Annotated in this window: 49 protein-coding genes and 2 tRNA genes (2 of these 51 running past the window's edge); 23 read left to right on the top strand and 28 right to left on the bottom strand. The window is 62.5% G+C overall.

What is annotated here, in order from left to right; all coding sequences use genetic code 11:
- From trpA to aroA, 7 genes are all read right to left on the bottom strand, one after another.
- Positions 1-321 carry the start of a tryptophan synthase subunit alpha gene (trpA, locus tag ACP154_RS04540; protein ID WP_421856216.1) on the bottom strand. It extends 471 nt beyond the left edge of the window, so the window shows 321 of its 792 coding nt (coding positions 1-321); the start codon lies at positions 319-321; its stop codon lies off the left edge, out of view.
- A 4-nt stretch (positions 322-325) separates the two neighbouring features.
- Entirely contained in the window at positions 326-1,537 is a 1,212-nt protein-coding gene (gene trpB / locus ACP154_RS04535; RefSeq protein WP_107711846.1) for a tryptophan synthase subunit beta, read from the bottom strand.
- A 102-nt stretch (positions 1,538-1,639) separates the two neighbouring features.
- The gene (locus ACP154_RS04530) at positions 1,640-2,290 is read right to left on the bottom strand and encodes a phosphoribosylanthranilate isomerase (protein WP_421856219.1); all 651 of its coding nucleotides are present in this window, start codon (positions 2,288-2,290) and stop codon (positions 1,640-1,642) included.
- Positions 2,291-2,349: 59 nt separating this feature from the next.
- Entirely contained in the window at positions 2,350-3,210 is an 861-nt protein-coding gene (locus tag ACP154_RS04525) for a putative metalloprotease CJM1_0395 family protein (protein ID WP_421856222.1), read from the bottom strand.
- Positions 3,211-3,385: 175 nt separating this feature from the next.
- A complete protein-coding gene (locus tag ACP154_RS04520; protein WP_022701000.1) occupies positions 3,386-3,670 on the bottom strand; it encodes an integration host factor subunit beta in 285 nt (94 codons plus the stop codon).
- 149 nt (positions 3,671-3,819) lie between these two features.
- Positions 3,820-5,517 carry a 30S ribosomal protein S1 gene (gene rpsA, locus ACP154_RS04515; RefSeq protein WP_107711844.1) on the bottom strand — a complete coding sequence of 566 codons (1,698 nt, stop codon included), beginning with the start codon at positions 5,515-5,517 and terminating at the stop codon, positions 3,820-3,822.
- Between the two features lie 331 nt (positions 5,518-5,848).
- Positions 5,849-7,204, bottom strand: a complete 1,356-nt coding sequence (gene aroA / locus ACP154_RS04510) for a 3-phosphoshikimate 1-carboxyvinyltransferase (protein WP_421856226.1) — start codon at positions 7,202-7,204, stop codon at positions 5,849-5,851.
- 118 nt (positions 7,205-7,322) lie between these two features.
- On the opposite strand from aroA, the gene ACP154_RS04505 reads away from it, so the two are divergent.
- The 4 genes from ACP154_RS04505 (at position 7,323) to ACP154_RS04490 (ending at position 8,965) form a co-directional block, all read left to right on the top strand.
- Positions 7,323-7,778: a TIGR02300 family protein gene (locus tag ACP154_RS04505; RefSeq protein WP_421856229.1), complete on the top strand. Its 456-nt coding sequence runs from the start codon at positions 7,323-7,325 to the stop codon at positions 7,776-7,778.
- Positions 7,779-7,903: 125 nt separating this feature from the next.
- Positions 7,904-7,979, top strand: a tRNA-Ala gene (locus ACP154_RS04500).
- Between the two features lie 126 nt (positions 7,980-8,105).
- Positions 8,106-8,339 (top strand): DUF1150 family protein, encoded by a 234-nt coding sequence (locus tag ACP154_RS04495; protein WP_421856232.1) that lies wholly within the window; start codon positions 8,106-8,108, stop codon positions 8,337-8,339.
- A gap of 104 nt (positions 8,340-8,443) precedes the next feature.
- Positions 8,444-8,965, top strand: coding sequence for an RNA methyltransferase (locus ACP154_RS04490; RefSeq protein WP_133724261.1), 522 nt, complete (start codon positions 8,444-8,446; stop codon positions 8,963-8,965).
- 14 nt (positions 8,966-8,979) lie between these two features.
- On the opposite strand, the gene ACP154_RS04485 is transcribed toward ACP154_RS04490, so the two are convergent.
- The 3 genes from ACP154_RS04485 to ACP154_RS04475 form a co-directional block, all read right to left on the bottom strand.
- Complete coding sequence (locus tag ACP154_RS04485; protein WP_421856235.1) at positions 8,980-10,251, bottom strand: UbiH/UbiF/VisC/COQ6 family ubiquinone biosynthesis hydroxylase; 1,272 nt, start codon at positions 10,249-10,251, stop codon at positions 8,980-8,982.
- Positions 10,252-10,308: 57 nt separating this feature from the next.
- Entirely contained in the window at positions 10,309-11,007 is a 699-nt protein-coding gene (locus ACP154_RS04480) for a ChrR family anti-sigma-E factor (protein ID WP_421856238.1), read from the bottom strand.
- Between the two features lie 105 nt (positions 11,008-11,112).
- Entirely contained in the window at positions 11,113-11,694 is a 582-nt protein-coding gene (locus tag ACP154_RS04475; RefSeq protein ID WP_421856241.1) for a sigma-70 family RNA polymerase sigma factor, read from the bottom strand.
- Positions 11,695-11,861: 167 nt separating this feature from the next.
- On the opposite strand from ACP154_RS04475, the gene ACP154_RS04470 reads away from it, so the two are divergent.
- Entirely contained in the window at positions 11,862-12,371 is a 510-nt protein-coding gene (locus ACP154_RS04470) for an invasion associated locus B family protein (RefSeq protein ID WP_421856244.1), read from the top strand.
- On the opposite strand, the gene ACP154_RS04465 is transcribed toward ACP154_RS04470, so the two are convergent.
- A complete protein-coding gene (locus tag ACP154_RS04465; RefSeq protein ID WP_421856247.1) occupies positions 12,368-13,237 on the bottom strand; it encodes a LysR family transcriptional regulator in 870 nt (289 codons plus the stop codon). The genes ACP154_RS04470 and ACP154_RS04465 overlap by 4 nt on opposite strands.
- Before the next feature lie 92 nt (positions 13,238-13,329).
- Between ACP154_RS04465 and ACP154_RS04460 the strand changes: the two genes are divergently transcribed.
- From ACP154_RS04460 to ACP154_RS04450, 3 genes are all read left to right on the top strand, one after another.
- Positions 13,330-14,124 (top strand): sterol desaturase family protein, encoded by a 795-nt coding sequence (locus tag ACP154_RS04460; RefSeq protein WP_421856250.1) that lies wholly within the window; start codon positions 13,330-13,332, stop codon positions 14,122-14,124.
- Positions 14,125-14,266: 142 nt separating this feature from the next.
- The gene (gene rlmN, locus ACP154_RS04455; RefSeq protein WP_107711833.1) at positions 14,267-15,466 is read left to right on the top strand and encodes a 23S rRNA (adenine(2503)-C(2))-methyltransferase RlmN; all 1,200 of its coding nucleotides are present in this window, start codon (positions 14,267-14,269) and stop codon (positions 15,464-15,466) included.
- Positions 15,463-16,812 (top strand): RsmB/NOP family class I SAM-dependent RNA methyltransferase, encoded by a 1,350-nt coding sequence (locus ACP154_RS04450; RefSeq protein ID WP_421856253.1) that lies wholly within the window; start codon positions 15,463-15,465, stop codon positions 16,810-16,812. Before rlmN ends, ACP154_RS04450 begins: the two co-directional genes overlap by 4 nt.
- Positions 16,813-16,980: 168 nt before the next feature.
- Here ACP154_RS04450 and ACP154_RS04445 read toward each other — a convergent pair whose 3' ends face one another.
- The gene (locus tag ACP154_RS04445; RefSeq protein ID WP_421856256.1) at positions 16,981-18,468 is read right to left on the bottom strand and encodes an NADP-dependent isocitrate dehydrogenase; all 1,488 of its coding nucleotides are present in this window, start codon (positions 18,466-18,468) and stop codon (positions 16,981-16,983) included.
- A 141-nt stretch (positions 18,469-18,609) separates the two neighbouring features.
- Between ACP154_RS04445 and ACP154_RS04440 the strand changes: the two genes are divergently transcribed.
- Entirely contained in the window at positions 18,610-19,479 is an 870-nt protein-coding gene (locus ACP154_RS04440; protein ID WP_421856259.1) for a LysR family transcriptional regulator, read from the top strand.
- Positions 19,480-19,504: 25 nt separating this feature from the next.
- Here ACP154_RS04440 and ACP154_RS04435 read toward each other — a convergent pair whose 3' ends face one another.
- Complete coding sequence (locus tag ACP154_RS04435) at positions 19,505-20,188, bottom strand: tellurite resistance TerB family protein (RefSeq protein WP_133724251.1); 684 nt, start codon at positions 20,186-20,188, stop codon at positions 19,505-19,507.
- A 194-nt stretch (positions 20,189-20,382) separates the two neighbouring features.
- Here ACP154_RS04435 and ACP154_RS04430 point away from each other — a divergent pair.
- The 5 genes from ACP154_RS04430 to ACP154_RS04410 all read left to right on the top strand — a co-directional run bounded on the left by ACP154_RS04430 (position 20,383) and on the right by ACP154_RS04410 (position 26,716).
- Positions 20,383-20,472 (top strand) — tRNA-Ser (locus tag ACP154_RS04430).
- Positions 20,473-20,935: 463 nt separating this feature from the next.
- Entirely contained in the window at positions 20,936-23,677 is a 2,742-nt protein-coding gene (locus ACP154_RS04425; protein ID WP_421856263.1) for an HAD-IC family P-type ATPase, read from the top strand.
- Positions 23,674-25,389: a cation:proton antiporter gene (locus tag ACP154_RS04420; RefSeq protein WP_421856266.1), complete on the top strand. Its 1,716-nt coding sequence runs from the start codon at positions 23,674-23,676 to the stop codon at positions 25,387-25,389. Before ACP154_RS04425 ends, ACP154_RS04420 begins: the two co-directional genes overlap by 4 nt.
- On the top strand, positions 25,386-26,369 hold the full coding sequence (locus tag ACP154_RS04415) for a universal stress protein (RefSeq protein WP_421856270.1): 984 nt from the start codon (positions 25,386-25,388) through the stop codon (positions 26,367-26,369). Before ACP154_RS04420 ends, ACP154_RS04415 begins: the two co-directional genes overlap by 4 nt.
- A 71-nt stretch (positions 26,370-26,440) precedes the next feature.
- Positions 26,441-26,716 carry a DDE-type integrase/transposase/recombinase gene (locus ACP154_RS04410; protein ID WP_424993768.1) on the top strand — a complete coding sequence of 92 codons (276 nt, stop codon included), beginning with the start codon at positions 26,441-26,443 and terminating at the stop codon, positions 26,714-26,716.
- Positions 26,717-26,790: 74 nt separating this feature from the next.
- On the opposite strand, the gene ACP154_RS04405 is transcribed toward ACP154_RS04410, so the two are convergent.
- The 3 genes from ACP154_RS04405 to ACP154_RS04395 are packed head-to-tail and all read right to left on the bottom strand — an operon-like array spanning position 26,791 to position 29,938.
- Entirely contained in the window at positions 26,791-27,222 is a 432-nt protein-coding gene (locus ACP154_RS04405; protein ID WP_421856276.1) for a PaaI family thioesterase, read from the bottom strand.
- Positions 27,219-28,724, bottom strand: a complete 1,506-nt coding sequence (locus ACP154_RS04400; RefSeq protein ID WP_421856279.1) for a class I adenylate-forming enzyme family protein — start codon at positions 28,722-28,724, stop codon at positions 27,219-27,221. The genes ACP154_RS04405 and ACP154_RS04400 overlap by 4 nt, the downstream gene beginning before the upstream one ends.
- Entirely contained in the window at positions 28,721-29,938 is a 1,218-nt protein-coding gene (locus tag ACP154_RS04395; protein WP_421856282.1) for a thiolase family protein, read from the bottom strand. The genes ACP154_RS04400 and ACP154_RS04395 overlap by 4 nt, the downstream gene beginning before the upstream one ends.
- Before the next feature lie 128 nt (positions 29,939-30,066).
- On the opposite strand from ACP154_RS04395, the gene ACP154_RS04390 reads away from it, so the two are divergent.
- Positions 30,067-31,761, top strand: a complete 1,695-nt coding sequence (locus ACP154_RS04390; protein ID WP_421856285.1) for an aldehyde dehydrogenase family protein — start codon at positions 30,067-30,069, stop codon at positions 31,759-31,761.
- Positions 31,762-31,888: 127 nt separating this feature from the next.
- On the top strand, positions 31,889-34,093 hold the full coding sequence (locus ACP154_RS04385) for a TonB-dependent receptor (protein WP_421856288.1): 2,205 nt from the start codon (positions 31,889-31,891) through the stop codon (positions 34,091-34,093).
- A 66-nt stretch (positions 34,094-34,159) separates the two neighbouring features.
- On the opposite strand, the gene ACP154_RS04380 is transcribed toward ACP154_RS04385, so the two are convergent.
- The gene (locus tag ACP154_RS04380) at positions 34,160-35,104 is read right to left on the bottom strand and encodes a winged helix-turn-helix transcriptional regulator (protein ID WP_421856291.1); all 945 of its coding nucleotides are present in this window, start codon (positions 35,102-35,104) and stop codon (positions 34,160-34,162) included.
- 164 nt (positions 35,105-35,268) lie between these two features.
- On the opposite strand from ACP154_RS04380, the gene ACP154_RS04375 reads away from it, so the two are divergent.
- From ACP154_RS04375 to ACP154_RS04355, 5 genes are all read left to right on the top strand, one after another.
- On the top strand, positions 35,269-36,243 hold the full coding sequence (locus ACP154_RS04375; RefSeq protein WP_421856294.1) for an NAD(P)H-dependent flavin oxidoreductase: 975 nt from the start codon (positions 35,269-35,271) through the stop codon (positions 36,241-36,243).
- On the top strand, positions 36,224-37,711 hold the full coding sequence (locus ACP154_RS04370) for a carotenoid oxygenase family protein (RefSeq protein ID WP_107711807.1): 1,488 nt from the start codon (positions 36,224-36,226) through the stop codon (positions 37,709-37,711). The genes ACP154_RS04375 and ACP154_RS04370 overlap by 20 nt, the downstream gene beginning before the upstream one ends.
- A gap of 90 nt (positions 37,712-37,801) precedes the next feature.
- A complete protein-coding gene (locus ACP154_RS04365; protein WP_421856297.1) occupies positions 37,802-39,511 on the top strand; it encodes a class I adenylate-forming enzyme family protein in 1,710 nt (569 codons plus the stop codon).
- On the top strand, positions 39,508-40,734 hold the full coding sequence (locus ACP154_RS04360; RefSeq protein ID WP_421856300.1) for an acetyl-CoA acetyltransferase: 1,227 nt from the start codon (positions 39,508-39,510) through the stop codon (positions 40,732-40,734). Before ACP154_RS04365 ends, ACP154_RS04360 begins: the two co-directional genes overlap by 4 nt.
- Positions 40,735-40,747: 13 nt before the next feature.
- The gene (locus ACP154_RS04355) at positions 40,748-41,947 is read left to right on the top strand and encodes an acetyl-CoA C-acyltransferase (protein WP_421856303.1); all 1,200 of its coding nucleotides are present in this window, start codon (positions 40,748-40,750) and stop codon (positions 41,945-41,947) included.
- 40 nt (positions 41,948-41,987) lie between these two features.
- Here the strand turns inward: ACP154_RS04355 and ACP154_RS04350 are convergent, their stop codons facing one another.
- The 3 genes from ACP154_RS04350 to ACP154_RS04340 are packed head-to-tail and all read right to left on the bottom strand — an operon-like array spanning position 41,988 to position 46,162.
- A complete protein-coding gene (locus tag ACP154_RS04350; RefSeq protein ID WP_421856305.1) occupies positions 41,988-43,094 on the bottom strand; it encodes a lipocalin-like domain-containing protein in 1,107 nt (368 codons plus the stop codon).
- A 3-nt stretch (positions 43,095-43,097) separates the two neighbouring features.
- Positions 43,098-45,509, bottom strand: coding sequence for an FtsX-like permease family protein (locus ACP154_RS04345; RefSeq protein WP_421856308.1), 2,412 nt, complete (start codon positions 45,507-45,509; stop codon positions 43,098-43,100).
- Positions 45,506-46,162 carry an ABC transporter ATP-binding protein gene (locus ACP154_RS04340; RefSeq protein ID WP_421856311.1) on the bottom strand — a complete coding sequence of 219 codons (657 nt, stop codon included), beginning with the start codon at positions 46,160-46,162 and terminating at the stop codon, positions 45,506-45,508. Before ACP154_RS04340 ends, ACP154_RS04345 begins: the two co-directional genes overlap by 4 nt.
- A 292-nt stretch (positions 46,163-46,454) precedes the next feature.
- On the opposite strand from ACP154_RS04340, the gene ACP154_RS04335 reads away from it, so the two are divergent.
- The gene (locus ACP154_RS04335) at positions 46,455-46,892 is read left to right on the top strand and encodes an FKBP-type peptidyl-prolyl cis-trans isomerase (protein ID WP_421856314.1); all 438 of its coding nucleotides are present in this window, start codon (positions 46,455-46,457) and stop codon (positions 46,890-46,892) included.
- A gap of 78 nt (positions 46,893-46,970) precedes the next feature.
- Here the strand turns inward: ACP154_RS04335 and ACP154_RS04330 are convergent, their stop codons facing one another.
- Positions 46,971-48,329: an MBL fold metallo-hydrolase RNA specificity domain-containing protein gene (locus ACP154_RS04330; protein WP_421856317.1), complete on the bottom strand. Its 1,359-nt coding sequence runs from the start codon at positions 48,327-48,329 to the stop codon at positions 46,971-46,973.
- A 128-nt stretch (positions 48,330-48,457) separates the two neighbouring features.
- Positions 48,458-50,500: a 3-hydroxyacyl-CoA dehydrogenase NAD-binding domain-containing protein gene (locus ACP154_RS04325; RefSeq protein ID WP_421856320.1), complete on the bottom strand. Its 2,043-nt coding sequence runs from the start codon at positions 50,498-50,500 to the stop codon at positions 48,458-48,460.
- A gap of 334 nt (positions 50,501-50,834) precedes the next feature.
- Here ACP154_RS04325 and ACP154_RS04320 point away from each other — a divergent pair, with 334 nt between their 5' ends.
- Positions 50,835-52,061, top strand: coding sequence for a TetR/AcrR family transcriptional regulator (locus tag ACP154_RS04320; RefSeq protein WP_421856323.1), 1,227 nt, complete (start codon positions 50,835-50,837; stop codon positions 52,059-52,061).
- Positions 52,062-52,120: 59 nt separating this feature from the next.
- Here the strand turns inward: ACP154_RS04320 and ACP154_RS04315 are convergent, their stop codons facing one another.
- The 6 genes from ACP154_RS04315 to ACP154_RS04290 form a co-directional block, all read right to left on the bottom strand.
- Entirely contained in the window at positions 52,121-53,215 is a 1,095-nt protein-coding gene (locus ACP154_RS04315) for an acyl-CoA dehydrogenase family protein (protein WP_421856326.1), read from the bottom strand.
- Between the two features lie 3 nt (positions 53,216-53,218).
- Positions 53,219-54,415 (bottom strand): acyl-CoA dehydrogenase family protein, encoded by a 1,197-nt coding sequence (locus ACP154_RS04310; protein WP_421856329.1) that lies wholly within the window; start codon positions 54,413-54,415, stop codon positions 53,219-53,221.
- Positions 54,416-54,502: 87 nt separating this feature from the next.
- Positions 54,503-54,751 (bottom strand): hypothetical protein, encoded by a 249-nt coding sequence (locus tag ACP154_RS04305; protein ID WP_421856332.1) that lies wholly within the window; start codon positions 54,749-54,751, stop codon positions 54,503-54,505.
- A 363-nt stretch (positions 54,752-55,114) separates the two neighbouring features.
- Positions 55,115-56,401, bottom strand: coding sequence for an MFS transporter (locus tag ACP154_RS04300; protein WP_421856335.1), 1,287 nt, complete (start codon positions 56,399-56,401; stop codon positions 55,115-55,117).
- Positions 56,402-56,496: 95 nt separating this feature from the next.
- Complete coding sequence (locus ACP154_RS04295) at positions 56,497-56,922, bottom strand: acyl-CoA thioesterase (protein WP_421856338.1); 426 nt, start codon at positions 56,920-56,922, stop codon at positions 56,497-56,499.
- On the bottom strand, positions 56,919-57,016 hold the 3' end of the coding sequence (locus tag ACP154_RS04290) for a 3-keto-5-aminohexanoate cleavage protein (protein WP_107713604.1). Its footprint extends 823 nt past the window's final position; the window shows 98 of its 921 coding nt (coding positions 824-921); its start codon lies off the right edge, out of view — the gene reads right to left on this strand; it ends in the stop codon at positions 56,919-56,921. The genes ACP154_RS04295 and ACP154_RS04290 overlap by 4 nt, the downstream gene beginning before the upstream one ends.

The raw sequence follows: 57,016 nt of genomic DNA, 5'->3' as shown, positions 1-57,016 counted from the left end.
GAAGAACGGATTGGCGTAGCCCATCAGCACCACGGGTGTGTCGGCATGGGTTTCGCGGAAGCGTTTGACGATCCCCAGCACGCCACGAAGCGTCATGCCGCCGTCTAGCGCGCGGATCGCGGCCCGCTGGATGGTCGGCCCGTCGGCCATGGGATCGGTGAAGGGCACGCCCAATTCGATGACGTCCGCGCCGGTGTCGGCGAGGCCCTGCATCATCTTGAGCGTGGTGTCCGCATCAGGATCACCCGCCATGACATAGGCGATGAAGCCGGCGCGGTTGGCGGATTTCAAGGCGGCGAAGGTGGGGGCGAGGCGGGTCATGGTCTTAAAGCTCCACACCGAGCGCTTCGGCGACGGAGAACACGTCCTTGTCGCCGCGGCCGCACATATTCATCAAGATGACGCCGTCCTTGCCCAGCTCTTTCGCAAGATCGCGCACGCGAGCCAGCGCGTGGGCGGGTTCAAGGGCGGGGATGATGCCCTCTTTCTGCGAGCAGAGCTGGAACATCTCCAGCGCCTCGGCGTCCGTCGCGGAGCGGTATTCCGCCCGTCCCACATCATGCAGGAAGGCGTGTTCCGGGCCGATGCCGGGATAATCGAGCCCTGCGGAGATGGAATGGCCTTCGGTGATCTGGCCGTCCTCGTCCTGCAACAGATAGGTCTTGTTGCCGTGCAAAATGCCCGGGCGGCCGCCATTGAGGCTCGCTGCGTGATCAGGGGTATCGAGGCCCTTGCCGGCGGCTTCCACGCCGATCAGGCGCACATCTTCATCTTCCAGGAAAGGATGGAACAGGCCCATGGCGTTCGAGCCGCCGCCAATACAGGCGACTGCGGCGTCAGGCAGGCGCCCGATGCGCTCGAGCATCTGTTCGCGGGCTTCGCGGCCGATGACGGACTGAAAATCGCGCACCATGGCCGGATAGGGGTGCGGTCCCGCCACCGTGCCGATGACGTAGAAGGTCTCGTCAGGATAGGTGACCCAGTCGCGCAGCGCCTCGTTCATGGCGTCTTTCAGCGTGCCGCGCCCGGAGGTGACGGCATGGATCTTCGCGCCCAGAAGATTCATGCGGAAGACATTGGGCTTTTGCCGCTCGACGTCGGTGGCGCCCATGAAGACTTCACACGGCAGCCCGAAGCGCGCCGCAACGGTCGCGGTCGCCACGCCATGCTGGCCAGCGCCGGTCTCTGCGATGATACGGGTCTTGCCCATGCGTTTGGCCAAGAGGACCTGACCCAGGCAGTTATTGATCTTGTGCGCGCCGGTATGGTTGAGCTCGTCGCGTTTGAACCAGATTTTCGCTCCGCCAAATTCCTCGGTCAGGCGCTCGGCGAAATAGAGCGGGCTGGGACGGCCCACGAAATCCCGGCTGAATTCCTCGAACTCGGCGATGAAATCGGGATCGGTCTTGTAGTGCTCATACGCCTCCTGCAGCGCCAGAATGTTCGGCATCAGCGTTTCGGCCACATAGCGGCCGCCGAACTGTCCGAAACGGCCCTCCGCATCAGGCTGTTGGGAGAAGGCGTTGGGTTGGGTCATGACAGCGGTCTTTCACGACGCTCAGGGGCGCGAGGCGCGCAGCCCTGACAGGTTCTAAAGGTCAGCCTCAGAGAAGCCGGTAAAGCGAGGCGGCGCAAGGCGTCAGAGTGCTTTGACTGCAGTGATGAACGCCTTGATTTTGTCTAGACTTTTGACGCCCGGCTCATCTTCGACGCCTGAGACCACATCCACTCCCGGCGCGCGGGATTGGCGGATGGCGTCGGTGACGGTCGCACCCGTAAGCCCGCCGGCCAGCAGCCAGGGCTGGCCGGGGTCGAAATCCTTGAGCAGGCTATAATCCCAGGCCTGCCCGAGCCCGCCCGGGCGATCGGCGTTCTTGGGCGGTTTGGCGTCAAACACGAAGCCGTCCACATGGTCTTTGTAGGTCAGCGCTTTTTGGAGGTCTGCAGCGGTTGAGACGCCCAAGGCCTTCCACACCCCGATTTCAGCGTAATGGCGCGCATCAAGGCACCGCATCGGACTCTCCCCGCCATGCAGCTGGATATAATCTGGCCGCATATGGCGCAGCACCTCGCCCATCAGCATTTCATCAGGGTCCACCAGCACGGCGACGGATTTGGCGTCGCCTTTGCGTCTGGCGAGCGCGCCCATTTGCTCGAGCGAGAGATGGCGCGGGCTTTTGGGAAAATGAATGAAGCCCAGATAATCCGCGCCGGCATTGACCGCGGCGTCCACGGCGTCGGCGGAATTGAGGCCGCAAATCTTGATGAGGGGCGTGCGCGTCTGTGTCATGCGCCGGATGTAGCGCCGAAGCACTGCTCCGCCAAGTCAGGACTGTGCGTCCGCCAGCTTCAGGCGATCACCCCCACGAGCTGGCTGATCGCCTGGGCCCGTGTGGTGGCGGCATAGGCGCCATTGGCCTGACTGATCTGGGAGGATTGCACGCCGCCGCCAAATCCGAAGGGCGTCGCTTGCGTCTCGGCCTGCGCTGCGCCTGTTTGTCCAGGCGGGCTCTGACTCTGTGGCGATTGCGGTCCGGATGAGGGCTGTGACGGGTCTGACGGCGCGTCCCCGCGTGCGGCGGCTTCGCGGGCTTCACGGTCCTGGGCGGCCTGTTCAGCACGGGCTTGCTGGGCGGTGGCGTCAGCAGCGGCGGCGACCTTCCGATCTTGCGCAGAAGGTTCAGCCGGCGCCAGGGCGGCGGCCTTGACCACGCGCATTTTCTCAATTGTGGCGGCCGGATCGCCGGGTACGGGACTCGCGTCAATCTGCACTTCGCCGCCGACGGCGTATCGTTTGCCATCCGGGCCTTGTTGGTAGTCATAAGACGGCGCGCTGGCGTATTGGCCGCCCACCGCCTGGTGCGCCTGCTCGTGCTGGCGCACTTCACGGTCGCGCTTCTTCAGCTCGGCGACCTGTTTCTGCTCGCCTTCTGTCAGAGGATCGCCATCCGTTGATTGAGGCCCTGCGGAAGATGACGCAGCTTCTGACGCCCGTGCTGTATCCTGAGAGAAGCCCAGCCGCTGTGCCTGAGCGGAGAGGGTGACAGGGTCGGACAGGATGCGCGATGCGCGGTTGGCCAGCGATGCGTCGGCTCCGGACAGATTCGTCCGGTTCGCCTGAGTGCGCAGCTCGGGCGTCAGGGGCGTTGCGCCAGAGCCAGCCTGATAGGCCGGATCAGCGCCGCCAGGTGAGAGTGGCGTCAGCGCCATACGCAATCCCGGCAGGTACAACCTGCCGCTGAGCGTGGCGCAAGAGTCTTAAGGTTTGGGTAATGCGGGTTAAGGCGTGAAGCTGTTACGGACGGTCCTGATCGAGGGAAACGTCTCTAGCTTTTGATGAAACGCCTGTTTAGCGAAACCGGCGCCCACTTTTGCTGAAAAGGCTCTAAGCCTTGCCGTCCACGCGTTCGCGCAGCTCTTTGCCGGTCTTGAAGAAGGGCACGTGCTTTTCCTTCACCGATACCGGATCGCCGGTGCGCGGATTGCGGCCCTGACGGGGCGGGCGGTTGCGAACGGAAAAGGCGCCGAAGCCGCGCAATTCCACACGGTCGCCGCGCTCAAGCGCCTGGGTGATCTCTTCCAGCACCGTGTTGACCACCCGCTCCAGATCTTTCTGGTAGAGGTGCGGATTGTCTTCGGCGAGCTTCTCGATGAGTTCGGATTTGATCATGGTGCAGTCCCCTTGAAGGCCTTCAGTGTATGAACACCACAAGAGCGCCGTCAATCATCAACCCCGTGTTGCAGGCAAAAAAGAACCCCCAATGCAGGACATTGGGGGTTCCAGCTCCCTCAGACGGGGAGGTTCAGCCGGTCAGAGGATTAGTCCTCGTCCTGACCTTTCAGTGCGGCGCCCAGGATATCGCCCAGGGACGCGCCGGAGTCAGAAGACCCGTACTGTTCGACGGCTTCTTTCTCTTCCGCCATTTCCAGCGCCTTTATGGACACGGAAACGCGGCGAGAGGCCTTGTCGATATTGGTGACGCGTGCGTCGACCTTGTCGCCGACCGCAAAGCGCTCGGGACGTTGCTCGGCGCGATCGCGGGAGATGTCGGACTTGCGGATGAACGCCTTGACCAGGTTGTCCGGGCCCAGGCTGACTTCCACGCCGCCGGTGGTGATTTCGGTGACGGTGCAGGTCACGGTCTCGCCGCGCTTGAAGCCGCCTTCGTCCATCGGATCGCCGCCCAGCTGCTTGACGCCCAGGGAGACGCGTTCTTTCTCGACATCGACGTCCAGAACCTTGGCGCGCACGGAGTCGCCTTTCTTGTAGTCCTGGATGGCGTCTTCGCCCGAACGATCCCAGTCGAGATCGGACAGGTGAACCATGCCGTCGATTTCCTCGTCGACGCCGATGAACAGACCGAATTCGGTGATGTTCTTGACTTCGCCTTCGACTTCAGAGCCGACAGGGTGCGCTTCCGCGAACACTTCCCACGGATTGCGCTGGGTCTGCTTGATGCCCAGCGACACGCGGCGCTTGTCGGGATCCACGTCGAGCACCATCACATCCACTTCCTGGGAGGTGGAGACGATCTTGCCCGGGTGGACGTTCTTCTTGGTCCAGCTCATCTCGGAGACGTGCACCAGGCCTTCGACGCCCGGCTCCAGCTCCACGAACGCGCCGTATTCGGCTATGTTCGTCACGCGGCCCTTGAACACAGCGCCGTTGGGGTATTTCAGCGCCACGCCGTCCCACGGATCGGACTGCAGCTGCTTCATGCCAAGCGAGATGCGCTGGGTGTCTTTGTTGATCTTGATGATCTGAACCTGAACGGTCTGGCCAACTTCGACCACTTCGCTCGGATGGCCCACACGCGACCAGCTCATGTCGGTGACGTGCAGCAGGCCGTCAATGCCGCCCAGATCCACGAACGCACCGTAATCGGTGATGTTCTTGACGACGCCTTCGCGCACTTCGCCTTCGGCCAGCTGACCGACAAGCTCAGCACGCTGTTCGGCGCGGGATTCTTCGAGAACAGCGCGGCGGGAGACCACGATATTGCCGCGCGGACGGTCCATTTTCAGGATCGCGAACGGCTGTTCCTTGTTCATCAGCGGTGCGACGTCGCGCACCGGACGGATGTCCACCTGAGAGCCCGGCAGGAAGGCCGAAGCGCCGCCCAGATCCACGGTGAAGCCGCCTTTGACGCGGCCCACGATGGCGCCGTTGACCGGCTCTTTGGATTCGAACGTCGTCTCCAGACGGTCCCAGGCTTCTTCGCGACGGGCTTTGTCGCGCGACAGGACAGCTTCACCGAGCGCGTTTTCGATGCGCTCAAGGTAGATGTCGACCTGTTCGCCCAGTTTCGGCGCTTCCGAGCCGGGACCGGTGAATTCGCGCAGGGCCACGCGGCCTTCGGTTTTCAAACCGACGTCGATGACGACGGTGTCGTGCAGCACGGCGGTGACGGTGCCGCGCACGACAGCGCCTTCCATCAGGTCGCGGCCGGCCAGGCTCGCTTCCAGCATTGACGCGAAATCATCGCGGCTCGGGGCCGAGGTTTGGGTGTCAGACATATTAGAGGATGGCTCCAGGGGTTATCGTCGTTTCCGGCCGGCCGGTTGTATCCGGCGGTCTTGCCGCGCGCAGCGGCTGGAAAGTCTCCAAAGCAGCCGCGAACGGCCGGAATACGCTTTCAAAATGAGCGGAGCGAAACGACAGGGCGGCGCACATCGTGCCGAGGGTCTGAACCGACAAACATGAAGGATGCGCACGCCTGGCCGCGGAACATCGCCCGCCCGGCGAACGATCACCCCGTGCAACCATAACGGTCATAGCAGGGCAATCGCGCGCGGACTTACCGCAAATTTGCTGTCAGAGCAAGGCGCGCCGCCCTGTGAAGCTGACTCAATCGGCGCTGATCTCAGCGCCCAGAGCCGCCATATGATCAAAGAAATCGGGGTAGCTGGTGGCGATCATGCTGACATCATCGACGCTGACCGGCGCTTGCGCGCCGCAGCCCATGACCAGGGCGCTCATGGCAAGTCGATGATCGTGATGGGTTTTAACGCGTCCGCCGCCCGGAACACCGTCTTGGCCGCAACCGTGAACACTCAGGCTGTCCTCGCCCAGTTCGATGGTCACGCCATTGGCTTCCAGCAAAGCAGCGCTGGCGGCGAGGCGATCGCTTTCCTTGGCGCGCAATTCCGCAAGCCCTTTCATCACCGTCACGCCGTCCGCAAAGGCTGCGATGACGGACAGGATCGGATATTCGTCGATCATGGACGGGGCGATCTCTGCGGGAACCGCCACGCCTTTCAACGCGCCCGACGTCACACGGATGTCCACCAGCTGCTCGCCGCAACGCTCGCCGGCTGGGGTCATGCTGATATCCGCGCCCATCATTTTCAGCACCTGATAGAGGCCGAACCGTGCGGGATTGGTCATGACGCCGGTGATTGTGACGTCGCTGCCTGACGTGACGAGGGCGGCGGCGAGGGGAAAGGCGGCGGAGGACGGATCGCCGGGGATGGAGACATTGGCCGGGGTCAGCGTCTTGCCGCCGCGGACGCGCGCAATCAGGCCCGCCCCGTCGCGTTCCACGCTCAGGTCCGCGCCATAGACCGGGGCCATGATCTCGGTGTGATCGCGGGTGGCGCGCGGCTCGCGAACAATTGTTTCGCCTCGCGCGCCAAGACCGGCTAGCAAAATGGCGCTTTTCACCTGGGCGGAGGCGACGGGCGGCGTGTAGTCGATCGGATTGAGATGATTTGAGCCGCGCAGGGTCGCCGGCAAGCGCCCGCCATCGCTGGCCTGGCTTTTAACACCCATGCGCGCCAGCGGGTCGAGCACCCGCGCCATCGGGCGCGAAGACAGGCTGTTATCGCCGACAAACTCCGCCTTGAGGTCGAACCGGCTGGCAGCGCCCATCAGCAAGCGCACGCCCGTGCCGGAATTGCCAAGATCAAGGGGCTGGGGCGGGCTGGACCAGCGGCCTTGCCCGATGACGCGCCAGGCGCCGGGCCCTTCACGCTCCACCTTTGCCCCGAGCGCCGCGACGGCGCGGGCGGTCGCCAGCACATCGTCGCTTTCCAGAAGGCCTTCAATGCGGCTTTCCCCGTCCGCCAGTGCAGAAAAAATCAGCGCGCGATGCGAGCACGACTTGTCGGCGGCAGCCTGAAGACGTCCTTTCAGGGCATTGACAGGCCGGGCGGTTTTTGGCCCGTTTGCGGCTGAGGACGGTGTGGGCGTGGCGTGGGTCATGCGGACTCCGCAGGTGTGCAGATGTGGGAAGGCTTCAATCGGGTTTTGACAGCCGCTCCAGAACATGGCAACTGGCGCGCCGATTTGATCGCCCTTCTCTGTGAAAGGATTTGGACTCGTGGCGAAAGCTGAACTTGGCACCAAGCGCGTTTGTCCGGAAACCGGAAAAAAATTCTATGACCTGAACAAAGACCCGATTGTGTCTCCGTTCACGGGCATGGAATATCCGCTTTCCTACTACGAGGAAGTCTCCGCGACTCTGACGAAGAAGGCTCCCAAGCCTGAACCGGAAGAAGAGAAAGAGGCCGAGGCGGAAACCGATGACTCCTCTGACGAGGATGAAGACGACGACGCGCCCGAACTTGATGAAGAGCCCATTGATCTGGGCGGGGATGAGGATGAGGACGAGGCGCCGGTCGCCAAGCGCGCCACGCCCGCTGACGATGATCTGGACGGTTTCTCCGACGATGAGGCCGATCTCGAGGATGACGATGATGACAGCGTCCTTCTCGGTGATGACGACGATGATCTGGATGATGATATCGCCCTCAAGGATGATGAGGACGACGTCTGATCAAAGCGACTGTCATTGACTGCGCCAAGTGCTGAAAACAGGCTTGATTGCAAGCAAAGGCGCGGATAACGTCCGCGCTCTCGAAACGGCGGGGTCCTGATCCCGCCCGCTTCGCACAGCGTTTCGGGGCCATAGCTCAGTTGGGAGAGCGCTTGCATGGCATGCAAGAGGTCGTCGGTTCGATTCCGTCTGGCTCCACCATTAAAAGCCCTGCGCGAGTGCCGCGCGGGGCTTTTTCTTTGTGCGTTCAGCCGCAGGCGCATGCCTTGAACGTTTTGACAAGGAAACCCATGTGAAAGTTAGATATTACAATGCATGAGGCGTTGGATGAACATGGAAACAGATCTGACACTGGATACGACGCCGACAGTGTACGTTCGCACGATCGACGCGTCTGAAGTGATGGAGCAGGCGGCGAACGCCGGGGTCAAACTGGACTCTGACGCAACGCTGTACGCCATTCACGACGAGAATGGTCAGCGCATGGCGGTCTTCTCTGACCGTGAAGCGGCTTTTGCGGCAGCGCGTGATCATGGCGCTGAACCGGTTAGCGTACACTAGGGCTCGGATTATCTCTTGAACAAAACACCCTCTGCCCGTGCAGGGGGTGTTTTTGTGTGCAAAGAGCGGTTTGCCTCTGCACGAGCTCGCGGCTAAATCCCCGTATGAGAGGTTATTTTGCAGTCGGCGTCGAAGGTATTTCCAAGGCGCGCAATCTGGGTGCGGTGATGCGCACGGCGCACGCTTTTGGCGGCAGCTTCGTGTTCACCGTGGGTGCGGCCAACCGCGCTCGAGAGATGTTCCAGACCGACACCGCCAAGACCACCCAAAACCTGCCGTATTACGACTGGGCGAGTGTGGACGACATGGCGTTGCCGCGCGGTTGCCAGATTGTGGGTGTGGAGCTGACCGATGATGCGGTGGAGCTGCCCAGCTTCCGCCATCCGCGCATGGCCGCCTATGTGCTGGGCAAGGAACGCGGCGATCTCAGCCCCGCCATGCTGGAGCGTTGCTCACACGTGGTGAAAATTCCCACCAAATTCTGTGTGAACCTGTCGGTCGCCGCTGCGATTGCGCTCTATGATCGCACGCTGTGCCTGGGCGGATACCCTGAGCGCCCGGTTATGCCGGGCGGTCCGCTGGAAGATAAAGCGCACATCTGGGGGGCGCCGAGAAAGCGCACCTGACCCATCGGGTCTGTTTACAGGTGCAGGCTGTCGCCGCGCAGCAGCGCCGGCAGATCGCCCACCTCGCCGCCCGCTGTACGCATGAAAAAGCGACGCGCGGCCGGTATCTGATCAACGATGGACAAACCCAGTCCGCGGGCGGCCCTGATCGTGCTGTGATCATTGGAGAACAGCCAGGTGAACAGATGTGCGCCCAGCCCCACGGCGACGGAATCCGTCTTCCGCCAGCGCTCATAGCGCTGCAAGGTGGCGGGGGCGCCCAGATCGAGCCCGGCCCGCTTGGCGTCCACCAGCACATCGGCCAGCACCGCCGCATCGCGAACGCCCAGATTGAAGCCCTGGCCCGCAATGGGGTGAATGCCGCGGGCCGCGTCGCCCACCAGCGCCAGCCGGTCATCGGTGAAGCGTTCAGAGAATTTCAGCGTCAGCGGATAGGTCCAGCGCGGGCTGACAGGTTTCACCCAGCCCAGGAAATCACCAAAGCGCGCTTCCAGCGCCTCCTGGAAGCCTTCATCGTCCATATCCTTTAGCGCGTCCGCCGCCTTGGGTCTTTCGCACCAGACAAGGCTGGAGCGATTGTTTGGCAGGGGCAGGATGGCGAAGGGGCCTGTGGGCATGAAGCATTCATAGGCCACGCCCTCATGGCTGTGTTCATGCTCGACCGTCAGCACCACCGCTTTCTGGTTATAGGCATGATCAAGCGTGCGCACGCCTGTCTGGGCGCGCAAGCCGGAGAATTTCCCGTCACAGCCCACAACAAGCGGTGCTTCGAGCACCTCTCCGCTTTCCAGAACCAGCCTGTTCTTGCCCGGCGTCGTGTTGGTTTGCATATGGCTGGCGCGGGCAGGCGCGAAGACTGTCAGGCCCGCTTCATCAGCGGCCTTCGCCAGCGCGACGCGCGTCCAGCGGTTCTCGGCCATATAGCCCAAGGCTTCGCCGTCATCCTCGGGCGAGATTTCGCGACGATCAAAATGCAGCTGGTCCGGTCCCGGTCCGCCGCGCTTGAGCCCGTCATAGGGGCGGCCATCCACCACCAGAATGTCTTCAATGGGCTGGACATGCTCTTTCAGGTGCTGGCCTGCGCCGACCGCGTTCAGCATGCGATATGAGGTGTAAGCCAGCGCAGAAGCGCGACCGTCAAAGTCCGGCGTCACATACTCGGACAGCTCCATCGCATCCACGACAGCCACAGCCAACCCGGCTTTGTGCAGGGCCAGCGCCAAGGTGAGACCGGCGAGCCCGCCGCCGGAAATCACCACATCGCCAGAGAAGATCGGTTTGCTCATAAGGCTCAAGATAACAACGCTCGAGCCGAAAGAAAGCGGCGCGGCGCCGCAGGGCGCCTACCGGTTCAGCGCCCGCTGGATCCAGCCCAGGGCGCCGGTGAAGGCGAGGGGGCCGTCGGTGACCGCGAGCACGATGCAGACCTCGCCCTCGTCCGCGACGGGTTTATGGGTCGTGTCTGGATTGGCCATGCAGACATCGCCAGGACCATAGCTGGCGCGGCCGTCGGAAAAACCGCCCGTCAGCACAAGCGTGAACTCCGTCCCGTCATGGCCATGATGAGGCACGCCGCGGCCCGGTTCGATCCGGATCAGCTCGGCCTTTGCGCCGTCTTCGGTCATCAATTGCATCGTGCGGACGCCGGGACCGGCGAAGGACCAGCCGCCGCGCTCCAGCGCCAGATCGCGGACGGAGCCCGGCAGATCCAGCAATTCATCAATCGCCTGGCCGGCCTTCTGAGCGGCGTTGCGCGAGTTTTCAGACCCGGTGCGGGCGTTAAAGCGCGCCGGACCCGCTTCGCCCAGACCCGCTTCTTCGGTATCGATGATGTCAAACAGGGTCGCCAATGCATTCGGCGCCATCTCCGCCGGGGCTTCGCTTTCCAGCAAAACGCCTGCGGCGGCCTCGACGGTTTGACGTGCACGCGCAACCTCGACATTCACAGCCGATTGCGCGTCCAGCAGTAAGCGCATCGGACCCGACAGGGCGCCCGAAGCGTACGCGGCGTAAATTTCGTCACCCAGCGGATGGTTGGTCATGGTCTTCTTCTAGATCGGCGTTCGGTACAGCGTGTCGGATATTGATCAGTTCAGATCGTCGTCAAGTCATGGAACGTTATTTAATGCGAGAGCGTGCATTATTTCTTACAAGGTTTCAGAATCAAGCACCCGCCTGAGCTTGTCAAAAGCCAGCCTGAGCCTTGATTTTACAGTGCCCAGCGGCATGCCGAGCTGGTCGGCGATATCGCGGTGGGACAAGCCGTCAAAAAACGCCAGTCGCAGCAGCGCCACCTGTTCATCGGGCAGATCCAGCATAGCTTCGCGCACCCGGTCATCGCGATCGTTTTCATGGGCGGCGTCGTCGGGCGGCTGGATTTCGGGCGGGCGCAGGCTGGGATCTTCGCCGTCGAGGACGGGTTTGTTCGCTTGCCGTGCGGCGTCGATACGGCGGTTGCGCGCGATGCGGAATATCCAGGTGGAGGCGGAGGCCTGGTCCGGATCAAACTGCTCCGCCTTGCGCCAGACCGTCAGCATGATCTCCTGCGCCAGCTCCTCAGCCAGGCTGTCATGGGCGTTCAGGCGCAGCAGATAGGCTTTCACCCGCGGCGCATAGAAATTGAACAGCGCCGCGAATGCCTGGCGGTCGCGTTGTGCGGTGGCCAGCACAAGCGAATTCAGGGTCGCACGGTCCGGCTTTGCGCCAGTGGAAAAGGGGGCGTCAGGCAAGTTTCACCCTTGAAGCTCGTTGCAGATCACTCTCACATCCGCACACATGACGATCAAGCCAGATCCTGCCTTGAAACCGCCGTCAGAGACCGCTTTAAACAAGAACACGGGTCGGCGCCAGTCGACCATGCCAGCGACAAACCGCTCATATCTGAATGGAAATCCACATGCGTGTTCTACTTGCCAGCCTGTGTCTGACCGTCTCCGCACTGTCGCCTGTGCAGGCGCAGGAGGCGTCCGAACCTGAATTTCAGGGCGCGCACCGTGACTGGCGCGTGTTTACGCGTGGCGCCGGCGATGGTCAGGTCTGTTACGCGCTCAGCCGCCCTCAGGAAGCCTTGCCAGCCAATGTGGATCATGGCGAGGTGTTCTTCCTGGTGGCGAGCTGGCAAAGCGGCGCTGCCGAGAACCAGCCCAGCTTCCTGGCCGGATACGCCTTGCGCCCTGACAGCCCGCCCCGCGTGCGGGTCGGCTCTGACCGGTTTGAAATGTTCGTGTCTGAACAGGAAGGGTTTCTGGAACAACCGGGCGAGGAGAGCCAGCTTGTGCGCGCCATGCGTCGCGGTTCGACAATGCGCGTCGAGGCCACCAGCGGACGCGGGACCGCTACGGCCTACACGTTTTCACTATTGGGCGTGACGGCGGCGCTTGAGCAAGTGGACGATTTGTGCGGCTAGGCGCGACGCGCGACGGCTTCGAAACACTCAAACAAATGCTGTCGCGCGGCGCTGTGGGGCGCGTTGGCGCGATAGATCAAAGCGGGTTGCACCTTCAGGTCCTCTGACGAACCGGGGAGCTGGACCAGACCGTGTTCGGCCGCCAGGCGATCCATGACAGAGCGTGGCGCGGCGAGGATATGATCCGAAGCCGAGCAAGCGAGCGCCAGCACCGTGTAATCATCACACACCAGACCCGGACGCTGTCGACCCCAGGGCAAGGGATTCCGGAGCAAGCGATCAGGCGGCGTGGCGGTGGCCAGGGGAAACTGGTCATAGGCTGCGCCAGTGAGAGCTGGATGGTCCGGGCGCACCAGCGCCGTCACGCTTTCCTCCGGCAAGGGGCGCACCACCAGCTCTGTATCGTGTATGGCGTCGCCCATATCCGCGACCACCAGGTCCAGCGCGCCGTGGCGGACCTGGTCCACCAAAGCTCCAGCCGCGCCCGCCCGCACCGTCAGCTGCACCGTCCGGCCTGACTGGTAAAAGCGTGCGACGGCTTCGGGGAGCAGGCGGTAGGTGACGCTCGGCCCCGCCCCCACGCTCAGCACGCCATCCTCTCCGGCGCGCCATCGCTTGGCTTCGGCTTTCAAATCCTCAGCCTGCTGAACTAAGGCCCGCGCCCGCGGCAAGAGCGCTTCACCCAGCGGGGTGAGACTCAGCTTGCGACCGGCGCGATCAAACAAGGCGCCGCCCAGATCGGTCTCAAGCTGGCCCAACGCCTTGCTGGCGGCAGGTTGACTCACATGCAGGCGCTCGGCGGCTGCAGTCAGTGTTCCGGCGTCAGCGGCGGTGAGAAACAGGCGGGCGGTGCGCAGGTTGAGCATGCCCAAGTATAATCAGCAGTTATGAAACAATGCAAAACTTGTATTAGAAGTTATGAGCTGAACCGATCAGATTGACGGGGGAGGCTCTGGCCATGATCAACGAAAAAATCCTCGTACCTGCAATATTTGCGGCTTTCATCGTACTGGAAGCGGTGACAGGGCGGTTCTTGCAAAAAGAGCGCGGATCACGCCGGGATGTGATGATCGAGGTGATCTCCTCGCTCAGCATCGTCTTGATCACAGTGCCCTTGATCTTCAGCCTGGCCCCCATGCTGATCGAGGCGGTCCGCCCCGGCTCTCACGATGCGCTGGCTTTTCTGCCCTGGTATCTGATGGTGGCGATCTTGCTGGTCGGCGACGACATGACCCAATACTGGTGGCATCGCGCCAGCCACACCTTCCACGTGCTCTATAATTTACACCGGGCGCATCATTCGGGCGCCTATCTGTCGATCCGCACCGCCTATCGCAACAACCTCTTTTATTACCTGTTCATGCCAGGGCTGTGGATCTCCGCCATGCTGGTGCATCTGGGGTTCTACCCGGTCTATGCGGTCTATCTGGTGGTGAAGATGACGGTGATCTTCGGCGCGCATTCCTCCTGGCGCTGGGATGAGGCGCTCTACAAGAGTGCGCCTTTGCGTCCTGTGATGTGGGTTCTGGAACGGGTCATCTCGACCCCCGCCACCCATAGCGCTCACCATGGGCTGCACAAGGAAGACGGCGTCACCCACTACAAGGGCAATTACGGCAATCTGTTGTTTTTCTGGGATGTTCTGTTCGGCACTGCCAAGATCACCCGCCGCTATCCAGAGACCTATGGCATTGAAGACCTGGAGCCTGTCAGCGCCGGTCGCGAACTGCTCTGGCCGCTGGTGAGGAAATAAGGCTTGCTGGAGACTGACTTCGATAATCGGGTGTCACAGGCTGGCGTCAAACGCTGAGCAGATGCGCGCGGCTGCAGGCGCAAGCCCGTCATGCGTTCTCGCCCCTCGAAGTTTGTTCAGTTTTCCAGTATACGACGGCGCTATGAACGCACCTTTGAAAACACTCGACCTGTCTTTTTCCAACCGGCCAGAGATGTCCGGCCCGGTTCCGCTCGCCGGTTTGACGCGCGCGCAATTGCGTGACGTGCTGATTGCGCATGACCTGGTGGATGAGAAAAAGGCGAAGATGCGCGCCGAGCAGCTCTGGCGCTGGATCTATCATTACGGCGTCACCGATTTTGACGCGATGACCAATGTGTCGAAGGCCTTGCGTGAAGCGCTGAAGGCGAAGTTCACGCTGGCTCGCCCCGAAATCACCGAGCGTCAGGTCAGTGTGGACGGCACGCGCAAATATCTCATCCGCATGGAAAGCGGGATCGAGGTGGAGACCGTTTTCATCCCCGGCGTTGGCCGTTCGGGTGCGCTGTGCGTGTCGTCTCAGGTGGGGTGCACGCTCAATTGCACCTTCTGTCACACTGGCACCCAGCCGCTGGTGCGCAATCTGACGGCAGCTGAAATCGTCACCCAGGTGATGATCGCGCGTGATGATCTGGGCGAATGGCCGACCTCCAACGAGGACCGCCAGATCACCAATATCGTCTTCATGGGCATGGGCGAGCCGCTCTACACCCTCGACAGCGTGTCAGACGCCATCGATGTGATCTCTGACCATGAAGGCATCGCCATTGGCCGCCGCCGCATCACCGTGTCCACTTCCGGCGTGGTGCCGAAGATCCCCGAACTGGGTGAACGGACAAAGGCCATGCTGGCGATCAGCCTGCACGCCACGAACGATGAGCTGCGCAATGAGCTGGTGCCGCTGAACAAGAAATACCCGATCGCGGAGCTGATGGACGCCATTCGCGCCTATCCAGACCTGTCCAACGCCAAGCGCGTCACCTTTGAGTATGTAATGCTGAAAGGGGTGAACGACTCCCTCGCAGAGGCGCGGGCGCTGGTGAAACTGCTGCGCGGCATCCCCTCCAAGATCAACCTCATCCCGTTCAATCCCTGGCCGGGCAGCCCGTATGAATGCTCGGACTGGGATCAGATCGAGGCTTTCGCTGATGTGGTGAACAAGGCCGGTTACGCCAGCCCGATCCGCACGCCGCGCGGCCGCGACATCTTCGCCGCCTGCGGACAGCTGAAAAGCGAAAGCCAGAAAATCCGCGCCAGCGAACGTCGTCGCCTGGAGCGCGAAGCGGAAGCCAGCCAGGAAGCCATGCAAGAGGATCAGGCGTGAACCATCCGGACCGCCGCCAGCCGCGCAAGTCTGGATCCCAGCCCAAATCCTCCACTAAGAACCTGATGCCGCGCGGCACTGCGCTGGGCGCTGTCGAGGGGGTTCTGGCCAAAGGCGTGCCGCTTGACGGCGCTCTGGCCGGTCGCCCGGAATGGAAACGCATGGAGCCGCGCGATCGCGCCTTTGCGCGCGCCATTGCTTCGGCGGTTATCCGTCGCCCGATCGCGCTTGATGCGGCTTTGATGCAGGTGCTCGACAAGCCGCTGCCCGATGAAGAGATCAAGGCGCACCTTATCCTGCGCTGCGGCGCGGCCGAGCGCCTGATCCTTGAAACCCCGGCCCATGCGGCTGTGGACGCCTGGGTCAGCCTGATGGCGCAAGACCCCAACACCGCCCGGTTCAAGAATTTGGCGAACGCTGTACTGCGCCGGGTCGTGGATCAGGGCAAAGGCGCGTTTCTGGAGTCTGACCCTTTGGAAGACCTGCCCGACTGGCTGGCCGAGCGCTGGGTGGAGACCTATGGCGAACCGATTGCGCGCGCCATCGCCATCGCCCGATCCGTGCCGCCGACGCTGGATCTGAGCGCCAAGCCGGGCTTTGACGTCCAGGGCTTTGCCGATGAGATCGGCGCAACAGTACTGGAAACCGGTACGATCCGGCGCCCCGATATTGGCGCGGTGGATGGTCTGCCGGGCTTTGAAGCTGGCGATTGGTGGGTGCAGGATGTGGCGGCGGCTCTGCCCGCGCGCCTGCTAAACGTCAAACCCGGTGAAAAGGTTGCTGATCTCTGCGCCGCGCCGGGCGGCAAAACCTTGCAGCTCGCCGCGACGGGTGCGTCGGTGATCGCGGTCGACGCGTCCCCCAAACGCCTCAAGCGCCTGGCTGAGAATCTCGAGCGCACCAAGCTCAAGGCCGAGATCGTCACCGCGGACGTGGCCGAATGGACCGCGCCCGAACCGCTGGATGCGATCTTACTTGATGCGCCGTGCTCAGCGACCGGCACGCTGCGCCGTCGCCCGGACGCCGCCTGGGCGAAAGAGCCCGGCGACATCGCCAATCTGGCCGATATTCAGCGCCGCCTTCTGGACGCCAGTTTCGCCCAGCTCAAATCAGGCGGGCGGCTGATCTATTGCACCTGCTCGCTGGAGCTGGAAGAGGGCGAAGACCAGATTGTAGCGTTTCTCAAGCGCACGCCGGACGCCAGGCTCGACCCTGTGACCGTTGATGAGTTGCCTGGCCTGAAAGAAGCGCTGCGCCCTGACGGCTCCGTACGCACTCGTCCCGATATGTGGGATGAACGCGGCGGCATGGACGGCTTTTACATTGCGCGGATCGTGAAAGGGTAGGGCGCTTCCGCCCTTTCTACCCTGCGCCGGGGAAGAGACACGCGTTAAAAGATGAAACCCCGGCCTAGCGTTGCGCCGAGCCGGGGTCTCTTTCAGGATAAAGCGCTAAAGGCGGAAGGGGGTCCCGGGTCTCGCAAGGCTCGCCCAGGGATTTCCCCTATCTTGGCCTTACTGGCCCTGACCGAGCGAATAACCGGGTTTGCCGTCAAACTCGTAGAGCTGTTCGGTTTTCACAAAGTCGATGCCTGCGCCCTCAATACGGCTGAGAAGGTCGACCACGTCCGAATTCTTGCGCACGCCCTCACCCATGAAGCGGCAGCGCCAATGATCGGTCTTGAAGGTTTCAGGCAAGCCTTGCGGCCAGACTTTCACCCCGCGATTGGTGATCATCTTCAGTGACAAGGCTGCGCCGCCGGCTGCAAGGTTGAGCTTGTTCGCCAGCTCGTCCGGATTCTCGGTCGGCATGTCGACAAAGACATCCACGCCCACCAGGGTCTTGGTCTGACGCGCGCGGCGCTGATACGGCGCGATCGCGACGCCGCCGGCTTTGGCGTTGTAACGCACCGGCGTGAAATGGGTCGGTTCCTGCCCGAGGCGCGCGATCACAGCGTCAGAGAAAGCGTCCGTGCCCACTTGCTCCTGGGTCATGCCGTCCGAGGCGATGTCGACCGTGTGAACGCCGTCCTCGAGGGTTTTCAGCCAAGCGTTATGGATCTTTTCCGCCACATCGGCCTGGCCGATATGAACCAGCATCTGCACACCGGCCAGGATCAGGCCTGACGGATTGGCGATGTTCTGGCCCGCGATCATCGGCGCCGAGCCGTGAATGGCTTCGAACATGGCGCAATGCTCGCCGATATTGGCGGATCCACCCAGACCCACAGAGCCGGTGATTTCGGCGGCGACGTCGGAAATGATGTCGCCATAAAGGTTTGAGGTGACAATCACGTCAAACTGCTCGGGCGCATCAGCGAGCTTGGCAGTGCCGATATCAATGATCCAGTGATCGGTCTTGATGTCGGGATATTCTTTGGAGATCTCGTCAAACACTTCATGAAACAGACCATCGGTCAGCTTCATGATGTTGTCTTTCGACAGGCAGGTGACTTTCTTGCGGCCATTGGCGCGCGCGTAATCAAACGCATAACGCACGATCCGCTCACAGCCCGGGCGCGAGATCAATTTCAGGCACTGCACCACTTCATCGGTCTGGCGGTGCTCGATGCCGGCATAGAGGTCTTCCTCGTTCTCGCGCACAATCACCACATCCATGTCCGGATGGCGTGTCGCAACGAAGGGAGACAGCGCAGCGCAGGGACGCACATTGGCGAACAGGCCCAGCGATTTGCGCACCGTGACATTGAGCGATTTGAAACCGCCGCCCTGGGGCGTGGTGATCGGCGCCTTGTAAAAAACCTTGGTGCGGCGCAGGGACTCCCACGCGCTGTCCTCGATCCCCGCGCTGACCCCGTTGAGATAGACCTGTTCGCCAATAGCGATCGGCTCAGGCTTCAGCGCGGCGCCAGCCGCTTCCAGCACTTTCAGGCTGGCTTCCATGATTTCCGGGCCGATCCCGTCTCCGTAGGCGACGGTGATCGGGGTGGGGGTGCGTGTCGCCGTGGCGGCGGCGTTCGAAGCGGAGACGTGGACGTTCATTCAGGTTTCCTCATTCCAGCGTGAGTGTACAGCAGACAGATCCGGGTGGACGGACCGCGCCTGTGTCGGAGGGGTTTTAGCGAATCCTGAGAATTTGAAAAATTGATTGTCATGCGTACATGCATTTGAGAAACTCATGGAATGCAAGGCCACCGTCTCGATCTTGATCTGTTGCGCGCCTTCGTGGCCGTGGCGCAATCTCAAAGCTTTACCCGCGCGGGCGCGCTGTTGTTTCGCAGCCAGTCTGCCGTGTCGCTGCAGATCAGAAAGCTCGAGCAGATCGTGGGCGAGCGCTTGTTCAGCCGCACGGCGCGCCGGGTCACTCTGACCCCTGCGGGCGAGCGCCTGATGGGGTATGCCGAGCGTATGCTGGCGCTGCATGATGAGGCGCTGTCGGCGTTCAGGCACGGTGAGGCGCGAGGTCATGTGCGCCTCGGTACGCCGGAAGATATCGCCACGGCGCATTTGCCGAAAGCCTTGGCGGAGTTTGCTCGCGCGCATCCGGGCATTCAGCTTGAAGTGACCTGTGACCTGACGCTCAATCTGATGGATATGTTTCACGCCGGGCGTCTGGATGTGGCGTTGGTCAAGCGCGAGCCGAGCGCGGCCGTGGACGGTCAGCGCGTCTGGTCAGAGCCTCTGGTCTGGGTGGGCGCTGATGACACCGTGTTTGAGACGGGCGGCGTCACGGCGCTCGTGGTCAGCCCCGAGCCGTGCGTCTATCGAAAGCGCGCGTTCGAAGCGCTGGGCCGGGCCGGCGGTCGGGCGCGGGCCGCTTATGTGTGCGGGTCCCTGGCGGGGGCGTTGGCGGCGGTGCGCGCCGGGTTGGGCGTGGCGGTGCTGCCGCGAGACTTTGCACCCGATGACCTCGCCATTGATGAAGGCGCGCGCATGCCGCCGCTTGATGACGCCGAGGCGGTCTTGCTGACTGCGGCGGACGCCGGTCTGGCCGCCCGACGCCTTGCGGATCATCTGGCGCATGCCCTGGAAGAAGAGCCCGCCCGGTTTTAAGAGCGGGCTATCCCGGGATGGACGCCTAGGCGGGCTGGGCGCCCGCAGCCTTGTGGATTTCATTGACCAGATCTGGATCAAGCTCCAGTCGGGCCGCCAGCATTTGCAGATAGGCGCGCTCGGCGGGCGTGTCGATCTCGATCGCGACCAAGGACGCCGCGTAGATTTCGGCGGCGTGCTCTGGCGTATCGGCGGCGGCGACGACGGCGTTGATGTCGAACGGCGCTGACAATTCGTCAAACACGAACGCCTTGTCTTCCGCGCTCAGATCCATGGCGTTCAGTCGCGCGAAGATCGCCTCTTTCTCCTCGGCGTCGACCTTGCCGTCCGCCTTGGCCGCCGCGATCATGGCGCGGACCAAAGCCTTGCCCAATTGATCGACCGCCGCTTCATCGGACGGGGCGGGCAAAAAGGCGGAGTTCTCCGGCGCCGGGGTGAAATCCGCCTCCTGGACTTCAGCGGGCGTAACCGGCGTTGAGGCCTGGCCTTGCTTGTTTTGCTGGTTTTTTTGCCAAGCGTGATAGGCGAGGCCGCCAATGGCGGCGACCGCGCCATACTTGGCCGCCTTGCCCACCATCTTGCGCCCGGACTTGCCCATCAGCATGGAAGCGGCGAAGCCCGCCGCGACGCCGCCACCGCCCGCAAGCGCGGTGCGCTGGGCGTTGGGATCGGTTTGAAGGGCGGTGATGATCTTGTTTACGTCAAACATGGCGGACCTTTGCGTCGGTTAAGGGGTCGGCGCGGCGTGTAGCCGTCCGTCCGTTTGAGACTGAAATAAGCGTCAGGCAGCAATTGGGAATACCGTGCTTCGCGTGCAAGAAGCCGTGACCGGTTTTTCGCGCAGATAGAGCAGCGTTAGGTCCTTGACTGGCGCGGTGTATTGGCTACTTTCCGCCGCCTTACGGTGAGGTGGCCGAGTGGTCGAAGGCGCACGCCTGGAACGCGTGTAGGCGGGCAACCGTCTCGTGGGTTCGAATCCCACCCTCACCGCCAGGATTTCCAGCGATATCAGTCTCTGTCCCGAAACTCGCGGAATACCCGCGCAGTTTCGGCGGGTTGGAAATCCGATCCCGGAACTGAGACGCCGCGAACCTCCGCAAACTACTCCCATATCCCTTAAAGTCTCGGTCGCCCGGATGGCGCGGTCCCATCAGGCGCTGGCCGCGTGAATCCGCACCTCATGATTGTCGAGATCGATCCGCTTTGGTCTGACAGCGCCTTGATCAGCCACATACGTCTCCGAGCTGCCGCCCGCCTGCGTCAAAAGTGATCTTGCCCGCGGCGTTTCGACCGCCTTACTGTACGGATTTAGCGGCATGAACGCCGCTATATCGAAACCACCGGACTTACACTTCCAATGACCACCTAAGCGGGACGAACCCAGCGCCTAAGCCCGCATCAGCGCATGACGCCAGCCTCAGCTTCATCCTGCGACACCTATTTGGGACTTTAATCGATGAAAACGCCGGTGGGTCCAGAAGTCGAAACACCTCAATGGCATAGCGCTGAAATAGACAGCGTTCTTTCGACCCTGAAAAGCGATCGCAAGACGGGACTTGGCGCGGATGAGGCTCAAGAGCGTCTCGCCCAATACGGCCCAAATCGGCTTCCCGAACCCAAGGCGCGCGGGCCTCTTGTCCGGTTTTTCTCTCAGTTTCACAGCCTGCTGATCTATGTCTTGCTGGCGGCGGCGGGCGTCACCGCCGTGCTGGGCCATTGGATTGACACCGGCGTGATCCTTGTCGTGGTGTGGGTCAACGCCGTGATCGGCTTCATCCAGGAGGGCAAGGCGGAGGCTGCCCTCGCGGCCATCAAGGACATGCTGGCGCCCAAGGCCAGCGTCCTGCGCGATGGACGCCGGATCACATTGCCCGGCGAAAATGTGGTTCCCGGCGACATCGTGCTGCTGGAACCGGGTGATCGCGTGGCAGCGGATCTGCGCCTCATCGAGACACGCGGCGGGTTGCGCGTTCAAGAAGCGGTGCTGACCGGGGAATCCGTGCCCGTGGACAAGTCACTTGATCCTGTGCCCGCGGCCGCGGCGCTGGGCGACCGGGGCTCGATGGCTTTCAGCGGCACGATGGTCGCCTCCGGCCAGGGGCGCGGCGTCGTCGTTGCAACCGGCGCGAACACAGAGCTGGGGCGCATCAGCCATCTGATCGGCGAAGTGCGCCGCGTTCAGACCCCACTCACGCGCCAGATGGCCGTATTCGCGCGCTGGCTGACAGCCTTCATCCTGGCGGTCAGCGCGGTGATCCTTGCTGCGGGCCTTATCTTCGGCGGCTATGGGTTCACCGAGCTGTTCATGGCGGTCGTTGGCCTGTCGGTGGCCGCGATCCCGGAAGGCCTGCCAGCGATCCTGACGGTGACACTGGCGATCGGCGTGCAAGGCATGGCGAGCGGCAACGCCATCGTGCGCCGCCTGCCCGCCATCGAAGCGCTGGGCTCGGTCTCGGTGATCTGTTCGGACAAGACCGGCACGCTCACGCGCAATGAAATGATGGTCGCATCGGTGGCGACGGCCGAACGCCTGTTCAACGTCTCAGGCGCCGGTTACGCGCCGCGCGGCGGCTTCCAACTGAATGGCGACGTCGCCATCGCTACGGATTATCCGCTGCTCGCGAAGCTGTCACGGGCGGCGTTGTTGTGCAGCGAAGCCGAACTGGAGCGGCGAGGCGAGGACTGGACGGTGGTCGGCGATCCCATGGAGGGCGCCCTTGTCACGCTTGCGTGCAAGGCCGGCCTCGACGCGGATGCGGAGCGGCGCAGCCACTCGCAGATCGATGCGATCCCCTTTGATGCGCAGCACCGCTTTATGGCCACGCTCCACCATGACCCTGAAGGTGCGGCCGCCATTTATGTAAAGGGCGCGCCAGAACGTCTTTTGGACATGTGCCAGAGCCAGGCGACGGAGGCCGGAGAGGCCGCGCCGCTTGATCAAGACTACTGGCGCGCTCAGGCTGACGCCATCGCCGCGCGCGGGCACCGGGTGCTGGCTATCGCCGTTAAAGCTGGCGAGCGTGATCAGACCGGGCTCGATTTTGCCGACGTGGATGGCGATCTCATGCTGGTGGGCCTGGTCGGCCTGATCGATCCGCCGCGCGAGGAGGCGGTGAACGCGGTCGCGCAGTGCCGCGACGCGGGCATTCGGGTGAAGATGATCACCGGCGATCACGCCGGCACGGCAGCGGCGATTGCGCGCGAGCTTGACTTGGAGAACACCAGTCGCGTCCTGCAAGGCGTCGATGTCGACGGTCTCGACGACGAGGCTTTGCGCAGACAGGTCCAAGAGATCGATGTGTTCGCCCGCATGAGCCCGGAGCACAAGCTGCGCCTGGTCAAAGCCCTGCAGGCCGAAGGCGAGGTGGTCGCTATGACGGGCGACGGGGTCAATGACGCCCCGGCCCTCAAATGCGCCGATATCGGCGTCGCCATGGGTTTGACCGGGTCGGAGGCGGCCAAGGAGGCCGCCGAGATCGTGCTCGCTGACGATAATTTCGCCACCATCGCTGCGGCCGTGAAAGCGGGCCGCACCGTCTACGACAACCTGAAAAAGGCGATCATTTTCCTCTTGCCGGTCAATGGCGGGGAGAGCCTCAGCCTGGTCGTGGCGCTCTTGCTGGGCCTGACGCTGCCGATCACGCCGTTACAAATTCTCTGGGTCAACATGGTCAGCTCGGTGGTCCTCGCCATGACCTTAGCCTTCGAACCCTCTGAACCCAATGTGATGCGTCGGCCGCCCCGGCCGCCAGGCGAACCGATCCTGTCGCGCTTCGTGCTCTGGCGGGTCGGCTTCGTCTCGGTACTCTTCTCAGCCGGTATTTTCGGGAAGTTCGCCCTGGCCCAAGCCCAGGGCGCCAGCATTGAAGAAGCCCGTACAATTGCGGTCAACACGCTGGTCGTGATGGAGATCTTCTACCTATTTTCCGTGCGCTATCTGCATGGGCCATCGATGACCTTGCGCGGCGTGGTGGGCACGCGGCCTGTGCTGATCGCGGTGGCTGCTGTCGCAGGGCTGCAGTTTCTCTTCACTTACGCCCCCTTCATGGAAACCTTTTTCGGCACCCGGCCCCTCAGCCTCTCGCAGGGCCTTCAAATCGTAGCCATTGGCCTTCTTGTGCTGATCATTCTGGAGCTTGAAAAGCGGTTGGTCCGCGCCGTCTTTCTGCCCCGCAGCCCGGATCCTTCACGCGCATGACCGACGCCATCACCGGATATCTTTTCTACGAAATCGCCGCCCTTCTGGTGCTCGCCGCAGGCGTGGGGTTTCTCGGCCTGATGCTGCGCCAACCGCTGATCGTCAGCTTCATCGCGGTGGGCATTCTGGCCGGGCCGTCCGTGCTCGGGATTGCACGCTCTGACGAACATATCGACCTTTTGGCCGAGCTTGGCATCGCCGTGCTGCTCTTCCTGGTCGGGCTGAAGCTAGATCTCAAGCTGGTCCGCACGCTGGGTCCGGTGGCGCTGACCACGGGGCTAGGCCAGGTCGCGTTCACCACCATTTTCGGCTTCCTGATCGGCCTGACGCTCGGGCTCGACACCATTACAAGCCTTTATGTGGCCATCGCACTGACCTTCTCCTCCACGATCATCATCGTGAAGCTGTTGTCCGACAAGCGCGAGATCGACTCTCTGCACGGACGCATCGCGCTCGGCTTTCTTATTGTCCAGGATCTGGTGGTCGTGCTCGCGATGATCGTGCTCTCCGCCGTCGGCGCGAGCGGCGGCGATGCGAACGCCTTTGGCGATGTGGCGCGCGTTTTCGGATATGGCGCGCTGATGCTGGTCGGAGTCGGCCTCTTCATTCGCTTCATCGCCGACCCGCTGGTCGAGCGTCTGTCGCGGGCGCCGGAATTATTGCTGTCTTTCGCGATCGGCTGGGCGGCGCTGCTGGCGGCGCTTGGCCATTATCTGGGGTTTGGCAAGGAGCTAGGCGGATTGCTCGCCGGCATCTCGCTCGCCTCGACCCCGTTTCGCGAAGCGATCGCCGCTCGGCTCGCCTCGCTGCGTGACTTTTTGCTGCTGTTCTTTTTCATCGCCCTCGGCGCGGCGCTGGATCTGTCCATGCTTGGCGCCAGCGTCGGTCCGGCGCTGGTCTTCTCCGTCTTCGTTCTGGTCGGCAATCCGCTGATCGTGCTCGCAATCATGGGCGTGATGGGCTACCGCAAACGCACGGGATTTCTCGCCGGGCTCACCGTCGCCCAGATAAGCGAATTCTCCCTCATTTTCATGGCGATGGGCGTCGCGCTGGGCCATGTGGCGGAACCCGCGCTCGGACTGGTCACCCTGGTCGGTCTGATCACCATTGCAGCCTCCACTTATATGATCACCTATTCCCATCAAATCTATGACCGGGTCGCCCCGCTGCTTGGCGTTTTCGAACGCAAGGATGTGCTGCGCGAGGAGACCGGCGGTGATCCGGCGCAGCGTTATGACGTCATCGTCTTCGGTTTGGGGCGCTATGGCCTGGCGATCGCTGAAGCGCTCAAAGCCACGGGAAAACGGGTGTTGGGGGTGGATTTCAATCCAGGCTCGGTGCGCTACGCCAGGGCGCGCGGCGTGGACGCGATCTTTGGCGACGCCACCGATCCCGAAGCCGTGGCGCACCTGCCGCTTGAGGGCGCTGAATGGGCCGTCTCATGCGTGCCCGAGCACGATACCGGCATCACCCACGCCGATGCCCGCCGCTCTCTGATCCGGCATCTACGCGATCTTGGCTTTGAGGGCCGCATCGCCGTTTCATCCCATGGCGACGGGCTGGCCGAGGCGCTCCGCGCTGCGGGCGCCGATCTTGTGCTGTTGCCTTATCGGGATGCGGCGATAGAAGCCGCCAACTTGGTGCTTGGGGCGCGCGCGTCCAGCACGGAATCACTAGAAGATCCGACCGGTCAGAAGGAGTTGAGCCCATGAGCGTAGAGCAAGCCCCCTTGGACGGCCCCGTTCTGGCGGTCTGCCGAGCTGACGGATTGGATGACGCGCTTTTGGAGCGCGCTGCGCACGCCGCCCGGAGCATGGACGCGCCGTTGATCGCGGTCGCCGTTGAACAGCCGCCAGCCGATATCAAGGCCATGGAGAAGGCCACGGGCCTAAGCCGCGAGGCCATTGCCGCCCGCCTCGAAGACGAGCTCAAACACCGCCTGAACGAGGCGTGTCAGCGCGTCTCTCTCGATTGGCCGGTTCGTGTCGTCACCCGCTTGGGCAAGCCGTTTCTGGAGATCATCCGCATCGCGATCAAAGAACAGGCCCGCCTGGTGCTGAAAACAGCTGAGGATTTAGCAGGGCCGCGAGGTGTCTTCTTTGCCAGCACCGACCAGCATCTTCTGCGCAAATGCCCCAGCCCTGTCTGGCTGATCCGCGAGGACGCCGATCAAAAGCCGCAAACGCTGCTCGCGGCGGTGGATGTCGACCCGCTGACCGCCGAACAACCCGAGACTGAGTCTGCGCTGAACATGCGCATCGTGGAGACCGCGGCGCGGATCGCGGCCCTGTCCGGCGCCAGGCTGCACATCCTGCATGTCTGGGAGGCGGCCGGCGAGGGCGTGGTGCGGATGTGGTCGAACGAGGCCGGCGGCGTTGATCATTACCTCGATGAAATCCGCGACCATCACAGCGCGGCTTTAGAGCGCTTCATGCTCGATGCGCGCCGACGCCTCGCCGATTTGGGTCTCAGCCAGGTTCAAATGAAAACCCGGCTGAAGCGCGGCGACCCGCGACAGATCATCCCTGAGGACGTTCAGGCGATGCAGGCCGACATGCTGGTCATGGGCACGATTGCCCGCACCGGGGTGCCAGGCTTCATCATCGGCAACACCGCAGAAGACGTACTCAACAGTGTTGAATGCTCCGTCGTCACCGTCAAACCGCCTGGCTATGTTAGCCCCGTGAAGTGAGTCACGCCGCCACGATGTTAGCGCTGAAATTCCTGAAGAAAGCGATGTAGCTGTATGGTTGGTCGGAGGAGGTGGTGACCGGTCGATTGCGTTCCTATCGTGAGGCTATGGGCGAGATCGGGAACGCCGCTCGTCAAGTCACCATCCGGTACGAGAACAAGCGAGACGAAAACTCTCACCTGCCGTTCCGAAGGTGTTCGCGGGCGATGGCTGGGTTCCGGCAGATGCGAAGTGTACAGCAGTTCGCCACCGCTCATGCCTCCGTCCGCACCCCCTTCAAACATGATCGATCCCTCGAACGCCGGCCCCGCTTCAAATCGCTCCGTGACGAAGCGCTCGCCGAGTGACGGCCGCTACTGGCCGCGTGAAGGCGAGCCTCGCGATCAGTCCGCGTTAGTCTGACAGCACCGCCAAAGGCTCCTCAAGTCTGCTCGCGCAGGCGTATGAAGGTCATGCGGGCTGTGACCAGAGCCTTAGCGTCATCGACGGTTCGGACTGATCCTTCGACCATCGCTTGCCGGTCAGTGCGACGTGTCACGCGAGCTTCGCAGATAATCTCAGTTTGTCTTGGAACCGGAGCGCGATAACTCAGCTCCGCCTTTCCGGTCACCCAGCGGCCTTCGGCCGTGGCGTTGGCGGCGAGTCCGCAGGTCTGGTCGAGCATGGCCGCGCTTTCTCCGCCATGCACGACGCCTGCGAGATTGCACCGGCTTGGCGCAGGGGCAAGCTCGAGCATTGCGTGGTCTTCTTCCAAAGTGGCGATCCGGGCTTGCAGTTTCGCCCAGAAGGTGTCGCGGTTGACAGCCTTGTTTAGCTCGGCGCGCATGGCGTCCAGGCGGATGTCCAGGCTCATAATGTCTCCGAAAACTGCCTTACAAGGTCGGCTCGCATCAACTTGCCCAGTCCATTGCGGGGGAGTGCGTCGAGCACATGGATGCGCTTGGGTGTCTTGACTGGGCCCAAACGTTCTCGAACGGCGGCGCGCAGCGCGTCGATATCGACGCGGCTCCCCTCAGGCACAGTGATGGCGGCCTCGACACGCTCGCCCCAGTCGAGGTCCTGAGCGCCAAAGACGCACGCTTCGTCCACCGCGCCGGTCGCAAGAAGTGCGGCTTCGACCTCTGAGGGAAAGACATTGAACCCGCCTGAGATGATAAGCTCGCTGGCCCGGCCGGTTATGAAGAGCCGGCCGTGTTTATCCATCCGACCCAGATCGCCGGTGTGTAGCCGTCCGTCTCGGATCGTTTCGGCGGTTTTTTCGGGGTCGCCGAGATAGCCGTCCATGATTAGAGGGCCAGCGAGTGTAACCTCTCCTGTTTCTCCAGGGGGCAGCGTTTCGCCGTCAGCGCCGAGTATCGACACAGTGCTCAATGGCGCCGGACGTCCCACGCTGGTTCTCAGTTCGGGCTGGGCAAGCTCGGCCTCGTCGATCGTTGCAATGGTCATCGGGGCTTCAGTTTGTCCATAGAGCCCGGCGATGCGCGGTCCCAGGATTTCCAGCACACGGGCGAGGGCGAGTTCGGGAAAGGGCGCCGCGCCATAGATCAGCCGACGCAGCGCTTTCAGGTCCGCACCGTTGTCATGGAGCGCTTCGGCGAGGCGCTGGATGGAGGTAGGCGCCGCGAAACCGGTGGTCACGCGCTCTTCGCTCATGATCCGGGCGAGTGTGGACGGGGATGCGCGATCCACCAGCACCAGTCGCGCGCCAGCGGCAAGGGCGGGCAGGATGAAGTGCGAAGAACCATGGGTGAGCGGCGCACTGGCGAGGACCACGTCTTCAGAGGCGAGCGGGAAGCGAGCGGCCATATTGATCCGGTTGGCCATCACCGAACGGCAGGACTGAACGACCGCCTTGGGCCGACCGGTTGAACCGCCCGTAAATTTGATCGCCATGGTCTGCGCGCCGCTCGCGTAAGTCTGGGGCAAGCGCGCCGTCTCGGCGTAGAGCGCCTCGAGCGCAAGGCTTGGCCCGGCGCCAGCCGCGTCCAAAAGCCGTGCTCCGGCCGGATCGGCGCAGATGAGGTCAGGTCGTACGAGCGACAAAGCGTGCGCTGTGGCGTCTGGCCCGTTCGACAGCCCGAGCGGAATCCAGACTCGTCCGGAAATCTGTACGCCCAGCCAGACGCACAGATGGTCGATCGAGTTGCCCGCCGCGATCGCGACACGGCCGCTTTTGGGCGTGCGCCGGTCGATTTCAGCTGCGGCGGAATGCGCGGCAGTCAGCAAGTGTCCGGCGCTAATCTCGGCGGACTTGCGCGCGTCTGAATCATAGCAGACGGCGGCGATGCGCGCTGGATTCCGGCCGAGCTGGTCTATGGCGTCGGCGGCGGGGGCGGTGTCGAGGTGTAAAGTCATCGCGTCAGCACCGTGACCAGGGTTGCGGCCTCCTCAACGCCGAGAAAGCCTCCGCCATTCTCGGCGACGGCGACGCGTGCGCCCTCGACCTGTAGCGCACCCGCCTCTCCGCGTAATTGCTCGACCAGTTCGCAAATCTGGACCACACCCGTGGCGCCGACCGGATGGCCTTTGGCGACGAGGCCGCCGGAAACATTGACAGGAATCCTCCCGCCGCGTGCGGTGGCGCCGGAGGCGGTGAACGGTCCGCCTTCGCCGCGAGGACACAGGCCCAGATTTTCAATTTGCAGCAGTTCAGCGAAGCTTGTGGCGTCGTGCACTTCGGCGAGATCGATCTCTTCTGGCCCGATTCCCGCCGCTTCATAGGCTTGGAGCGCGGCGCGCCGGCCCAGATGATTGTCGTAATCCTCAAGCGCTCGATCTGATGCGCTCGTCCAGCCGATCCCGGCGAGCGTGACGCCGCGCTGACCAGCCTCACGCGCCGGTCGCAGGACAAGCGCTGCGGCGCCATCAGAGATGGGCGCGCACATCAGTCGGGTCAGCGGCCAGACAACCGGCTTGTCGGCAAGCACCTGAGCCGGGCTGGTCTCACCCCCGTACTGGGCGCGCGGATTGCGCGTCGCATGGGTGTGGTTCTTTGCGGCGGCGTAGGCGATCTGCTCAGGCGTCGTGCCATAGCGCTCCATATGAGCACGCGCCAGCCCGGCGTAAATATCCATGAAAAAGCTGCGACGGGTCGCAGGCGCATAACCCTCTGGAAGGAGCGCTGCGCCGCAGGCGGCCATGCGCGCGGCGGTTTCCTCTATACGCTCCACATCGGTTCCGCCGCGAAACGCCTTCATGACCAGATCGTCGCGGTCGCGATAGATCATTTTCTCTGCGCCAACGACAAGAACGGTCTGCGCGCGGCCTGCCCGGATCATGTCCGCGCCCATCGCCACAGCAGAGGCGCCTGAAGCGCACGCATTCTCTACATTGAGGATCGGGATGGTATCGAGCCCAAGCGGGGCGAGAGCAATTTGCCCCCTGACAGCATTTTGTCCCTCAAGGATGGGCTGACGCGTGTTTGAGAACAGCGCCGCCTCGATCTGACCGGTCGCAAGCTCTGCATCGGCCAGCGCCGCCGTGACCGCTTCGCGCACCAGGTCCTTGATTGACCGGGCTTCATGCTTGCCAAGCGCCGTCATGCCCACGCCCGCCACTGCGATCTTCATGTCATCTCCCGATCTGGTTAAGCGCGGAGTTGCTCTTGCGCTAGTAACTTTGATAACGATACTCTATTGGCTTACAAGTGCAAACGCCGTGACTTGCGGCGCGATCAGCCTGACCGGAGAGCCCTTAAATGACCGCAATCGCCCCGCAGACGCGCTCGGATCGTCGCAAGGTCCTCGAGGCCGCTCTGGAGGCCGTCCGTCTTCGAGACCAGTTCAGCCCCTTCAAGGAAAGCCCGTCGAAAAAGTTACATGGCGAGGCGGCGCCGCGACTGGGCGAGGAGCGGTTTCAGGCGCGGCTTGGAAAACCCTTTGAACTTGAGCAGCCCGGCGAGATCAGCCGGGTCGGCGAGGCGGAGATATCGCCGTATACGCGCAAGCCGCTGGGCATTGACTATCCGCGCTGTGATCCTGACGCGCTGATCAAGGCGGCGCGCACCGCGATGGGGAGCTGGGCCGCAACGAGCCCGGATACACGTGCGGACGTGCTGATTGAGATGCTCTTCGAGCTCGAGAAGGATACGTTCGAGACCGCACACGCCACCATGCACACAGCCGGGCAAGGGTTCGTCATGGCGTTCTCGGGGTCAGGCGCCAACGCGCTTGATCGCGGGCTCGAGGCGCTGGTCTATGGCTATAAGGCCCAGATGGACGTGCCTGATACGGCGCGTTGGACCAAGCGCTTCCTGGATCCGGAGCCGGTGACGCTGGACAAACGCTATCACCGTGTCCCGCTGGGCCCCGCCGCCATTGTGTGCTGCGCCACTTTTCCCTTGTGGAACGCCTATCCGGCCCTGACGGCCAATCTGATGACCGGCAATGCGGCGATCCTGAAACCCCACCCCAGCTCCATCCTGCCCACGGCAATGGCGGTTGTGACCTGCCGCCGGGTTCTGGAACGCGCAGGCTTTGACCCCAATCTTGTCCTGCTCGCCACAGACAGTCCCGACGCCCCTGTGACCAAAGAGCTGATCTCGCATCCCGACTGCCGGATCATCGACTATACCGGCTCGCAACGCTTCGGGACCTGGATCGAACAGAATGCCGGGGACCGTCTGGTCTTCACCGAGACGGCAGGCTGCAATTCGGTGGTGTTTCACTCTGCGCAGGATTTCGAGAAAGCCGCAGGCGCAGTGGTGCGGGCCATGAGTTCTTTCTCAAGCCAGATGTGCACCGCCCCGCAGAACTATTTCCTGCCCCGCTCGGGCGTGCGCTCCGGCGATCGGGTTATCCCCTATGAGGAGGCGGTGCAGATCCTGGTTTCGGCCATTGATCGAATTGCCGGCGACAATGCTACGGGCTCGGCTGTGTGCGCTACGGTTCAGGCCGAGAGTACGCTTGGCAATGTTGAGGCGATGACCGCACGCGGAGAGCGTGAGGGGCGGATTCTGCGCCAGGCCTCGCCGGTCGCCAATCCTGATTTCCCCGATGCACGGACGTGCAGCCCGGTCCTTATCGAAACTGAAGCCGATAATGAGGACTTTTATGGCGAGGAGCGGTTTGGCCCGATCGGCTTCGTTATTCCGGTTGAGACAGCCGAAGAGGGGGTGGAGCGCGCCACCCGCCAGGCCCGGAGCCGCGGGGCGATCTCGTCTTATCTTTACTCGATCGACGAGGACTTCATCGAGAAGGCTCTGCCCGCTTACATCGCGGCCGGCGCCTCGGTCAGCGTGAATATTGATGGCGGCATGCCGGTCAATTTCATGGCGGCCTATTCGGACTATCACGTCACCGGGCTGAACCCGGCTGGAAACGCCAGCCTGACCGATCTCGCCTTCGTCGCGCCGCGCTTCCGCGTTGTGCAAACCCGCCGCAAAACGATGTGAGTTAGGCTCTCGAGTCGGTTTCTTTATAAAAGTCTCCTTGAGTCAGTTTGTTTAATGAAGTTATCATTCTTCCCGCATGTGCCGCCGGACACAGAAAAACAGGCGGGTCAGCAGGGGAGGAGACATTATGGCTTATCGCAGCAACGCTCTGGTGGGCGCGTCCGCGCTCGTTCTCTCGCTCTTGGCGGGAGATATCGCTCTGGCGCAGGCCGAGAGTTCAGACATCATAACCATCACGGCCCAGCGCCGGGCCCAGTCCATCCAGGACGTGCCGATTGCGGTCAGCGCGTTCGACGAGGAGGCGCTGCGCGGCAGCGCGATTGAGGGGATTGGAGGGATCGCAGACCGCACGCCCGGCTTCACCATGAGTGAATTCAATATCGGCGAACCCCAGCTCTATATCCGCGGCGTGGGCTCGACGTCAGACAGCGCGGCGGGCGACCCTTCGGTGGCGGTCTCCATCGATGAAGTCTATATCGGACGCGCCGGAGGCGGGGCGATCAGCTTCTTTGATCTGGAGCGAGTTGAAGTGCTCCGCGGGCCGCAAGGCACGCTCTATGGCCGGAACGCCGCGGGGGGTGCCGTTAACATCATTACCGCCAAGCCCGACGGCGACGATCCGTTCGCCGAAGTGACTGTTGGTTATGGCGAGTACGAAGACATCCAGCTCACAGGGGTGGTCAACGGCCCCATTGACGAGAATGTGGCCGGGCGCATCGCGCTGCTTTACCACGAACATTCTGGTTATGCAGAGAACGCCGTGACCGGCCAGGACCTGCAAGGCGCCAAGACGATCGGGGGGCGCGGCGCGATCAGCTTTGAGAACGGCGCTGTCAGCGGGCTCTTCCAGATCGACGCTTCCCGCGATGAGACAGATGGTCAGGCGCGCATTCCTGTCCCCGGACCCAACACCGCGCCGCCGCTCGTGGCCCTGATCGGCGCCTTGCGCAGCGGTCTGGACGAACGCGAGAGCTTTTCCAGTCCGAACACCTTCCAGGAGCGCAATACTTACGGCGCCCAGGCGCGCTTCGATGTCGAGCGTGACGCCTTCACGTTCACCTCCCTGTCGAGCTGGCGGGCGACAGATTTTTCCTGGTTTGACGATCTCGGCGGTCTGCCGACTCCGCCTTATGTGCTGCTGGTCGAAGACCGGGCCGATGAGGATTCAGATCAGTTCACCCAAGAGTTCCGCTTTACATCGAATACGGAGTATGGCGTGTCATGGGTGGCGGGGCTGTTCCTCTTCCACGAGGATGTGAACCGCTCTGAGAACTTTGTCGTGGACGCTCTGCCGCCCTTCCCGTCTTTCGTGGGCGGGGACGTGACCTTCACACAGAACGCCACCAATCAGAGTGTTGCGGGCTTCGCCCAGATGACCTGGCCGGTGACCGACACCTTCAATCTGACGGGCGGTGTGCGCTTGACCTGGGATTCAAAGGACATCTTCGCGCGGGGCATTGATAACGACACGCCAGGCGGACCCTTTCCGGGCATTCCGCTCGGACCGCCCCCGCTGGGTGTGGCCTTTCCAGGCGGCGTTTCCGGTGAAGAGAGCTGGACCGAGCCGACCTGGCGTCTGGCCGCGGACTGGCGTCCGAATGACAACATACTCGCCTATGCCAGCTATGACCGGGGCTACAAGTCAGGTCTGTATCCCAGCCAGGCCCAGAATGCGGCTCAGGCGAGCACAGCGCTCGATCCGGAGATTCTCGATAATTTCGAGATCGGGTTGAAGACCAACTGGAATAATGGCCGGCTTATCCTGAATGGCTCCGCCTTCTTCACCGATTACCAGGATCTGCAGGTCTACGAGCTGCTTGGCTTGGCGCTGGTGACTTCAAATGCGGATGCCGAAATCTTCGGGGTCGAGCTGGAGGCTCAGGCGCGCCTGACCGATAACTTTATGGTCGGGGGCACTTATGCGTATCTGGATGCGGAATACGTGTCCGACGCCCAGTCCGCGATTGGCGTTCTGCCTTATAACGGCAATCAGCTCACCCGGGCTCCGGAGAACAAGTACACGGTGTTCGCCCAGATTGACGCGCCTGTGGGGCCGGGCTATGCACGTCTGCGTACGGACTATCAGTATACGGGTGATTACTTCTTCGACCCGTCGAACAATCCGGAAGTCCTTGTGGAATCGTATTCCAGCGTCGATGCACGGCTGTCCTGGCAGCCCTATGACGAGCGGTGGGAAATTGCGCTTTGGGGCAAAAATCTCGGGGATGAGACCTACCCGCTTCATATCATCAAGAACAATGGGATCGGCTTTAATGTCTATGCGCCGCCGCGGACATGGGGGGCGAGCCTGCGGGTCCGCTTCGGAGGCTGACGCTAGAGCCATATAGGGGGGAGGCGGGCGCGGGCTGGGATCAGTTCGCGCCCGTTTCGTTTCGCCTTAGCCGCTTGCGGCCCGGCTGCGTTTGGCATGGGTGAGCGCGGGCGCGGCTCTGACGTTCCGAGGATCAATGACCTCACCGGTTAAAGCATCTGTCAGCCGGGGCAGGACTGGCGTGCCGGTCTGACGGTCAACCAGGATCACCGGGGCTGTATCTTCCGGGCATAGCCAGCGCTGCCCCCAGGCGAAGAAGGCGAGCACTACTGGATAGAGCGCCAGGCCGCGTTCGGTCAGCACATACTCAAATCGCTCGGGCCGGGAACGATAGCGCCGTTTCTCCAAAATGCCGTGGGCGACCATGGCGTTCAGCCTGTCGGCCAGGACGCTGGTGGAAATGTCGAGCGTGGACAGAAAATCATCATAGCGCCGGATGCGGTAGAAAGCGGCGGCCAGGACGAGATTGGTCCAATAGTCTCCAAAGAGCTCTATGCCCAGCTCGATCGGTCCGGACGCGCCGCGCTGGGCGGGCTGAACGCGGCGACGGCGCATCGTCTTCATGCGGGGGGCGAAGTCAGGAGTCGGCCCAGGCGCCGGCATGACATCATAAGGCGAGAGCGCCCGGGTCGGGTCAGCGCCGGACATGACGGGGCGGACTTCCGTTCCGTCGGAGCGGCGCAAAAAGCGCACGGCGCGCGACGGATCGGCGCGCGGTGACCAGTCTTGCTCCCACATGGTCAGCATGACCGCCACGCCGAACAGGTCTCGGCCCATCTCCGTCAGCAGGTATTCGTGACGCTCCGGCCGGGTCTGGTAAAGCCTGGCTTCGAGCAGGCCGGCCTCGGTCATGATCTTCAGACGGCGCGCCAGCACAGAACGCGCAATGGTGAGCCGTGAGAGCCAATCTTCAAATTGGCGCGCGCCGCGGAAGGCCTCGCGCAGAATGAGCATGGTCCAGGCTTCTCCGACCCCGTCGATAGCGTGCGAGACCGGATTGTTCTGGATCATCCTTTTCAGTGTTGCTGGCATAACAGGGAATAGAGCCGATCAAGTCGGGGCCGACAAGTGGCGGTTTGCGCCTCTTGTCAGCAAGGATTCCAGTCTGTAGAGTAAGTTTCGCTAACAAAGTGACACTTGACCGGGCTCAATCGGGACCGGCTTCGGAGAGACTGATGACGCGGCTATCTGAAACGCTCACGCGCAATCTGCGCCTGCCTGCGGTGTGCGCGCCGATGTTCCTGGTGTCCGGGCCGTCGCTGGTCATCAATGCCTGCAAAGCGGGTATGATCGGCGCCTTTCCCGGGCCCAATTGCCGCACGATTGAAGCGCTCGACGCCTGGATGGGCGAGATTACCGGCGCACTGGGCCCGGACGATGCGGCCTGGGCGTTCAACATGATCACCCATTCCAGTTATCCGCGCTTCGAGGCGGAGCTGGAGCTTGTGAAAACCTATCGCCCGCCGCTCGTGATCACCGCCTTGGGCGGTCCTCAGCGCGTTATCGAAGCCGTCCACAGTTATGGCGGCCAGGTCTTCGCCGACGTCAATTCCGTCGCGTTTGCGCGCAAGGCGGCGCTGGCGGGTGCGGACGGGCTTGTTTTGGTCTCGTCGGGCGCGGGCGGTCATACAGGATTTCTTGCCGCCAATGCCTTTGTTGAAGCGGTTCGAGGTTTTTTTGACGGCCCGATCGCGGTTGGCGGAGCCATTTCCACGGGCCGGGGCGTTGCTTCGGTTGAGGCGCTGGGCGCTGACCTTGCGTATATGGGCACCGCTTTCATCCCCGCCGAGGAGAGCCTGGCGGCAGACGATTACAAGGCGATGGTGGTTGCTGCCGACGCAACCGATCTCGTGGTTTCTGATTGCATGACCGGCGTGCCGGCAAGCTGGCTGAAAGACAGTCTGCGCCGCGCCGGGCTCGATCCTGACGACCTGCCCAAGAAAGGCCGCGTTCAATTCGACGATCCATCCAAAGTCCTGAAAGGCTGGAAGGATGTGTGGTCGGCGGGACAAGGGGTCGGGGCGGTCAACGCCATCGAGCCGGTTGCAGACATTATCGCGCGCCTTGCACGCGAATACGCCGCGGACGTCACTGCGTTCAGCGGTCCCTATCAAGACAGGAGACAAGCTTATGAACGCCCCACGCCTTAGCGATCCTCTGCGTCTGGAGCGTGACGCTCCCTCTTGGCTCTCCGGTGTTGAAAATCCTTATTTGCGAGGTCTCTACGCCCCCGTAAAGGCTGAGACGACGGCCGAGGATCTGGAGGTGATCGGCGAGATCCCGGCCGATTTGTGCGGCGCCTATATGCGCAACGGTCCCAATCAGGTCTATCCGCCCGCGTCCAAGCACCACTGGTTTGACGGTGACGGCATGGTGCATACCGTCGCGTTCAAGGACGGTCAGGCGAGTTATCGCTCTCGCTTTGTCAAAACAGACCATTTCAAGCTCAACGCTGAAGCCGGGCGCGAGCAATGGCCCGGTTATATGGGACATCCGAACCCGGAATCGCCTCCCGGCGCGGGGTCGGACGGCTGGCTGAAGGACAGCGCGAACACCGATCTGATCGTCCATAATGGTGAGGTGCTCGCCTTGTGGTATCAGGCGGGCGTCCCCGTGCGCATCGACCCGGCCACGGGCGATACGCTTGGACCACAGACTTTCGGCGGTCAGCTCCAGCGTCAGGTTTCGGCTCACGCCAAGACCGACCCGGTCACGGGGGAGATGTTCTTTTTCGACTACAACACTAAACCGCCCTACATGACCTATCACGTGGTCAGTCCCGATGGCCGGATGAGCACGGTCGAGATCGATGTGCCGGGCCCGCGCCTGCCCCATGACATGGCGCTCTCAAAAAATTACGCGATTTTGCATGACCTGCCGCTGTTCTGGGATCCTGAACTGCTCAAAACGCGCGGGCTGCACAAGGTGACATTTTACGAGGACATCCCTTCCCGCTTCGCCGTGATCCCGCGCTATGGATCTGCTGACGATGTGCGCTGGTTCGAGGCCGAACCGGGATACATCTATCACGTCACCAACGCGTATGAGGATGGCGACTGGTTGATCATGGAAGGGTGCCGGGTCACCGATCCGTGTCCGGAGAGTCAGCCGGGTCGTGGCGCGTATGCGCGCATGATGGCCTTCTTGCTGCTCAAGGCGCGGTTTCATCGCTGGAAGTTCAATCTGAAGACCGGCGAGACCAAAGAAGAATGGCTCGACGACCGCAACGCGGAATTCCCGACGATCAATATGGACGTCCAGGGCGTGCCTTCGCGTTATTCCTACCATGTTTCGATCCCGACCGATCGAGAGACCATGGTGTTTGACGGTCTGATCAAATACGACACCCGCACCGGGCGCTCGCAGAGCTTGCGCTTTGAGGAGGGCTGGTACGGTTCGGAGAGTCCGTTCGCCCCGCGCCTGAATGGAACGGGCGAGGAGGATGACGGATATCTCGTCAGCTTCGTGTCTAACGAAGCCGAGGGCCGCTCGGAAATTCATGTGATCGACGCCGCAGATATTGAGGCTGGGCCCATCGCCCGGGTCAAGCTGCCCGCACGTGTGCCCGCGGGGTTCCACTCCACCTGGGTGCCGGGGGCGGAGATGGGCTGGGTCTGACGACGGCCTGCCAAGACGGCCGCGCGGCTGGCGACAGTCCAAAACAAGATCGCGCGTGCTTTTGTGTGAACAGGGGAGGAGACGACAGCGATGAAGCTCGCGTCGGCCGAGAAGATTGCCGCCTATACCCGCAAGGGGTGGTGGGGGCGGGAGACGTTCTATGACCTTTTCACGCGGGTCGCGAAGGCGCGCCCCCACGCTCCGGCGACACTGGATCCGCCTGATCGGGAGGCCTTTCTCGGAGACGCGCCCAAACGATTGAGCTGGCGTGAGCTCTCAGATCTGACCGAACGTTACGCCGCCGTGTTTACACAGGCAGGTCTGCGACGGTCCGACGTGGTGGTCATGCAATGTCCCAACATCGTCGAGGCGGTCGCTGTGTATCTCGCTGCGGCGAAAACCGGCATCGTCGTCTCGCCTCTGCCGGTGCAATATGCAGGCTATGAGCTCGGTTATGTGATCAAGGCGGTCAGTCCCAAAGCCGTGATCGCGGCAAGCCGTTTCAAAGACCGTCAACTCGCCAGAGCTTGCCGCGAGGCTGCAGGCGTGGGCGTGATGGTGTTTGCGCTCGGACCGGATGCGAACAGGGACGGTCTTGTGGACCTGAACGCTGAAGCGGCCTCCGTCTCCCTTCGCAAAGGGCCGATGGGTGTGTTCGGGGCCGTCTCAAAGCGGGCAGGGGAGGCGAACGACGCCTTCACGATCGCCTGGACGTCGGGCACGACAGGAACGCCCAAGGGCGTGCCGCGCTCCCACAATCACTGGCTGGCCATTGCGCCCGCGACCTTCGACGCTATGGCGATCGAGCCGGGCGAACGCCTGCTCAATCCCTTCCCTTTGACCAATATGGCGGCCATTGGCGGCATGTTCGCCAGCTGGCTTCTGAGCGCGGGTGTGCTGGTCCTTCATCACCCCTTCGAGCTGCCTGTGTTTCTGAACCAGCTCACCGAGGAAGAGATCACGGCGACCATTGCGCCGCCGGCGGTCCTGACGATGTTGCTCAAGCAGGGCGCGCTGCTCGACCAGTTCGACTTGTCCAAATTGCGCGTGATCGGATCGGGTTCCGCTCCCCTGTCAGAGTTCATGGTCGCAGGGTGGAAAGATCGCGGTGTGGAGATCGTCAATCTGTTTGGCTCGAACGAGGGCGTCTCTCTGGCGTCCGGTCCTCAGGAAGCCTCCGAACCCGCCCGGCGCGCGAGCTGGTTTCCGCGGTTCGGTCACCCTGGCGCTGACTTCTCCAACCGTATGCATGAGCGGGCGCAGCTCAAGCTGGTCTCGGTGGAAACCGGCCACGTCATCGAAAACGCCGGCGAGGAGGGCGAGCTTCGCGTCAAAGGGCCGGCCGTGTTTGAGGGCTATTACGGCGATACGGGTGAAAAGCGTGACGAGGTTTTTGATTCCGAGGGGTATTTCTGCACAGGGGATCTGTTCATGATTGCGCCGGAAGACGAGAACTTCCTGGTCTTCAAAGGGCGCGCCAAGGACATCATAATCCGCGGCGGGGTGAACATATCCGCTGCCGAGCTCGACACCTTGCTGGAAGGTCATCCCAAGCTGGTGGAGGCGGCGGTGTTCGGCATGCCTGACGACGTCATGGGCGAGCGTGTCTGGGTGGCGGCCGTAGCCAAGGATGGCGAGACCGTTACGCTGGAGGACCTTGTTGACTGGCTCGCCGCCAAGGATATCGCGAAATACAAACTTCCCGAGAAGCTGGTTCTGCTCGACGCCCTTCCGCGTAACGCCATGAACAAGGTGCTGCGCTGGAAGCTGCGCGAGATGGCGGAGGTGGAACCGGCATGAGCGTCTATATTCTCGGCGGCGCGCAGAGTGATTTTGCCCAGAACTGGACCCGCGACAATAAGGGGCTGTTCGAGCTGATGCGCGAGACCACTTTGCGTGCGCTCGATGAGGCTCGTCTGGACGCTGAAGCGGTCGAGGTCATTCATATCGGCAATTTTGCGGCCGAGCTTTTCTGTGGCCAGGGGCTGCTGGGCGGGATGGCGGCGCATATCCATCCGGCCTTCTCCGGACTGCCCACCAGCCGGCATGAAGCGGCCTGTGCGTCGGGATCCATGGCGATCTTTGCGGCCAGCGCAGACATCGAGGCGGGGCGGTACGGTCTGGCCGCCGTGATCGGTGTTGAACTGATGCGCAATGTTCCGGGTCAGGTCGCAGCGGAAAATCTGGGTGCGGCGGCCTGGGCCGGGCGCGAGGCGGGTGGTGCGCGCTATCTCTGGCCGGCCATGTTCTCAGACCTCGCCGAGGAATACGATCGACGCTACGGGCTCAACCCTGCGCATCTCGCCGAAATCTCACGGATCAATTTCGACAACGCCAAACGCAATCCCAACGCCCAGACCCGCGACTGGACCTTTGGTGCAGGCAGTTTCTCTCAGGATGATGAGGCCAACCCAGTCATCGAAGGCCGCATGCGCAAATCCGATTGCGGCCAGGTCACTGATGGCGCAGCGGTGGCTTTTCTGGCCTCAGGAGAGGTCGCGCGGGATTTTGCGGCGGCGCGCGGTCTCTCTTTAGAGGATGTGCCGCGCATCAAGGGCTGGGGCCATACCACCGCGCCGCTTCTGTTCCAGTCCAAACTGGACGAGAGCGCCGGGGGCGAGGGCTATATGTTCCCCTGGGTCAGGAAGGCGATTACCGACGCCTATGGACGAGCGGGTCTGTCTGGCCCGTCCGAGCTGGACGCGGTTGAGACCCATGACTGCTTTTCGGTCACCGAATACATGGCGGTTGAGCATTTTGGCCTCACTGCGCCCGGCGAGGCCTGGAAAGCCATCGAAGACGGCGTCATCGCACCCGACGGGGCGTTGCCCTTCAATCCGTCCGGCGGACTGATCGGGCTGGGGCATCCGGTCGGAGCGACTGGCGTGCGTATGGCGCTGGACGCGGCCCTTCAAACGCGTGGCGCCGCCGGAGACATGCAGGTGGACGGCGCACGGACGGTCGCGACCTACAATGTGGGCGGTTCGACCACGGCGAGCGCCTGTTTGATCATCGGAACCTGACGGAGCGCCCATCATGGACATTTATCTTTACGACGCCGTGCGCACGCCACGTGGCAAGGCGAAGAGCTCGGGCGCGCTCGCCAGTCATACGCCGCACGCGCTGGTGGGAAAGCTGATCGACGCTCTGGGGGCGCGCAACGGGCGCGATGCGGTTGCTCGTGCGGCCTCTCTGGTGCTGGGCAGCGTCGGACAAGTCGGGGCCCAAGGGGGGCATCTCGCTCTCGTCTGCCGTTTGCATGCCGATTTGCCGAGCAGCATGCGCGCGCTGACGATCAATAATTTCTGCGTCTCGGGCCTGACCGCCATACGGATCGCAGCCGATGAGGCGCGAGGGGCGGGCGATGATCGGCTGCGCCTTGCCGGCGGGGTCGAGATGATGAGCCGGGTGCCGTTTATGGGGGATCAGGCGTTTTACTATGCCGATCCCGAGACTGCACGGGCGCTGCGCTATGTCCCCGTCGCCCTCTCAGCCGACCTGATGGCGACGCGCGAAGGCTTTGAGAAGACCGATCTCGACACTGTCACCGCCCGTTCCCATCAGCGCGCCGCCGCTGCATTTGAGCGCGGCCGTCTGGAGGAGATTGTGCCCGTGGCGACAGAAGGCAGCGTGCTCGACCATGACGAGCCCGTGCGTCCGGACACAACCGTTGAGACGCTTTCGAAGATGGAGCCAGCCTTCACAGGTCTTGGCGCGACAGGCTTTGACGCCCTCATGTTGCAAGCCAGGCCTGACGTATCGAACATTCGCCATGTCCACTCGGCCGCCAACTGTCCGCCGCCTTGTGACGGCGCCGCGCTGGCGCTGGTGGGCTCGAAGACGGCCGGCGAGGCTGCGGGCCTGAAGCCCAGGGCGCGTATTCTTGCGATCACCGAGGCGACCGGTGATCCGGTGTTGCAGCTAACATCGGGCTTTGACGCTATGGACGCCGTGCTTCAGCAAGCCAAGATGTCGCTCTCTGATTTTGACCGGATAGAGTTCATGGAGGCTTTCGCCGCTCCGCCGCTCAAATTCGAACGCGATTACGCGCCGGACATGGATCGGGTCAATCCGGAGGGCGGGCAGCTGGCCATGGGTCACCCTATGGGCGCCTCCGGAGCGATTCTGGCGGCGACCGCGCTCTCCGGGCTTGCGCGTCAGGATGGTGCGCTGGGACTGGTTGTCACCCATGGTGGGTCAGGCGTCGGTGCGGCGATGGCGATAGAACGGCTCTGACCCGCAGAGATCGGTCCGCTTTCGTCTGAAAGAACCGCCATTACTCCCGGGGAGTCGTCAGCGGCTCTTCGGGTTCATATCCCGTCATCTCCAGATAGCCGCGGCCGCTATGACTTCCCGTAATTGAAACAGGCCCTTCCCAGTATGGGAATACGGTTGGCATCCAACTTTGCGGATTGAGCGCTTCAATCTCCACGTCCAGTCCGCGTGCAGGCAATTGCACGCGCCAGCGCACAGGGATGTCGCGCCCGCGCACGCTTGCCGTTTCCAGCGCTGACATGATCAGGGCGCCGTTTTCATAAGCAGTGAATTCGCCGTCTTGCGATATCCAGCTGGCGGATGTGTAAACCTCGTCATCTGACTGGCGCAGCTGGAACCCCATGACTTTCTCACCCGAATCCAGGTGAAGCGAGACCCAGTCCCAGCCCGTTTGATTTTCCGACAAAGGTTGGGAGGAATATTCGCGGTCAAGCCAGGCCTGACCGGTTACGGACACATCGCCTGTGGGAAGCTGCAGCGTTCCGCGGACTTCGTAAAAGGGCTGTGAGTAATAATAACTGGCCTGACCGTCTGCGGATTTCACAGAGAAGCCCTCATCACCATGAAAAACGAGCGGACCGGTGGCGTCCAGCATCAGTGAGTAGGCAAAGTCCTCGCCACGTGCGGTCAGATCAAGCGCTGACAACGCATCAGCGTTTGGAAGCAGCCGATCCATCGCGCTGGCCATGGTCCACTCGTCAATAATGGCGGTGAAAGGCGTCGAGACTGCGCCCGCCACGCCCAAGCCGCCGCGTGCAAGACGTTCAGCGTGAAAATGAGAGTCGCACGTGGTGACGGCGGCATGTCCCATCCATAATTGCGGTGAACTCCACCCTTCGCTCTCATGCGGCGCCAGAGCTGTACGAAATAATGTCCATTGAGCGCCATATTGCGCCCCGGTCTCGTCCTGGAGCACAGAGGTCAGATACCACCACTCGATTCTGTAATCCGGATGCGGTCCGTGATCGGCTGGAAACGTGAAGGCAACGCCAGCTTCGGGCGCGGTGAAGGCGTCCGAGGGGGTCCCGAGCCCCGCAAAACCCTGGCCGTGCGCCAAGGCGTTCAGCCCGGCGAGGAGGGCGAAGGCGGTGATGAGAGGGCGCAGCATGGCTCAACGTTCCTGACTGAAAGTCTGAATGAAGGCGCGCGGTGACCGGGTCGCCAGCGCCCGCGCCGGCAAAGCTCCCGCCAGAGCGGCCGCCAGGGCGGCCAACCCTGCGAGGCGTAACCAGTCAGCCGGGAACAGGTGTAAGGGCAATCTCCATCCAAACGCTTCGACATTCACCACCGTGAGCAAAGTCCAGGCGAGCGTGAGTCCTGTCGGCAGGGCGAGCAGCCAGGTCAAAAGAGCCAGCACCAAAGCGCGAAACAGCTCTAGCTGCGCCAAGCGTGTTCGCGTCAGGCCCAAAGCCCACACGGGCGCTAACTGGGGCAATCGCATGGAGGCCAGTGTCGTCAAGCTGGCGAACATGGCGAAACCGGCGACAGACAAGGTCAGGACATTAAGCGCTGCAGTCACCGCGAATGTGCGTTCAAAAACGGACAGGGAGAACGCTTTGACGCTGGCTTGATCCACAACGCCGTTGGCGGGCAAGTCGAATGTGCGTTCCAAAGCGTCAGCGAGGCTGGTCGCCTGTTCCGGGGCGATGCGAACACCATAGCGCAGGCGTGAGACCGCCTCGCCGAACTCTGCCTCCAGCGTGTCCAGCGCTATGATCGCCTGAGCGTTGGGATTTCCATAATCAGAATAGACGCCCACTAGCGGCAATGTGGCGTCATTTCCGATCCGAACCGGCTCTCCCAGGTCCAGCGCGAGCCGGCGCCAGCCTTGCTCATTGAGCAGCAAGCCTTCGCCCGCCATGACGGAATCCCAAGCGCCCGGCGCTGTTAAGAGCAGCCGCCAATGATCGCGATAGGTGCTGTGATCCACCACGCCAAAGATGTCGCCGGGCTGGTTCTCAATATCGACTGCTGCGCTCCAGATCGGCAGCACGGCGTCGCTGCGCGTCTCCAGATACGCGCGAACAGCCTCAGATTGGGATTGATCGCGTGTCGTGACATAGAGCTCAGCGGCCAGACGTTGATCAAGCCAGCCTTCAAACGTCAGGCGAAAGCTCGCCACCATGGCGCCAACGCCAATATTCGTTGCCAGCGCCAGCATCAGCGCCATTAACGCCATGGACAGGCCCGGCAATTGCTGGCGCGTGTCGGCGAGAAACCATTCCGCGATCGGTCCGCGCGCGAGGCGTTGGGCGGCGTTGAGCATCAGCGCCAGGGCTGGCGGCAATAAAAGCGCTGCGCCCAACAGAAGTCCCGCCAACAAGGCGAAGCCTGCCAGAACGCCGGATGTGATCTGAGGCAGCACTGCGGCGATAGCAAAACACGCGCCCGCGCCGAGCGCTTGCAGTTGATACTGGCGCGCGGACGCAATCGCCCAGGCGCGCGGCTGACCGGTCGCGAGCAAGGGCAGACGCGCCGCTTTGATAATGGATTGCGCAGTTGCGCCCAGGGCGCCCAGAAGGGCGATCGCAAACCCTGACACCCACCAATCAGGCCGTACCGCCAGCGCACCAGGGACATCCGCGCCGTAAAGCCCCCGAAGCGTCGCCGCCACATCGGGCAGGAGCGCGCTCGCAACGGCATACCCCAAAGCTACGCCTGCGGCGCCCGCCAGCAGGGCGAAGATCAGCACCTCGATCAACAAGGCGGAAACCAGCGTCGTGACCGGGGCGCCCAGGGCGCGCAAGGTTCTGAGCATGCCGCGCCTTTGCTCAAAACTCAGGCCGATGGCGGCGTAGACGATGAACAGGCCGACGGCGAAAGACAAAAAGCCAAAGGCGGTGAGATTGAGATGAAAACTGCCCGTCAGGCGCGATACGTCATCATTGGATGATAGCGCCCTACGTGTCAGCTCGGGCGCCAGACGGTCGAGCGGAGTTTGGCCAGGGCGGGCGCCTGGATCAATCAGTATGGCGTCGATCTGGTTCTCACGCCCCAGCAACCGCGCGGCGACGGCGATGTCGGTGACGACCTCGCCGGGCGCAATCTCTGCGCGGGCCCTGGCGGGCGGCAGGTCGAGTGCGGACGCCTCAAGCTGATCCACAGTTTCAGGAGCCGCCAGCAAGACGCCGGGGGGCGTGAGAAAATCAAGCCCAAGACCGTCTTGACGTGCAGCGGGAGAGTGTCCGCCGGCCGCGCTGAGCGGCTCTACGCCTCTGAGCGTCAGCTCTGTTTCGCCTAGGGTCAGCACCCCTTCGATGACCGGCGAGGCGGCCCAGCCATCGCGGCGCAATCGCACCCAAACATCGCGGGACAGGGCGCTGTCCTCAGCGCTGAGGACGATCAGTGCTCCGCCGCCCAGAGTGGCGCTGGCTTGCTCGTAACTGGCGCGCGCTTCTGAATTGATGGCTTGCACGCTGGTCCACAGCGCTGTCGCCAGGCTCAGCCCGATCAACAAGGTGGCGAGCTGTCCCGGCTTACGCCGCCAATGAGACAGCAGCGTCAGGAACACAACCCGGTTCAAGACAATCGTCCGTGTGACAGGTGCACTCGCCGAGACAGGCGATCAGCCGCCTGCATGGAGTGGGTGGCCATGATCAGCGCAATACTTGTGTTCTGACAAAGCTCGAGCAATAGCGCCAGGACGTCGGCGCTGGTCTCCTCATCGAGATTGCCTGTGGGCTCATCCGCGAGGATCAGCTCGGGCCGAGCCGCGAGCGCGCGGGCGATGGCGACACGTTGCTGTTGCCCGCCTGAGAGTTGTTCCGGATAGCGTGATTGAAACTGGGACAATCCCAGACGGTTGACGAGTGTCTCAATCCAGTCGTGATCCAGGCGTCGGGCAAGTCGGGCCTGCAAGGCAATATTGCGGGCGACGGTCAATGACGGGATCAGGTTGAACTGCTGGAAGACCAGCCCGATATGCGTGCGGCGGCGAACCGCACGCTCCTTGTCATTCATGGCGGAGACGATTTCGCCATTGAGCACGATCTGACCCACGTCGGGGGCGTCGAGTAAACCGATCAGATGTAGCAAGGTGCTTTTTCCGGATCCGGATTCCCCGGTTATGGCGAGGCTTTCTCCCCGATCCAGCGTCAGGCTGATCCCGCGAAGAACCGGCTGGCGTTCGGCGCCTTCGCCATACGCCTTTTCCACGCCCTCAAGCTCAACCAGCATGCCCGCTCCATGTTTTGCTTTTCGCTCATATAGACTGCTTCGTTCGTCAGGCACGCACGATCCAGGGGCAGTCATGGGTTTGATGAGCCGTTCTGTCCGCCAAGCGAGCGCTCGCTTCACAGGATGCATGGCTGGGCGTTAAAGGCCCTGCGGGCTCGATGCCAGTCATGACCACACGATTTGACTCAGCGCGCACAGATTGCGACCACAACGGGGCGTAGGCGCGCCTGCGGCTGCTTGTTGGGCAGTTCGCTGATGCGCCTGTCCTGTTCACCCGCAATTGGGGTACATCATGCAGACAGCAAAAAAGGGCGACACCGTCCTGGTCACTTACACCGTTCGCACCACGGACGGTCGGGTCGTCGGTAAGACCGAGGATAACGAGCCCGCCGCTCTGACTATTGGCGGCGCCGAGATCTTCCCGGCCGTCGAAGCCGTGTTGGACGGCATGGAAGTCGGCAAGGAAGACTCCATCACCGTCGGCGTCGCCGACGCATTCGGTCCACGCCGTGAAGACCTGATCGTCGAAATCCCTCGCGCGCAATTGTCGGGCGACAATACGCCGGAGCCGGGCATGACCCTGACGGCGGCCCAGCCCGATGGCTCGACGGTGAACCTCACCATCACCGAAGTCGGAGCCGAGACGGTGACCGCTGACGGCAATCATCCGCTGTCGGGCGAAGACCTGCATTTCGACCTGAAACTGGTCGATATCCAATCCGCGGCCTGAAGCCGGGACTGCGGCGTTGGCGATCATGATCGCCAACGCTGTCATGCCTTCGGGATGATGCGCCAGCGGCTTTGCCGGCTACAATTCAAAGACCTGGTCTTGTCGCGGTGCCCGGGCGTTCCAGCCCAGCTCGCGCTTGATCCGCACACGAAGCGCGTCTGAGGAGTCAGGCTCGCCGTGCACGACGAACACCTCTTTGGGCGTGGTCTTGAAGCCGGACAGCCAGCGTATCAGCTCATCACTATCGGCATGGGCGGAGAGCTGTGACAGATCAGCAATCTCCGCCTCGATCGCAATCCATTCGCCGTGAATCTTCACCTCGCGCTTGCCGTTCAGAAGGGCGCGACCCCGGGTGCCGGCGGCCTGAAATCCTGCAAAGAGAATTGTATTGCGATGGTCCCCGCCCAGGGCTTTGAGGTGATGCAGCACGCGTCCGCCCGTCACCATGCCGCTCGCAGAAATTACGACTTTGGGGTAGGGGCTCGTCGTAATGGCTTTCGACTGGTCAACGCTGCGCGTGTACTCGGCGATGGCGCACATTTCGCGGCAGCTGTCGCGATCCAGGCGGTGATCGCCGATATGGGCGTGCAGCAGCCCGGTTGCGTCGATCGCCATCGGGCTGTCGAGATAGATCGGAACCGATTTCAGACGCCCCGCCTGTTTCAGGCGCCACAGATAGTACAGCAGTAACTGCGCCCGCCCCACGGCGAATGATGGAATCAGAACGTTCCCGCCACGCTGTATGGTGCGTTCGATGATGTCGCCCAGCTGCTCGATCGGGTCTCCCGGCGTATGCAGGCGATCGCCATAGGTGGATTCAATCACGACATAGTCCGCGTGTGCCACGGGTTCGGGGTCAACCATCATGCCGTCGCCATAGCGCCCGAGATCACCTGAGACCACGATGCGCTGACCGCCCCATTCAATCTCGACCGTTGCGGCGCCGAGAATATGGCCCGCGTGGCGGAACACCAGTTCTGCGCCGCCCGGCAGGGACGTGACGTCGCCAAACGCGGTCGGGGTAAAGTGATTGAGCGCGTTTTCGGCTTGCTCAAGATCATACAATGGCAAGGCGGGTGAATGCCGCGAGAAGCCCTTGCGATTGGCGTATTCCGCGTCCTTCTCCTGAAGATACCCCGAATCGCGCAAGATCAGTTCGGCGACGTCGCACGTTGCGGGTGTGGCGAAGACGGGCCCCTCAAATCCTTTTGCAATCAAGCGCGGCAGATACCCGCAATGATCCAGATGAGCGTGGGTGAGCACGACAGCGTCGATGGTGGACGGATCAACAGGCAGCGGCGCCCAGTTCAACTCTCGCAGATTTTTCAAACCCTGGAACAGGCCGCAATCAATCAAGATCCGCCGTCCCTCATGGGTCAGCAAATGCTTGGAGCCGGTGACGGTCCCAGCGCCGCCAAGACAGGTCAGAGTCAGCATGCATCCTCTAAAACGGGTTCGAAATGCGACTGATGGGAATAGAGTATTGCAAGAAAGCTTGAGGCCGTCACATGTTGCGAGCCCGCGGGCTCAAGCAGGATCTGGTGGCGCAAGGCATGAAGGCGGCGCTAGTTGAATGCGCCGCCCGTTTCCGCCGTCTGCCGCAGACGCGCGCTGATCTCAAACCCTTCAGCGAGGCGTTCGGCATGCCGCTCCAGGCCCTCGAGCACCGTCTTGGCTCCGATCTGATCGGCCCAGAACATCGGGCCGCCGCGATAGCTGGGCCAGCCATAGCCATACACCCAGACCACATCGATGTCTGAAGCGCGCTGGGCGATCCCTTCTTCCAGGATCTTCGCGCCCTCATTCACCATCGGGTAGAGCAGGCGCTCAAGGATTTCCTGGTCTGTGATCTCGCGGCGGTCATAGCCTGAGGTCTCGGCGAACTGCGTGATCACCGCTTCCACATGGGCGGAGGGAACGCCGCGGCGATTGGCGTCGTAATCATAGAATCCGGCCTGGGTCTTCTGTCCGCGCCGTCCTTCCTCGCACAGGATTTCGCGCACGGTGGATGAAGCGGTTGCGTCCGGATCCCAACCAATATCGAGACCGGCCAGGTCCGCCATCTGGAACGGGCCCATCGGCAGGCCGAACTCCACCAGCACCCGGTCCACATCCCAGGGCGTTGCGCCTTCCAGGATCAGGCTGTTGGCCTCGGCCTGGCGCTGAGCGAGCATGCGATTGCCGATAAAGCCGTCGCACACGCCTGCGACGACCGCGACCTTGCCGATCTTGCGCGAGACATCCATGGCGGTCGCCAGCACGGCGTCAGAGGTTTTTGCGCCCCGCACAATCTCCAGAAGCTTCATGATGTTGGCGGGCGAGAAGAAGTGCAGGCCTACCACTGAATCGGGTCTGCTGGTCGTGGCCGCGATCTCGTCCACATTGAGATAGCTTGTATTGGTGGCGAGGATCGCGCCGGGCTTCACGATGGACTCAAGGCGACTGAAGACCTCTGTCTTGATCTTCATCAGCTCGAACACGGCCTCAATGACGAGATCGCAGTCTGATAACGCTTCCATATCGAGCGTCGGCGTCAGCAGCGCCATGGCCTGGTCGACCTGCTGCTGGGTCAGCCGCCCCTTCGCGGCGCTGGCTTCATAGTTTTTGCGAATGATCGCGACACCTCGATCGAGCGCGTCCTGTTCGCGCTCCACCAGGGTCACCGGTATGCCGGCGGACAGGAAGGTCATGGTGATGCCGCCGCCCATCGTGCCGGCGCCGATGACGCCGACCGTTTCGACTGGGATGCGCGGCGTGTCCTTGGGAACGTCATTGATCTTGGCGGCGGCGCGTTCGGCGAAGAACAGATGGCGCAGGGCGGCGGACTGGCCCCCGGTCATCAGCCGGGTGAAGAGGGCGCGTTCTGTTTTCAGGCCGTCGTCGAGCGGTGTTTCTGTCGCGGCCTTAACTGCTTCTATGCAGGCCTGAGGGGCTTCAAGACCCCGGAAGCGCCGGGTATTGGCTTGGGCGAACGCGTCAAACGCGTCCCTGTCCGTAGTGAGTTTGTCGCTGCGGGCTCCCGTCCTTGGGATCGGCTGGCCGATCTTTTCGAGGGCGAAAGCGATGGCGCTCTCGCGTAACGCCTCGGAGTTGGCCAGTCTGTCGACCAACCCCAGCGCCCTGGCTTTTTCAGCGCTGATCGGATCGCCCGTGGCGATCATGTTCAGCGCGGCTTCGACCCCGATCAAACGCGGCAGGCGCTGGGTGCCGCCAGCGCCGGGCAGCAGACCCAGCTTGACCTCCGGCAGGCCCAGTTTCGATCCCGAAGCGGCGATGCGGTAATTCGCGCCGAGCGCCACTTCCAGTCCACCGCCAAGGGTCGTGCCGTGCAGCGCTGTGATCACGGGTTTGTCCAGCGCTTCGATCTGCTCGATCAGATCGGGCAGTGAAGGCGCTTGCGGCGCTTTGCCGAATTCGGTGATGTCGGCGCCAGCGTGAAAGGTGCGGCCGTCGCACGCGATCACCACGGCTCTGATCGCCGGATCGGATCGCGCGGTTTTGATGGCGGTCATCAGGCCAGAGCGCACAGCATGCGAAAGGGCGTTCACGGGCGGGTTGTCAGACACCACCACGAGGACCCCGTTGGTGATGTGTGTGCTCACGCTCATTGTTGCTCTTCCCTCTGCCGGAGGCGAAATCATACCCGATTTTCTGGTATTGGCATTGCGGGGGTCAAGGCTTGCCCGTCGACAGGCGCTGATAGCCGGGCCTGCCGGGTTCGAAAACATGTCTAGAAGTAATGACTTTAACAAAATACGGGGTGAGATCCGGGTGTGAACACCTGGCCGGTTCTGTCGGTGCGTGGAGCGCGGGAGGGCTTGGTTGAGCCGGGGTCATTCTTCGAATTCGGGCTCGCAAGTCTTTGGCGGCTGAGGCGGTCCGGCCTGAACGCGAAGGGCCCTTAGCGGTGACCTCGCGCAAGGCGCGCGATAAGCTGTCGGAATGAACGAGATCACTTCCCCAGCCGCCGCCAGCCGATTTGATCGCAAGCGCGACCAGATCATCTCAGCCGCGACCGAGCTGATGAACGAGCTGGGCTTCAAGGGCATGACTCTGACCAAGGTGGCGCACGCCATCGATCTCAACACCACAAGCATCACCTATTACTTCAAGCGCAAGGATTTGCTGGCCGAGGCGATCCTGTCGGACGCGATCCAGCGCTATTCCGATATCGTTGAGCGCGCTGCGCTGGAGCGCGACCCTTATGACAAGCTGCACTGCATGGTCTGGTCCGTGTTGGAGCTGTTCGCAGCGATCCGATCCGGCGATGCGGCGCCCGTGGCGAATCTCTCTCACATCCGCAGTCTGGAAGAGCCTCTGCGGTCGCAGCTGAGCGACAAATACATCGCTCTGTTTCGCCGGGTGCGCACCTTCTTTGATCGAGATGAGGTCGCTCGAAAGAGGCTCGCCACGGCGCAAGCTCATGTATTGCTGGAAAACCTGTTCTGGGCTCAGGCCTGGTTGCGACGCTATTCGCTTGGGGATTTTGAACGCGTCGCCCGCCGCTTCAGCGAAGTCCTCGCCTACGGAGTGTCAGTCGAGGGGCGCCGCTGGGACCCGGCCGTGCTGACAGTGAACCGGCCCGAGACCCTTGAAGGCTTGGGCGAGATGAATATCGCCTTTCTGAAGTCCGCCGCCATCACCATCAATGAATGGGGGTATCGCGGCGCCTCGGTCGATCGCATCGCCGCCGAGCTGTCCGTCACCAAGGGCAGTTTCTACCATCATCTGCAAAGCAAGGATGATCTGGTGCTGGCCTGTTTTGATCTGAGCTATGCACGGGTGTCGCTGGCGCAGCGCGCGGCGGAGCAAATCGAGGGCGACCACCATACCAAGCTCTGCTCCTCGGTGGCGTCCTTGCTTGACCTGCAACTTTATAGCGACTCGCCTTTATTGCGCACCACGGCGCTTTACGCTTTGCCGTCAGATGTGCGCGCGGACGTCATCGAACGCTCCAATCGTATGGCCCGCCGCTATGCCGGGGTGCTGATTGACGGCATCACTGAAGGCTCCATCAAGGCGATAGACCCCTTGATCGCCGCCCAGACGGTCATGGCGACGCTTAACACCGCGTTTGAGATGCGCCGTTGGGCCGCCGACCAATCCCCGCATGTCGCCATCGAGACCTACGCTTCGATCATCACGCGCGGGATCATCCAGGATCTCTGACAGCCGGTTCGAAAGCCTGACCGCCGGCGAACTCAGCTGAGCCGCCGACGGTCTTGCCGTCAGGACGCAGCGAGCTTGAGGTAGCGCGCCATGTGCGCGTCTTCATCGCCGAGCACATGGTCGAGCATGATCAGACGCTTGGCGAAATGCGACAGCGGCATTTCCCAAGACATGCCGATGCCGCCATGCATCTGGATCGCTTCTTCTGCGGTGAGCGCGCCTGCCTTGCCGATGGTGTATTTCGCCGCCGAGCCGAAGCGGTCGCGCACCGCGGGCTCCTTGTCGAAGTGCGCTGCGGCGTTAATGGCGGACGAACGCGCCTGTTCGATCTCAAGCGCGACGGTGGTCATGCGGTGCTTGAGCGCCTGGAACGCGCCAATGGGGACGCCGAACTGTTTGCGGGTTCCCAGATAGTCGATCGTGGCGTCGCGCAGGACTTCCATGATCGCCACCGCTTCCCAGACTGTCGCGACAAGACCCATGGCGCGGGCCGCGTCGATGGCCGCCTGTGAGCCTCCTGCTTCGCCGATCAGGCGCGCCGGCGTGTTATCGAGCGTCAGCTCGCCGGCGGCGCCGCCGTCCACGAGCCGATAGGACCGGCGCTTGAGGCCGTCTGCGTCAGTGTTCACGAGGAAGGTGGAGGGGCCTGCATCGGTTTCTGCGGTTACGACAATCAGATCCGCCGCGCCCAGATATTCAACGACGCCTTTCGCGCCGCTCAGCCGCCAGGCGCCGCCGTCTTGGGTCGCACGGACCGGGGCGACCACGCTTCCGTCGGCGTTCATGGCCGCTTCGTCGGCGAATGTGGTCATGCGCGATCCGGAGATGAGATCCGCCAAAACGTCAGCTTCACCCGCCGCTTCCAGCACCTTTCCCGCCATCAGCGTCGCCAGGAACGGGCCGGTGGCGAGCGCTTTGCCGACTTCTGAAAACACGGCGCCGGCGTCAAACGCCGAGCCGCCATAGCCGCCTGCCTCTTCAGAGAACAGCATGCCCAGCACGCCCAGCTCCGTCAGGTCGGACCACATCTGACGGCTGAAGCCGTCTTCACTGTGGGCCGCTGTCTGGCGCGCTTCCCAGTCGAGCGTGTCGGAGAAATACCGTGATAGCGAATCCGCCATCATGCGGCGGTCGTCACCCAAGGAAAAATCCATGTCCTAGAGCCCCATCATCGATTTGCCGATGATCTCGCGCTGCACCTCATTGGAGCCGCCGAAGATCGAAAGTTTGCGATAGTTGAAGTATTGCGAAGCCACCGGCGCCGCCCAGTCAGGGCCCACCGGCTCGCCGTTGAAGCCGCCTTCCAGAGCCTCTGCGATGAAGGGCTGGGCGTAGCGGCCGGCGGCCCGGCGCATCAGGGCTGTGATTTTCTGGCGGATCTCTGTGCCGCGGATTTTCAGCATGGAGGATTCCGCCATTGGCGTTTGGCCGCGACCCACGCTGTCCAGCACGCGCAGATTAGTCGTGCGCATGTTTTCCAGATCAATCTCGATCTCGGCCATGCGGGCGGCGAACAGCGGATCCTGAATCAGAAGGCTTTCGCCGCGACGGGTTGTGCGGGCGACCTCCTTGAGGCGCTCGAACGCCGCCATCGACGCGCCGACACCGGCAATATTGGTGCGCTCATAGCTCAAGAGGTATTTGGCGCAGGTCCAGCCCTTGTTCTCTTCGCCAACCAGGTTCTCGACGGGCACTTTCACATCTGAGAACCAGACCTCGTTGACCTCGTGGTCGCCGTCCAGAAGCTTGATCGGGCGCACCTCCACGCCTGGCGTGTCCATGTCGATCAACAGGAAGGAGATGCCTTCTTGCTTTTTGCCCTCCTTGCTGGTGCGCACCAGGCAGAAAATTTTGTTGGCGCACTGGGCGAGCGTTGTCCAGGTCTTCTGCCCGTTGACGATATAATGATCGCCGTCTCGCACCGCTGAAGTCTTGAGGGAGGCGAGATCAGAGCCGGCGCCCGGCTCGGAATAGCCCTGACACCACCAGTCCGACCCGTCCAGAATTCGGGGCAGCCAGTAGTCTTTCTGTTCTTCGGTGCCGAACTTGTTCAACACCGGGCCGAGCATGGAAACGCCGAACGGCACGATGCGCGGGGCATGCGCCAGCGCGGTTTCGGTCTCGAAGATGAAACTTTGCACCACGCTCCAATTGGTGCCGCCGCGTTCTTCGGGCCAGTGCGGGGCCAACCAGCCGCGTTCATTGAGGATGGCGTGCCATTCCTCCATGTCCGCCTTGGTGAGGTGCTGACCGTTGCGCACCTTGTCAGACAGCCGCGCAGGCAGCTTTGCCTTCAGAAATGCGCGCACTTCCTCGCGGAAGGCTTCGTCTTTTTCGGTAAAGTCGAGATCCATTGTGGTCTCCTCCCGCTAGTATTGGTCGACCCGTTCAAACAGTACGGTCGCTCCCGTGCCGCCAGCCACACACGTGGAGACGACCCTCTATCGTACGTCGCGCCGACAGTTTTCCGACAAGGCCGAACCTGCCAGACGTGAGCCGGACCGGCCGAACGTATGCCCGACGGCGATAGCGTCGCCTTTGACAGTATGCGGCTCGGGGTCAATTCCCAGCCAGTCACGGCGATAAATGGTCTGATTGGCGACCGTTTTATGGGTTACCCACAAGCCGTTATCGCCGATTGTCAGGTCCGCCCGGTCTACCACTGCGTTCATCACGGTCTCGCGCGTCATGACGGCTCCTGTCCGGGCGTCAGGGCAACCCTGTCTGGAGCCATACTCAATTTTCTAATTTCTGGGCGCCTGGTGACCAGCCGCGCAACATTGCAACTTATCCAAAGTCTATAAACAGGGATGCTGACGTCATCAACAATGCACGGACATACTCAACAATGAAATTCCTGATGTCGGATGGAGGTTGAGCGAGCTTCTGTTCTCAGAAGGATGGCGCACTCTGTTCGCTTCGCCGTTCAGCCCGCCGCAGATCCTGCGCACTCCCGTTGTCATTGGGGGATGCGGTCAGGTGCTGGAGGACCGGGGTCTGCACTTTGTTGACATACCTCTGGCCATCGGGGGTCTGAGCGATGTCGCCGTGCGTCAGGCCGGATCGCTCTCGGCGTCTGCGGCTTCTTCGACGGCGGTTTCCGCCCAGTACTCGCCGCCGACCATGGCGGCTGGCGCCAGCAGGTAGTCTTCGGTGGCGTCGGGGGCGTCACGGCGTGTGATCCGGTAAACCGCGATGGCGGAGAGCAACAGGCACAATCCAATCAGATAATAGGCGAAGCCGCTGGGCCCGATCAGCCCCATCAGAACGCCTGTGCCGATGGGGCCCATCACCGCGCCGGCCCCGTACACCATGACCAGTGCGCTCGACGCCGCCGTCATCTGGTCAGGCTCAAGCCAGTCGTGTGTATGCGCCATAGACAGCGGATAGAGCGTCATGGTCAGGCCGCCTGCGAAGAATCCGGTCACGGTCAGCGCGATCAGACCCATTTCAGCCGCCATGGGCAGCAAGGCTGCGGCGACGGCGGCAGCAGCCGCGACGGCGCCAATGATCACACGGCGGTCGATGGCGTCAGACAAGCGCCCGATGGGCCATTGCAAGGCGGCGCCGCCCACCAGAGTTGCGGCGATGAACAGCGACACCCCGCTGACTTCCAACCCGATGCGGCGCGCATAGACCGCGCCCATGCCCAGAATGATGCCGTTGGCTACCCCGGCGCAAAAACTGCCCGTCAGTCCGAGCGGGGAAATCGCGAACAGCTTGCGCAGGGTCAGGCGCTCGACCTGCAGAATGTAGTGCGGCTGGGGCGCCGAGCTGAGCAGGATGGGCACCAGCGCGCCCGAAATGATGATGGAGGACAGCACATAGAGCGTCAGCCCGGTTGTCGACGCGGTGTTCAAAAGCCCTTGCCCGATGGCGAGACTGCCATGGGTGATGATCATGTAGATCGCCAGCAAAGCCCCCCGGTAGGTGTTTGAGCTCTCCCGGTTCAGCCAGCTTTCGGCCACCACATAAAGCCCTGCGAAGCTGAAACCGGTTAGAAACCGCATGCCGGACCACACGATGGGGTCGATCAGCAGGCCATGCACCAGGATCGCAATAGAGCCGATCGAGGCCAGGGCTGCGAAGGTGCGCACATGGCCCACCTTGGTGATCAGGCGTTCCGCGCTTGCGGACCCGGCGAAAAACCCGGCGAAATAGCTGGTCATCACTAGGCCCGTCAGGGTGGCGGAAAAGCCAGAATCCTCGGCCACCACGCCTAAAAGCGTGCCTTGCAAGCCGTTGCCGGCCAGAAGCAGCGCGATCCCTAGCAAGAGCGCCCAGAGCTGAACGACAGCGCCCAGCAAGCTGCGCTCCCCGGTCTGTTGTTGGTCCGTCATGGGCCGGCTCCTTCGCCATACGCTTTCGCGTGTGCCTGAGACCGTGGGGCGCCGTCAATCGTTCTTGAAGCTGGACTGAGACTGAGGGGCGCTGATCAGTCTTGCGCGCTAGCCTGCAGGAAGCGTTCGGCCTCGGCGCGCCAGTCAACTGGCAGAGGGACCGCCTTGCGCGTTTTCGTGTCGAAACAGACCGATACGGCTGTCATCCGCGCGGCCCGCTCATCCCGGCCCACGATCATCATGTCATAGACCAGGGTCACGGATTTGCCGCCAAGCCGTTCGAGGCGGGCGTGGATCTCAAGTAGGTCGCCAGCGCGCACCTCAGCGTCATAATCGAGCTCGTGACGCACATCGACAAATCCGGTCCCCGTCGCTTCGGCGTCAGAACCTGACCAGCCGAACACGGCGTTCAGAGCGTGATAGGAGGCGTCATCAAACATCGCCATGTAATAGCGGGTCGTCAGATGCCCTATCACGTCGCAAAGCCAGGGGTGCGCGACAGCGCGGAACGGGGCGATCATGCCGCCGCTCGCAGTTTTTTCATCTCTTCAAGCTTGCGCAGGCCAAGCGTCTTGCGCGCTTCTTCAGGCGTCTGGATGCTGGCGCCCATCATTT

Source organism: Oceanicaulis sp. (assembly GCF_965249665.1).
GTDB lineage: Bacteria > Pseudomonadota > Alphaproteobacteria > Caulobacterales > Maricaulaceae > Oceanicaulis.
The sequence above is the reverse complement of the archived record's forward strand: the minus strand, read 5'-3'. Positions and strand labels throughout refer to the sequence as shown.

Coding starts and splice junctions, on each gene's coding strand:
- aroA (WP_421856226.1), bottom strand. CDS start 7,204: ATGACCCACGCCACGCCCACACCGTCCTCAGCCGCAAACGGGCCAAAA.
- ACP154_RS04485 (WP_421856235.1), bottom strand. CDS start 10,251: ATGAGCAAACCGATCTTCTCTGGCGATGTGGTGATTTCCGGCGGCGGG.
- ACP154_RS04470 (WP_421856244.1), top strand. CDS start 11,862: ATGCGTGTTCTACTTGCCAGCCTGTGTCTGACCGTCTCCGCACTGTCG.
- ACP154_RS04530 (WP_421856219.1), bottom strand. CDS start 2,290: ATGACACAGACGCGCACGCCCCTCATCAAGATTTGCGGCCTCAATTCC.
- ACP154_RS04520 (WP_022701000.1), bottom strand. CDS start 3,670: ATGATCAAATCCGAACTCATCGAGAAGCTCGCCGAAGACAATCCGCAC.
- ACP154_RS04375 (WP_421856294.1), top strand. CDS start 35,269: ATGACGCGGCTATCTGAAACGCTCACGCGCAATCTGCGCCTGCCTGCG.
- ACP154_RS04395 (WP_421856282.1), bottom strand. CDS start 29,938: ATGAAGATCGCAGTGGCGGGCGTGGGCATGACGGCGCTTGGCAAGCAT.
- ACP154_RS04355 (WP_421856303.1), top strand. CDS start 40,748: ATGGACATTTATCTTTACGACGCCGTGCGCACGCCACGTGGCAAGGCG.
- ACP154_RS04400 (WP_421856279.1), bottom strand. CDS start 28,724: ATGACTTTACACCTCGACACCGCCCCCGCCGCCGACGCCATAGACCAG.
- ACP154_RS04425 (WP_421856263.1), top strand. CDS start 20,936: ATGAAAACGCCGGTGGGTCCAGAAGTCGAAACACCTCAATGGCATAGC.
- ACP154_RS04300 (WP_421856335.1), bottom strand. CDS start 56,401: ATGACGGACCAACAACAGACCGGGGAGCGCAGCTTGCTGGGCGCTGTC.
- rpsA (WP_107711844.1), bottom strand. CDS start 5,517: ATGTCTGACACCCAAACCTCGGCCCCGAGCCGCGATGATTTCGCGTCA.
- ACP154_RS04445 (WP_421856256.1), bottom strand. CDS start 18,468: ATGAACGTCCACGTCTCCGCTTCGAACGCCGCCGCCACGGCGACACGC.
- ACP154_RS04390 (WP_421856285.1), top strand. CDS start 30,067: ATGACCGCAATCGCCCCGCAGACGCGCTCGGATCGTCGCAAGGTCCTC.
- ACP154_RS04480 (WP_421856238.1), bottom strand. CDS start 11,007: ATGACCAACCATCCGCTGGGTGACGAAATTTACGCCGCGTACGCTTCG.
- ACP154_RS04525 (WP_421856222.1), bottom strand. CDS start 3,210: ATGGCGCTGACGCCACTCTCACCTGGCGGCGCTGATCCGGCCTATCAG.
- ACP154_RS04310 (WP_421856329.1), bottom strand. CDS start 54,415: ATGGATCTCGACTTTACCGAAAAAGACGAAGCCTTCCGCGAGGAAGTG.
- ACP154_RS04380 (WP_421856291.1), bottom strand. CDS start 35,104: ATGATCCAGAACAATCCGGTCTCGCACGCTATCGACGGGGTCGGAGAA.
- ACP154_RS04320 (WP_421856323.1), top strand. CDS start 50,835: ATGAACGAGATCACTTCCCCAGCCGCCGCCAGCCGATTTGATCGCAAG.
- ACP154_RS04305 (WP_421856332.1), bottom strand. CDS start 54,751: ATGACGCGCGAGACCGTGATGAACGCAGTGGTAGACCGGGCGGACCTG.
- ACP154_RS04340 (WP_421856311.1), bottom strand. CDS start 46,162: ATGCTGGTTGAGCTTGAGGGCGTGGAAAAGGCGTATGGCGAAGGCGCC.
- trpB (WP_107711846.1), bottom strand. CDS start 1,537: ATGACCCAACCCAACGCCTTCTCCCAACAGCCTGATGCGGAGGGCCGT.
- ACP154_RS04490 (WP_133724261.1), top strand. CDS start 8,444: ATGAGAGGTTATTTTGCAGTCGGCGTCGAAGGTATTTCCAAGGCGCGC.
- ACP154_RS04420 (WP_421856266.1), top strand. CDS start 23,674: ATGACCGACGCCATCACCGGATATCTTTTCTACGAAATCGCCGCCCTT.
- ACP154_RS04295 (WP_421856338.1), bottom strand. CDS start 56,922: ATGATCGCCCCGTTCCGCGCTGTCGCGCACCCCTGGCTTTGCGACGTG.
- ACP154_RS04495 (WP_421856232.1), top strand. CDS start 8,106: ATGAACATGGAAACAGATCTGACACTGGATACGACGCCGACAGTGTAC.
- ACP154_RS04350 (WP_421856305.1), bottom strand. CDS start 43,094: ATGCTGCGCCCTCTCATCACCGCCTTCGCCCTCCTCGCCGGGCTGAAC.
- ACP154_RS04370 (WP_107711807.1), top strand. CDS start 36,224: ATGAACGCCCCACGCCTTAGCGATCCTCTGCGTCTGGAGCGTGACGCT.
- ACP154_RS04465 (WP_421856247.1), bottom strand. CDS start 13,237: ATGCTCAACCTGCGCACCGCCCGCCTGTTTCTCACCGCCGCTGACGCC.
- ACP154_RS04460 (WP_421856250.1), top strand. CDS start 13,330: ATGATCAACGAAAAAATCCTCGTACCTGCAATATTTGCGGCTTTCATC.
- ACP154_RS04385 (WP_421856288.1), top strand. CDS start 31,889: ATGGCTTATCGCAGCAACGCTCTGGTGGGCGCGTCCGCGCTCGTTCTC.
- ACP154_RS04325 (WP_421856320.1), bottom strand. CDS start 50,500: ATGAGCGTGAGCACACACATCACCAACGGGGTCCTCGTGGTGGTGTCT.
- ACP154_RS04440 (WP_421856259.1), top strand. CDS start 18,610: ATGCAAGGCCACCGTCTCGATCTTGATCTGTTGCGCGCCTTCGTGGCC.
- ACP154_RS04330 (WP_421856317.1), bottom strand. CDS start 48,329: ATGCTGACTCTGACCTGTCTTGGCGGCGCTGGGACCGTCACCGGCTCC.
- ACP154_RS04415 (WP_421856270.1), top strand. CDS start 25,386: ATGAGCGTAGAGCAAGCCCCCTTGGACGGCCCCGTTCTGGCGGTCTGC.
- ACP154_RS04360 (WP_421856300.1), top strand. CDS start 39,508: ATGAGCGTCTATATTCTCGGCGGCGCGCAGAGTGATTTTGCCCAGAAC.
- ACP154_RS04405 (WP_421856276.1), bottom strand. CDS start 27,222: ATGAGCCTGGACATCCGCCTGGACGCCATGCGCGCCGAGCTAAACAAG.
- ACP154_RS04435 (WP_133724251.1), bottom strand. CDS start 20,188: ATGTTTGACGTAAACAAGATCATCACCGCCCTTCAAACCGATCCCAAC.
- ACP154_RS04315 (WP_421856326.1), bottom strand. CDS start 53,215: ATGGATTTTTCCTTGGGTGACGACCGCCGCATGATGGCGGATTCGCTA.
- ACP154_RS04335 (WP_421856314.1), top strand. CDS start 46,455: ATGCAGACAGCAAAAAAGGGCGACACCGTCCTGGTCACTTACACCGTT.
- rlmN (WP_107711833.1), top strand. CDS start 14,267: ATGAACGCACCTTTGAAAACACTCGACCTGTCTTTTTCCAACCGGCCA.
- ACP154_RS04365 (WP_421856297.1), top strand. CDS start 37,802: ATGAAGCTCGCGTCGGCCGAGAAGATTGCCGCCTATACCCGCAAGGGG.